Annotated in this window: 41 protein-coding genes and 2 pseudogenes; 27 read left to right on the top strand and 16 right to left on the bottom strand. The window is 31.6% G+C overall.

What is annotated here, in order from left to right; genetic code table 11:
* Window positions 1–113: pseudogene (locus FOF46_RS32645) on the top strand (IS982 family transposase); the annotation flags it as partial.
* Window positions 114–212: 99 nt separating this feature from the next.
* On the opposite strand, the gene FOF46_RS21780 reads toward FOF46_RS32645, so the two are convergent.
* Window positions 213–1,373 carry an esterase-like activity of phytase family protein gene (locus FOF46_RS21780; protein ID WP_167571911.1) on the bottom strand — a complete coding sequence of 387 codons (1,161 nt, stop codon included), beginning with the start codon at window positions 1,371–1,373 and terminating at the stop codon, window positions 213–215.
* 309 nt (window positions 1,374–1,682) lie between these two features.
* Between FOF46_RS21780 and FOF46_RS21775 the strand changes: the two genes are divergently transcribed.
* A complete protein-coding gene (locus FOF46_RS21775; RefSeq protein WP_143917897.1) occupies window positions 1,683–3,371 on the top strand; it encodes a T9SS type A sorting domain-containing protein in 1,689 nt (562 codons plus the stop codon).
* 79 nt (window positions 3,372–3,450) lie between these two features.
* Here FOF46_RS21775 and FOF46_RS21770 read toward each other — a convergent pair whose 3' ends face one another.
* Both FOF46_RS21770 and tsaD read right to left on the bottom strand, forming a co-directional pair.
* Window positions 3,451–4,155 carry a 16S rRNA (uracil(1498)-N(3))-methyltransferase gene (locus tag FOF46_RS21770; RefSeq protein WP_109438336.1) on the bottom strand — a complete coding sequence of 235 codons (705 nt, stop codon included), beginning with the start codon at window positions 4,153–4,155 and terminating at the stop codon, window positions 3,451–3,453.
* On the bottom strand, window positions 4,155–5,177 hold the full coding sequence (gene tsaD / locus FOF46_RS21765; RefSeq protein WP_109438392.1) for a tRNA (adenosine(37)-N6)-threonylcarbamoyltransferase complex transferase subunit TsaD: 1,023 nt from the start codon (window positions 5,175–5,177) through the stop codon (window positions 4,155–4,157). Before tsaD ends, FOF46_RS21770 begins: the two co-directional genes overlap by 1 nt.
* A gap of 126 nt (window positions 5,178–5,303) precedes the next feature.
* On the opposite strand from tsaD, the gene FOF46_RS21760 reads away from it, so the two are divergent.
* The 3 genes from FOF46_RS21760 (at window position 5,304) to FOF46_RS21750 (ending at window position 11,168) form a co-directional block, all read left to right on the top strand.
* On the top strand, window positions 5,304–9,689 hold the full coding sequence (locus tag FOF46_RS21760) for a translocation/assembly module TamB domain-containing protein (protein ID WP_244299700.1): 4,386 nt from the start codon (window positions 5,304–5,306) through the stop codon (window positions 9,687–9,689).
* An 80-nt stretch (window positions 9,690–9,769) separates the two neighbouring features.
* The gene (gene pfkA, locus FOF46_RS21755; RefSeq protein WP_143917896.1) at window positions 9,770–10,756 is read left to right on the top strand and encodes a 6-phosphofructokinase; all 987 of its coding nucleotides are present in this window, start codon (window positions 9,770–9,772) and stop codon (window positions 10,754–10,756) included.
* A gap of 49 nt (window positions 10,757–10,805) precedes the next feature.
* Complete coding sequence (locus FOF46_RS21750; protein ID WP_109438338.1) at window positions 10,806–11,168, top strand: methylglyoxal synthase; 363 nt, start codon at window positions 10,806–10,808, stop codon at window positions 11,166–11,168.
* A gap of 3 nt (window positions 11,169–11,171) precedes the next feature.
* Here FOF46_RS21750 and FOF46_RS21745 read toward each other — a convergent pair whose 3' ends face one another.
* Window positions 11,172–11,510 carry a cupin domain-containing protein gene (locus FOF46_RS21745; RefSeq protein WP_109438339.1) on the bottom strand — a complete coding sequence of 113 codons (339 nt, stop codon included), beginning with the start codon at window positions 11,508–11,510 and terminating at the stop codon, window positions 11,172–11,174.
* Window positions 11,511–11,630: 120 nt separating this feature from the next.
* On the opposite strand from FOF46_RS21745, the gene FOF46_RS21740 reads away from it, so the two are divergent.
* The 4 genes from FOF46_RS21740 to FOF46_RS21725 all read left to right on the top strand — a co-directional run bounded on the left by FOF46_RS21740 (window position 11,631) and on the right by FOF46_RS21725 (window position 15,350).
* Complete coding sequence (locus tag FOF46_RS21740) at window positions 11,631–11,948, top strand: 2Fe-2S iron-sulfur cluster-binding protein (RefSeq protein WP_143917895.1); 318 nt, start codon at window positions 11,631–11,633, stop codon at window positions 11,946–11,948.
* Window positions 11,949–12,048: 100 nt separating this feature from the next.
* A complete protein-coding gene (locus FOF46_RS21735) occupies window positions 12,049–14,271 on the top strand; it encodes a nitric-oxide reductase large subunit (RefSeq protein ID WP_143917894.1) in 2,223 nt (740 codons plus the stop codon).
* Between the two features lie 18 nt (window positions 14,272–14,289).
* Window positions 14,290–14,745, top strand: a complete 456-nt coding sequence (locus FOF46_RS21730) for a hypothetical protein (RefSeq protein WP_143917893.1) — start codon at window positions 14,290–14,292, stop codon at window positions 14,743–14,745.
* Window positions 14,746–15,077: 332 nt separating this feature from the next.
* Window positions 15,078–15,350, top strand: a complete 273-nt coding sequence (locus tag FOF46_RS21725; protein WP_109438343.1) for a DNA-binding protein — start codon at window positions 15,078–15,080, stop codon at window positions 15,348–15,350.
* A 142-nt stretch (window positions 15,351–15,492) separates the two neighbouring features.
* On the opposite strand, the gene FOF46_RS21720 is transcribed toward FOF46_RS21725, so the two are convergent.
* Window positions 15,493–15,873 carry a RidA family protein gene (locus tag FOF46_RS21720; RefSeq protein WP_109438344.1) on the bottom strand — a complete coding sequence of 127 codons (381 nt, stop codon included), beginning with the start codon at window positions 15,871–15,873 and terminating at the stop codon, window positions 15,493–15,495.
* An 82-nt stretch (window positions 15,874–15,955) separates the two neighbouring features.
* Window positions 15,956–18,739 carry a putative LPS assembly protein LptD gene (locus FOF46_RS21715; RefSeq protein ID WP_143917892.1) on the bottom strand — a complete coding sequence of 928 codons (2,784 nt, stop codon included), beginning with the start codon at window positions 18,737–18,739 and terminating at the stop codon, window positions 15,956–15,958.
* A gap of 202 nt (window positions 18,740–18,941) precedes the next feature.
* Here FOF46_RS21715 and FOF46_RS21710 point away from each other — a divergent pair, with 202 nt between their 5' ends.
* The 10 genes from FOF46_RS21710 (at window position 18,942) to FOF46_RS21665 (ending at window position 29,476) form a co-directional block, all read left to right on the top strand.
* The gene (locus tag FOF46_RS21710) at window positions 18,942–20,060 is read left to right on the top strand and encodes an N-acetylmuramoyl-L-alanine amidase family protein (protein WP_143917891.1); all 1,119 of its coding nucleotides are present in this window, start codon (window positions 18,942–18,944) and stop codon (window positions 20,058–20,060) included.
* An 87-nt stretch (window positions 20,061–20,147) separates the two neighbouring features.
* Complete coding sequence (locus FOF46_RS21705; RefSeq protein WP_109438347.1) at window positions 20,148–21,098, top strand: MlaD family protein; 951 nt, start codon at window positions 20,148–20,150, stop codon at window positions 21,096–21,098.
* 5 nt (window positions 21,099–21,103) lie between these two features.
* Complete coding sequence (locus FOF46_RS21700; protein ID WP_109438394.1) at window positions 21,104–22,429, top strand: 4Fe-4S dicluster domain-containing protein; 1,326 nt, start codon at window positions 21,104–21,106, stop codon at window positions 22,427–22,429.
* Between the two features lie 68 nt (window positions 22,430–22,497).
* A complete protein-coding gene (locus FOF46_RS21695; protein ID WP_109438348.1) occupies window positions 22,498–22,944 on the top strand; it encodes an LNS2 domain-containing protein in 447 nt (148 codons plus the stop codon).
* Window positions 22,945–23,007: 63 nt separating this feature from the next.
* Window positions 23,008–23,799 (top strand): (Fe-S)-binding protein, encoded by a 792-nt coding sequence (locus tag FOF46_RS21690; RefSeq protein WP_143917890.1) that lies wholly within the window; start codon window positions 23,008–23,010, stop codon window positions 23,797–23,799.
* A gap of 108 nt (window positions 23,800–23,907) precedes the next feature.
* Window positions 23,908–24,393: an ABC transporter ATPase gene (locus FOF46_RS21685; RefSeq protein WP_143917889.1), complete on the top strand. Its 486-nt coding sequence runs from the start codon at window positions 23,908–23,910 to the stop codon at window positions 24,391–24,393.
* A 7-nt stretch (window positions 24,394–24,400) separates the two neighbouring features.
* The gene (locus tag FOF46_RS21680; RefSeq protein WP_407933705.1) at window positions 24,401–27,325 is read left to right on the top strand and encodes a serine hydrolase domain-containing protein; all 2,925 of its coding nucleotides are present in this window, start codon (window positions 24,401–24,403) and stop codon (window positions 27,323–27,325) included.
* Between the two features lie 44 nt (window positions 27,326–27,369).
* Window positions 27,370–28,272 (top strand): aldo/keto reductase, encoded by a 903-nt coding sequence (locus FOF46_RS21675; protein ID WP_143917888.1) that lies wholly within the window; start codon window positions 27,370–27,372, stop codon window positions 28,270–28,272.
* 206 nt (window positions 28,273–28,478) lie between these two features.
* Entirely contained in the window at window positions 28,479–28,934 is a 456-nt protein-coding gene (locus FOF46_RS21670; RefSeq protein WP_109438351.1) for a hypothetical protein, read from the top strand.
* A 77-nt stretch (window positions 28,935–29,011) separates the two neighbouring features.
* On the top strand, window positions 29,012–29,476 hold the full coding sequence (locus FOF46_RS21665) for a hypothetical protein (protein ID WP_109438352.1): 465 nt from the start codon (window positions 29,012–29,014) through the stop codon (window positions 29,474–29,476).
* A gap of 9 nt (window positions 29,477–29,485) precedes the next feature.
* Here the strand turns inward: FOF46_RS21665 and FOF46_RS21660 are convergent, their stop codons facing one another.
* Genes FOF46_RS21660 through FOF46_RS21650 form a run of 3 tightly spaced genes read right to left on the bottom strand, consistent with a single transcriptional unit; the run spans window position 29,486 to window position 31,474 of the window.
* The gene (locus FOF46_RS21660) at window positions 29,486–30,022 is read right to left on the bottom strand and encodes an RsmD family RNA methyltransferase (RefSeq protein ID WP_109438353.1); all 537 of its coding nucleotides are present in this window, start codon (window positions 30,020–30,022) and stop codon (window positions 29,486–29,488) included.
* A gap of 2 nt (window positions 30,023–30,024) precedes the next feature.
* A complete protein-coding gene (locus FOF46_RS21655; RefSeq protein WP_143917887.1) occupies window positions 30,025–30,849 on the bottom strand; it encodes a DUF3822 family protein in 825 nt (274 codons plus the stop codon).
* Window positions 30,830–31,474, bottom strand: coding sequence for a hypothetical protein (locus FOF46_RS21650; protein WP_109438355.1), 645 nt, complete (start codon window positions 31,472–31,474; stop codon window positions 30,830–30,832). The genes FOF46_RS21655 and FOF46_RS21650 overlap by 20 nt, the downstream gene beginning before the upstream one ends.
* 136 nt (window positions 31,475–31,610) lie before the next feature.
* On the opposite strand from FOF46_RS21650, the gene FOF46_RS21645 reads away from it, so the two are divergent.
* The 3 genes from FOF46_RS21645 (at window position 31,611) to FOF46_RS21635 (ending at window position 35,607) form a co-directional block, all read left to right on the top strand.
* Window positions 31,611–33,038, top strand: a complete 1,428-nt coding sequence (locus tag FOF46_RS21645; RefSeq protein ID WP_109438356.1) for an ATP-dependent DNA helicase — start codon at window positions 31,611–31,613, stop codon at window positions 33,036–33,038.
* Between the two features lie 147 nt (window positions 33,039–33,185).
* Window positions 33,186–35,030, top strand: a complete 1,845-nt coding sequence (kdsB, locus tag FOF46_RS33105; RefSeq protein ID WP_109438357.1) for a 3-deoxy-manno-octulosonate cytidylyltransferase — start codon at window positions 33,186–33,188, stop codon at window positions 35,028–35,030.
* 58 nt (window positions 35,031–35,088) lie between these two features.
* Window positions 35,089–35,607 (top strand): 1-acyl-sn-glycerol-3-phosphate acyltransferase, encoded by a 519-nt coding sequence (locus FOF46_RS21635; protein WP_333968009.1) that lies wholly within the window; start codon window positions 35,089–35,091, stop codon window positions 35,605–35,607.
* Here FOF46_RS21635 and FOF46_RS21630 read toward each other — a convergent pair.
* From FOF46_RS21630 to FOF46_RS21605, 6 genes are all read right to left on the bottom strand, one after another.
* Window positions 35,604–36,104, bottom strand: coding sequence for a hypothetical protein (locus FOF46_RS21630; RefSeq protein ID WP_235011022.1), 501 nt, complete (start codon window positions 36,102–36,104; stop codon window positions 35,604–35,606). The genes FOF46_RS21635 and FOF46_RS21630 overlap by 4 nt on opposite strands.
* A gap of 151 nt (window positions 36,105–36,255) precedes the next feature.
* Window positions 36,256–36,978 (bottom strand): YebC/PmpR family DNA-binding transcriptional regulator, encoded by a 723-nt coding sequence (locus FOF46_RS21625; protein WP_143917885.1) that lies wholly within the window; start codon window positions 36,976–36,978, stop codon window positions 36,256–36,258.
* 131 nt (window positions 36,979–37,109) lie between these two features.
* Complete coding sequence (locus tag FOF46_RS21620) at window positions 37,110–37,397, bottom strand: 4a-hydroxytetrahydrobiopterin dehydratase (RefSeq protein ID WP_109437804.1); 288 nt, start codon at window positions 37,395–37,397, stop codon at window positions 37,110–37,112.
* A gap of 24 nt (window positions 37,398–37,421) precedes the next feature.
* Window positions 37,422–38,354: a septum formation inhibitor Maf gene (locus FOF46_RS21615; protein WP_109437803.1), complete on the bottom strand. Its 933-nt coding sequence runs from the start codon at window positions 38,352–38,354 to the stop codon at window positions 37,422–37,424.
* Window positions 38,355–38,396: 42 nt separating this feature from the next.
* Window positions 38,397–38,984, bottom strand: a complete 588-nt coding sequence (locus tag FOF46_RS21610) for a Maf family nucleotide pyrophosphatase (RefSeq protein ID WP_109437802.1) — start codon at window positions 38,982–38,984, stop codon at window positions 38,397–38,399.
* 3 nt (window positions 38,985–38,987) lie between these two features.
* Complete coding sequence (locus tag FOF46_RS21605; RefSeq protein ID WP_143917884.1) at window positions 38,988–39,890, bottom strand: geranylgeranylglycerol-phosphate geranylgeranyltransferase; 903 nt, start codon at window positions 39,888–39,890, stop codon at window positions 38,988–38,990.
* A gap of 268 nt (window positions 39,891–40,158) precedes the next feature.
* Between FOF46_RS21605 and FOF46_RS21600 the strand changes: the two genes are divergently transcribed.
* The 5 genes from FOF46_RS21600 to FOF46_RS21580 all read left to right on the top strand — a co-directional run bounded on the left by FOF46_RS21600 (window position 40,159) and on the right by FOF46_RS21580 (window position 44,194).
* Window positions 40,159–41,556 (top strand): sensor histidine kinase, encoded by a 1,398-nt coding sequence (locus FOF46_RS21600; RefSeq protein WP_143917883.1) that lies wholly within the window; start codon window positions 40,159–40,161, stop codon window positions 41,554–41,556.
* A gap of 5 nt (window positions 41,557–41,561) precedes the next feature.
* The gene (locus FOF46_RS21595) at window positions 41,562–42,242 is read left to right on the top strand and encodes a response regulator transcription factor (RefSeq protein WP_143917882.1); all 681 of its coding nucleotides are present in this window, start codon (window positions 41,562–41,564) and stop codon (window positions 42,240–42,242) included.
* A gap of 23 nt (window positions 42,243–42,265) precedes the next feature.
* Entirely contained in the window at window positions 42,266–43,471 is a 1,206-nt protein-coding gene (locus FOF46_RS21590) for a serine hydrolase domain-containing protein (protein WP_160114274.1), read from the top strand.
* A gap of 68 nt (window positions 43,472–43,539) precedes the next feature.
* The gene (locus FOF46_RS21585; RefSeq protein WP_143917881.1) at window positions 43,540–43,986 is read left to right on the top strand and encodes a hypothetical protein; all 447 of its coding nucleotides are present in this window, start codon (window positions 43,540–43,542) and stop codon (window positions 43,984–43,986) included.
* A gap of 28 nt (window positions 43,987–44,014) precedes the next feature.
* A complete protein-coding gene (locus FOF46_RS21580; RefSeq protein ID WP_143917880.1) occupies window positions 44,015–44,194 on the top strand; it encodes a hypothetical protein in 180 nt (59 codons plus the stop codon).
* Here FOF46_RS21580 and FOF46_RS32630 read toward each other — a convergent pair.
* Window positions 44,191–44,327, bottom strand: a pseudogene (locus FOF46_RS32630) (IS982 family transposase); the annotation flags it as partial. The gene FOF46_RS21580 and the pseudogene FOF46_RS32630 overlap by 4 nt on opposite strands.

Below are 44,327 nucleotides of genomic sequence, written 5' to 3'. Positions count from 1 at the left end.
AGGGATTTAAAAATAGAATCTTATCAAAGATCACAGCAATGACCATTATTCAATATATCAATAGGTTTGAATTCAACAGAAATATAAACAACCTAAAAATTAATATTAACTAAATGCACAACGGGTTAAGTAACATATAATATGGTGTTTTGAAAAAAAAGTTAACCTATTTCTTTTTCAAAAATTACTTCCCTTAGATAATAATCAGAATGTTAGGGCACAACTTTAAAAACAATTACTTGATTAAGCTGTGGAATAAATGAATTAAAATTATTATCAGATATAACCACAACTGTTCTGCTTCCATCTTCTAATTTGGGACCAAAAGTAAACCCTTCTAAGTTGTCCACTGTGTTATTTGTTAATTGGTTTCGAATGGTTTCAAAATTAAAAAGCAATGTTTTCGTGGCTTTAGTATACATATCTCCTTTTAAAGTTTCTGTAGCTAATGTGTTTGTTGCATTAGTTGCATCTACCTGATAAATTTTTACTGTATTTCCTCCATCAATATACCCTGATGAAAACGAACGTTCGAGCGCTAAAAACTTGTTTTCGTCATATTCAATGATTTCGACCAACCCATTAACTTCAAATGTGGTTCCAAGTGCAGCAGCTCTTGTTACAGGGTCCAACTCATATGCAAATTGTCGTTCGGCTATACCAGATGTCTTATTTATGAATGTAATACGTACAGGAGAGTCTGTATCTGTTGTAGTAGGTTCTGGTCCATCTTCAATGAGAGGTAACTCAAAAGAAACCCAATACCCTGTAGAATCAAAACTTAATGAAAGTCCTTCTAGCACACCATTATGTCTTGGTCCAGAAGAATCATCTAAAGTATTAGCCTTAAAATTATTAGGTAGCGTGAAACTTTTAATTTGATTGCCTTCTGGACTTATTTCTAATACAGCAGGGTCTACACCATTTGTAATCGAACCTTCACTACTATATACAATAGTATTAGTTTTTGAATCAAAACGTATGGATTCTGGATCAACAATACCTTGTGTTAAAGGAACTCCAGCATTGTCTTTTATTTCTATCATAGTACTAATACTAACAGAGGTAAAGGCATCTTTGTTATACGCTATGTCTGCTTCATAATAACGTATAGGTGGAGTAGACGTATCACATATGATATACCATTTTCCGTTTTGATAATCAATACCAGAAAATCCACCAATAGGTATACCATCTATTTCCTGGTTTGGAATAACAAATTCATCGATAAACTCCAAAGCACTTATCGTATTTTGTTCACTTACCGGAGGAGTAGGCGTAGGATCATTATCTGTATTTATTTCAGACTCATTGTTATTATTAGATGAACAACTATAACAGAGTATGCCAATAAAGAAGATTTTCCTAAACATTTGTATTATAATGACTCTCATTTGCTGCTAAAGATATTGATTTTAGGATTAACTGATGTTTAAGAATTTATGCAGTTTAATTTTTCTTTTTCTTTAAAGGAAAATTTATTGTTTTCATAAAGATTATTTAAAGGTTTTTCTGTAACAAAAAATAATTTTTTGAATTGCGAAAGGGTTTTTAACTTATTAATTATGAGGTTTTTACCCCTTGTTGTTTGCTGTATTTTCAGTTACTTTAGAGTAGATATAAAAGATGGAGAACATGATCTCTATTCTTATTATTTATTAACCATTTAAGTATAAATCATTATGAAAAAATTAGCATGTAGTATTGCCTTGTGTTTCTTGGTAAACTTGGGCTTTTCACAATTCCAACACAGTTTTGGAACAGAAAAAACAGAAATAGGGATGTCTCTAGATCAGCTTCAAGAAGTTGAAAAGGGGTATTTAGTTGGAGGTTACACTTCTAAGAACTTCCTAGGGAGCCTAGAAGCCACTTTAGTTAAGACCGATCTTGATGGTAATCAAATCTGGTCTCGTATTTATGGAGGTAAAGATTATGAATACTTTAATTCTGTAAGACAATCAACTTTTTTTAGTCCAAATAATCCGGTTTCATACGTTGCCGCAGGGGTAACACGAAGTTTTGGATTTGGAGCAGGAGATGCATTCCTTATGGGGGTGGATACTAATGGTAGCCCAATCTTTTCTGCTGTTTATGGAGGTAAAGAGTTTGATATTGCCCGCTGTGTACAGAACGTCAGAGCTGTTACTGGGCAACCGGGGTATATAATGGTTGGAGAAACAAGGAGCTATACTCAAGCTTTTCCTGGGGCAAATGTATATGTTGCCCTCACAGATAGTTTTGGAAACCTACTTAGAGCAACTGTGATTGGAGGTAGAGGAGATCAACGGGGTATGTGGATTGAGCAAACAAAAGATGGAGGATATATCATTGCTGGTTCTACAACAGATTATCGTTGCGGGGTTATAACATCTATTTCTAATGCTCCTACGGATATTTTTGTTATTAAACTAAGACCTAACCTTACTATAGAATGGAGTAGGATTATTGGTTATCCTGATGAATTAGACCCAACAAGAGCATATAGAAATGCAGCTAATTGTGTAAAAGAAGATAAAAATGGAAATTATGTGTTAACAGGCTATACAACTAGCTTTGGATTGAATAATTCTCAAGATGCATTTTTGCTATTTCTGGATAATGGAGGTAACTTTTTAGGAATGAAAACCTATGGTACAGAAAGAACAGAATCAGGATATGGTCTGGAAATAACAACAAGCACAAGTGGAAATCAATTATATACTGTAGTAGGTCAACAAGTTACTTCGTCTCGTAAAGCAATGATGTTTCAGACAGATGGAGGAGGTAATTTGCTATGGGCGCGTCAATATGGAGATACAAAACAAGAAACAGGGATGGAGATGGTAACTGATGATTTTGATAAAGGTTTTGCATTTACTGGATATACTACATCTCTCGGAGCAGGAGGAACTGAAATTTATTTGGTTGAAACAACAGATACAGGAAAAACAGGAACCTCTTGCGAGCGAGAAATAGATCTTAAAGAAGTTAAACATGAGCCTTGTATTACACGAAGTGCACAGCAAATTTTTGTTGATGATTACAAAAAAATAGATCCCGAAGCCATTAGAACAGAATATAAAGAAGATCGTTGCAAAAATCCTTTTGGGTCCAAGAACGAAGAGGAAAAAACATTGGGTACAAAATCAAATATTCCAATTTTGTTTCCTAATCCTGTAAATAATATTTTAACAATGAGCGTGGATAAAGGGTTGGTTATAAACCAGGCAAGTATATTTGACCTTCAAGGTAAAGAGATTATTCAAAATATAAACGTAAATGAGAAGGGAAAAATAATAGTCTCTACAGAAGTATTAAAACCAGGAATGTATATCATTAAATTACGAACAGAAACAGGAGAGATTCATCTAAAAAGATTTTTGAAAAAATAAATTTTGACTGTATTGATAATAATGGATGTTGGGCTACTTTGATGACTTCAATATTGAAGTAGCTCAATTTTCTTTTTGATTAAGAATTTAAAAAGGCGACACTATGAGTAGCTATAATTGCAGCAGTCTCTGTTCTTAACCTTGTTTCACCTAGCGTAACCGGAGTGTATCCAGATGTTAATGCCATTTCAATTTCCTTAGGAGAAAAATCTCCTTCGGGACCGATAAGGATAGTGGTATTTGATTGAAGTTGAAGAATATCTTTTAAGGATTGTTTTTTGGTTTCTTCGCAATGCGCAATTAGTAATTGACCATTTTTTTTCTCATGTACAAAATTGGAAAATGGAATTACAGGGTTTAGTTTAGGTAAATATAGTTGTAAAGATTGCTTCATAGCACTTAACAAAATACGTTCGAAACGCTCTGTTTTAATAATTTTCCTTTCGCTATGATCACAGATAATAGGAGTAATTTCATCAACACCAATTTCTGTAGCTTTTTCAAGAAACCATTCGTATCGGTCATTCATCTTAGTAGGAGCTACAACCATGTGTAACTTGTATTTTCTATTCTCCTGTTTTTCAAAAGAATTAATGTTAGCAATGCATTGAGAAGGGTTAGAAAATGTTATTTGAGCATGAAACAAATACCCAAAACCATTAGTAATATGCAGATAATCTCCTTCTTTTTTTCTAAGTACTTTGGCAATATGCTTGCTTTCTTCTCGAGAGAATTTTATCTCAGTACTAGATTCAGTTAACGTATTATTATAAAATAATTGCATTAGAATTTTATTCGGGCTTTAGCGACTACATCCATATCAGCAAAATCTTTATTCAGGTATTTTAAATGACCAACAATAGCGATCATTGCAGCATTATCCGTAGTATATTCAAATTTTGGCACAAATGTTTTCCATCCGTATTTATGTTCTCCATCTTTTAAAGCTTTTCTAATGCCAGAATTAGCAGATACACCACCTCCAATTGCGATCCTTTTGATACCAGTTTGCTTCGAAGCTTTTTTCAACTTATCAACAAGAATATTGATAATTGTGTATTGAAGAGAAGCGCAGATATCATTAAGATTTTCGGAAATAAAATTTGGATTTTCTTTAACCATTTTCTGAACAAAATAAAGGACAGAAGTTTTAAGGCCACTAAAGCTAAAATTAAGATCTCCAACTTTGGGTTTAGGAAAAGGAAAGGCTTTAGGATTTCCTAGTTGCGCATACTTATCAATTAATGGGCCACCGGGATAAGGGAGCCCAAATATTTTTGCACTTTTGTCAAAAGCTTCTCCAACGGCATCATCTATGGTCTCACCGATAATTTCCATGTCAAAATAATCATTAACTTTAACAATCTGTGTATGACCTCCACTTATGGTCATCGCCAAAAACGGAAATTCTGGTTTGTCAAAGTCATCTTCTTCAATAAAATGAGCAAGGATATGAGCTTGCATATGGTTAACATCAATTAACGGTATGTCTAAAGCTAAAGCCATAGATTTGGCAAAAGAGGTTCCTACAAGCAATGATCCCATTAATCCGGGGCCACGTGTAAAGGCAATTGCGTTTAGGTTTTTTTTGTCAATGTTAGCTTGCTTAATCGCTTGGTCAATTACAGGAACAATGTTTTGCTGATGTGCTCTCGAAGCCAATTCGGGTACTACACCACCATATTGTTCATGTATTTTTTGTGAAGCAACAACATTAGATAAAACTTTTCCGTTGCATAATATAGCTGCAGAGGTATCATCGCAAGAGGATTCAATACCGAGAATGTATATTTTTTGTGGTTCCATTATGAGGAAAAGGGCATAGAAATTGTTAATATTGTCAACAAAGTTAAAACAATAAAACGTATCAGGAAATTTAGGAAAATATTATTGAGGACATTTCTTGTCCTTTTATCGCTATTTGCATTTTTAGTGGTCCTATTTTCTATTCCTGCTGTTCAAACTTTTGTGGGTAAAAAGGTAACGAATAATTTGAATGAAAAATACGGTGTAGATATTGTTATTAATCGAATTGGATTAACTTATGCAGGTGCTGTAAACCTTCAGGAAATTTTAATAAAAGATCATCACCAGGATACACTTTTGTATGCTAATAGTATTAAAACTTCTATTCTTAATATTGGGGAAATTACAAAAGGTAAACCAAAATTAGGGAAAGTTGAAATTGAAGATTTGATCTTTAATATGAAAATTTATAAAGGAGAAAGTAGTGATAACCTTATGATATTTGTGAGAAAGTTTAATACCAAAAAGAAAACTTCTTCCAAAGAAAGGTTTGTCTTAACGACAGAAAATATATACTTAACTCAAGGAAAATATAAATTTACCAATGAAAATTTAAAAAAACCTAATGTTATTAATTACTATGATATTGTTCTCGATGCAGAGAGTTTGATTGTTGATGGACCTGATGTGTATGTAAATATAGACGCACTGTCATTTAACGATGAGAGAGGTTTGCATATTTCTAAGTTACAGACATGTTTCTCTATTAAGCCAGAAGAAATGCATTTTCAAGAACTTGTTATAGAGACGAATGATTCTAAGATAGAAGGAGAGATTTTATTTTCTTATGATGTTGGTGGTTTAGATGATTTTGAAAATAAAGTAAATATCAATGCAAATTTTGATAAAGCAAAAGTTTCTACAAATGACCTTATTCCTTTCTATAAAGAGTTTGGAAGAAATCAGATGTTTAGATTAAAAAATACATCTGTAAGAGGAGTGCTAAATGATTTTAGAGTGATTCATGCTGATATTTCTGGATTAGATAGATCCATAGTTAAAGGAGATATGAGAATTCAGAATGCCGTTGGTGATGCATCAAAGTTTGAGTTAAATGGAGACTTTGAAGATTTAACAAGCAATTATTATGATCTGGTTAATTTATTACCTCGTGTTCTAGGAAATTCATTACCAAGACAATTGTATCAATTTGGTAGTGTAAAAGCAACAGGTAATGCGATAGTGACTAAAAAAGTTTTGGATGTAGATATGGATCTATATTCGCAATTAGGAAAGATTAATGCTTTTGTTTTACTCGAAAAACTGGATGACTTAAAAAATGCTACATATAACGGAAATGTAATTTCAAATAATTTTAATGTTGGGCAATTATTAGGTGTTAAATCTGTAGGAACATCTGCTTTTGATATTCATGTAGATGGAAGTGGTTTTACTTTAGAGAGCTTAAACACTAAAATTGAAGGAGATATTAGTATGCTGGAAATTAATGGATACACTTATACAGGTTTGAAAGCTATAGGAAATCTTAGAGAACATGTATTTGATGGTAACCTCAATGCAAATGATCCTAATATCAGATTTAGTTTTAATGGAGTAGCTGATTTATCAGAAGAGATACATAACTATGATTTTAAAGCTTATGTAGATCATGTGGATCTTAATAAATTAAATTTATTTACCCGAGATAGCACTTCCATTTTTAATGGAGATGTATATATGAATATGAAAGGAACAGGTATTAACGATGCTTTTGGAACTATTTCTTTCGAAAAAACTTTATATACAAATGAGGATGCTAGTTACTATTTTGAAGATTTTGATATTACATCGAGTTTTGATGATAAAAATGTTCGTACCATTAAAATTAATAGTCCGGATATAGTCGAAGGAACTGTAAAAGGAGTTTTTAGATTTGAAAATGTTTATGATCTGTTTAGAAATTCTATTGGAAGTTTATATACCAATTTTGAGGCTACAGAAATTACTGATGATGAATTCATGGAATTCAATTTTAAGGTGTATAATAAGATAGTTGATGTCTTTTTTCCAGAGATTCAGTTTGCTCCCAATACAATTATCAAAGGAAAAGTAGAGAGTAATGAATCTGATTTTAAACTTACGTTTAAATCCCCATCGATAAGAGCCTTTGATAACTATATGGAGGATGTCGATATTCAGGTAGATAATAAAAACCCTTTATTCAATACATACATTGCTATAGATAGTATTGACTCCAAATATTATGATGTTTCTGAGTTTAGTTTGATTAATGTAACGCTGAAAGATACTTTATTTATGCACTCAGAATTTAAAGGAGGGAAGAATAATAAAGATAATTTTAATTTAGAGTTTTATCATACTATTAATGAGGATAATAACTCGGTATTAGGGTTTAGGAAATCTGATTTCACTTATAAAGGGTTTACTTGGTATGCAAATAAGAAAAAAAGCAAAAGCAACAATAAAATTATTTTTGATAACGATTTTAAAAATATAGATATACGATCTATTGTATTGAATTATGAAGATGAAGAAATTAAGATTAATGGAATTACAAAAGGCAAAGATTATAAAGATTTAAAAGCAACTTTCGAGAATGTAGACCTCAATAAAATAACACCTAGAATTGATAGCTTAAGTTTTTCTGGTAGAGTAGACGGGAATTTATCTGTTCTACAAGAAAATGGTAATTATTTTCCCAGCACAACCATTACTGTTAAAGATTTAGGGATAAATGAAACACCATTGGGTGAGCTTAGACTTAATGTAGCAGGAAACGATGACCTTACAGAATATAATATCAATACAAGATTAATAAATAATGAAAATCTAAAAACATTATCCGCTTTAGGAGGAATCAATGTTTCAAAAACCAATCCATTTATAGATGTCGATCTTGAATTGGATCAATTTGATATTTCAGAATTTAGTGCTTTAGGAGGTGTAGCCTTATCAAATATAAGAGGGTTTGTATCAGGTAATACCAAAGTTTCTGGAAATTATAAAAACCCTTCTATTGATGGTATGCTATATTTGGAAGAGGCGGGACTTACCATACCATATCTAAATGTAGATCTTGATTTAGATAATGGCTCAAGAGTTATGTTAGAAAAACAACGGTTTAACTTCGATGCCGTTAATATTACAGATACAAAATATAAAACAAAAGGAATTCTTGGAGGATATATAGAACATCGCCGCTTTTCAAAATGGATGCTTGGTTTAGAGTTATTGGCAAATGAAAGATTACTTGTCCTGGATACAGAAGAAGATGAAGAATCTTTGTATTATGGAACGGGCTTCATTAGTGGTGAAGCTACTATTAAAGGAGCTACTACTGAATTAGTTATTGATGTTAATGCTACTACAGAAGAAGGGACCGTTTTTAAAATACCGTTAAACGATTCAGAATCAATAGGTGATAATACCTATATTCATTTTTTAAGCCCAGAAGAGAAAAGAGCCAGATTAGAAGGAAAAGAAATTGTATTAGATGATGTTAAAGGATTAGAACTTAATTTTGAATTGGATGTTAATGATAAAGCAGAGGTAGAGATAGTTGTCGATAAAGAAACAGGGAGTTCATTAAAAGGAAGAGGAGCAGGAACATTACTTATCGAAATTAATACTAATGGAAAGTTTAATATGTGGGGTGATTTTGTTGCGTATCAAGGGACATATAATTTTAGATATGGAGCATTTGTAGAAAAATTATTTACAGTTCGTGATGGAGGTACTATTAACTGGGATGGTAGTCCTACAAGAGCAGTTTTAGACCTTAGCGCTGTATATAAAACAGAAGCAAATCCAGCTATATTACTAGAAAACTCTTCTATAAATCGTAAAACACCAGTAGAGGTTGTGGTTGACCTTCAGGGAGAATTGACTCAACCTAATGTTAATTTTAACATAGAATTTCCTAACCTAAGTTCTGTGATAAAAAGTGAATTAGATTATAAATTAAGTGACCAGTCTAATAAGGAATTACAAGCACTATCATTAGTTTCATCTGGACAATTTTATAATGGTACTATTGATGCCAATGCTATTACAGGAGGTTTGGTGGCAGAACGTGCATCTAGTCTTTTTAATGGGATTTTTTCTGATGAGGATGATAAATTTCAAGTTGGTTTAAATTATGTGCAAGGTGTTCGTACATTAGATCAGGAAAATGCAGATCAATTTGGTTTAACACTTTCTACACAAATAAGTAATAGAATTTTAATTAATGGACGTGTAGGTGTACCGATAGGAGGAGTGAATGAGTCCAATGTTGTTGGAGATGTAGAGATAGAATATTTGTTTAATGAAGATGGGTCTTTACGAGGAAAGATTTTTAATAGAGAAAATGATATTCAATTCATAGGAGCAGGAAATCAAGTGTATGAACAAGGAGTTGGATTGTCTTATTCTGTAGATTTTGATAATTTTAATGAACTTTGGAAAAAGATTTTTAAAAACAAAAAAGCTACAGATTCTATAATTAAACCTAAGGATACAGTTAAAATTGAAACTCCCAATTTTATTAACTTTACAGAAAAGAATAAATAATCAAGAGTAATGATTCTATTGCATAGATATTATTATTTTGCATGTTTAAAACATCAATGACCAACTAAACAACGATATAAATGGCCAAAGAGATTAGAACAATTGGTGTAATGACCTCTGGAGGAGATGCTCCGGGAATGAATGCTGCAATACGTGCTGTAGCTAGGGCATGTGCATATTATAATGTAAAATGTATAGGATTTTATAGAGGGTATCAAGGTATGATCGAGGGGGACTATTGTATAATGAATGCACGAAGTGTGCGTAATATTATTAGTAGAGGAGGTACTATACTTAAATCTGCAAGATCCAAGGAGTTTAGAACTCCAGAAGGTAGACAAAAGGCCGCTAATCATCTTAAGGAAGCAGGAGTGGATGCTATGGTTTTAATTGGTGGCGACGGTACTTTTAAAGGAGGAGAGATTTTTAGCAAAGAATTTGATATTCCTGTTATAGGTGTGCCCGGTACGATTGATAATGATATTGCAGGAACAAATTTTACTATCGGTTATGATACGGCGTTAAATACCGTAATAGGAGCTATAGATAAAATTAGAGATACTGCAAGTTCTCATGATAGGCTTTTTTTTATTGAAGTAATGGGAAGAGATGCAGGATTTATTGCCTTAAATACAGGAGTAGGAGCCGGGGCAGAAGAGATTTTAATTCCAGAGGAAGATTTAGGTCTTGATCGATTATTAGAATCATTGAAACGTAGTAAGCGTTCTGGGAAATCTTCTAGTATTGTTGTGGTTAGTGAAGGAGATAAAATAGGTAAAAATGTATATGAATTAGCAGATTATGTAACCGAAAACTTACAAGACTATGAAGTGAAGGTTACAGTTTTAGGACATATGCAACGAGGAGGATCTCCTACATGTTTTGATAGAACTTTAGCCAGCAGACTTTGTGTAAAAGCTGTGGAGCTGCTTTTGGATGGAGAGAAAAATGTAATGGTTGGAATATTAAATAACCAGATTGTAGCATCGAGTTTTGATAAAGGTCTAAAAGAAGTTCATGAAATTAACAAAGAATTACTTCGTATTTCAGATATTCTTTCTACCTAGGAATCTACTGTAAAACTTATAAAGAGAAGTTACATATTAAAAAACACATATGACTATAGCTATAATTGCTCATGATGGGAAAAAAGCAGAAATGGTTCAATTTCTAAATGAACATCAAGAGATTCTCCATTCTAAGAACATAAAACTGATCTCTACAGGAACTACAGGAGAAAAAGCTAAAAGAGCGGGATTCGATGTAGAAGCATTGTTATCAGGTCCATTAGGAGGAGATGCTCAAATAGCTGCAGGAGTAGCAGAGAAGAAAGTGGATATGGTTATCTTTTTTAGAGATCCTCTTGCAAAACACCCACATGAACCTGATATTTTTATGTTAATGAGACTTTGTGACGTTTATGATGTTCCCCTTGCTACCAATCCAGCTACTGCAGAATTACTTTTAAAAGGCCTTTAGATTTTATAAATTTACTTTTTGCACTCTTTCAACCGTGTCCTTCATAGAAAGAGATAGCCTAATAATACTATTTTCTGCAGCTATAAGATTGTGACTTACGTTGGGATCAAGAGATATAATATCACCCCTTTTAAGTACATAAGTAATATTATTGGCACCAAAACCTATTTCGCCTTCAAAAACCTCTACGGTTATGGGAAATTTAGTTTTATGCTCTTTCATTTCTTGCCCTTTTTTGAAAACAATTCTAATTTCTTTGGTAGCGTCGTTTTCTATTAATTTTGTAAGTATAGGTTTTTTCTCTCCGTAGGTTACGTCTTTAAGTAATGAAGTCAAATGCATATCTATATATTTTATTTATCCAATTCAAAAGTATAAACATTGTTCTTTTTGTTTTATGAGTTGAATCATAAATCAAAATATACTTAGTGTTGTAGTTTGCATGCTGTTAAATATGGTAGTATGTATTTTATATCAGTGGTAGATTCTATTGGGGATAGTCATATTTTAAATTTTAGAAGATCTGAATATCCATCTCTATTAGAGTTATTAGTCAATGAGTTATTTGATGATATTGGTGATTGCAAAGGTAAAGGCTTATGTGGCACTTGTCATATACGAATCAAGTCATCAATGAATTCTGTTCAGTTTTCTAATGAATTAGAGCAAAAAATATTAAAAGATCAATTGGAGTATTACCCAGATAACAGATTGGCTTGTCAAATTCCTTTAGATAAGTATATTCATAAAATACAGATAGAAATAATCGGAAGGGATTAATTGTTTCACACATTTATTCAACATGATTTGAATCATAAAATCAAAGCAGTTACCGATAGTAGTTTTGTTTCTAAAATTTATAAAAACAAAAACTAGAATAATGAAAAAAATATGGATAGGATTTATCACAATTGTAGTGCTCTCTTTTGCAGCATTACTTTGGGTGGGAGTTAAGATATATCAAGAAAAACCTCCAATACCAGAAAAAGTAATGATAGAAGGTACAGATGAGGTTTTGTTTACGAAAAAAAATATACAAAGAGGACAGAATGTTTGGGAATCTATAGGAGGGATGGAAGTTGGTTCTATTTGGGGACATGGTAGTTATGTTGCTCCCGATTGGTCGGCAGATTGGATTCACAAAGAAGCTGTATTTCTTTTAGATAAATGGTCTATTCCTTACGGAAAATATTATGATAATCTTTCTTTGGAAGATAAAGGGCTATTAAAAGGAAGATTGATAAGTCAGATTAAAACAAATACATATGACTCTATAACGAATAATATCACGATCACGTTGGATAGAAAAGAAGCTATTCTTTCAAATTCGGCTCATTATAAAGATATTTTTTCAAATGGGCATGAAGAATATGCGATACCAAAAGAAATGTTGACAGATGAATCTAAGTTGGATGATCTTAATGCATTTTTGTTTTGGGCTTCATGGGCTGCATCTACAAATAGAATAGGAGATAATATTACATATACTTCTAATTGGCCACATGAACCCTTAATTGATAATACGATCACCATGGATGCTCAGATATGGTCCGGGTTTTCAATTGTTTTACTCTTACTATTTATATCGATTATGGTTTGGTATCATATTCGTAGTAGTCATAATGAGGAGAATGATGATCAAATTCCTGATATAAACCCTTTAGCCAAAATAAAGTTGTTTCCATCTCAAAAGGCTACCTTAAAATATTTTCTTGTGATTAGTTTTCTGATTGTGCTACAGGTAGTTCTTGGCATTATAACTGTTCATTATAGCGTAGAAGGTCAAGCATTTTTTGGATTCGAACTATCTCAATACCTTCCATATACAATAAGTAGAACCTGGCATACACAGCTGGCAATTTTTTGGATAGCTGCGGCATGGTTATCAACGGGATTATTTATAGCTCCATTAGTTAGTAATAAAGAGTTAAAGTTCCAGAAATTTGGAATAAACTTTTTATTTATTGCAATTCTTATCGTGGTATTAGGGTCTATGGTAGGAGAGTGGCTTGGAGTTAAACAATATTTAGAATTAACTACCAATTTTTTCTTTGGTCATCAAGGGTATGAATACATGGATTTAGGTAGGTTTTGGCAAATATTGTTAGCTGTAGGTCTGGTACTTTGGGTGTTTTTAGTAGGTAGACACATACTTGTAGGGATACGACGTAGAGACAACACACGTAACTTGCTAATTTTGTTTTTGATATCAGTAATCGCTATTGGTGCATTTTTCTTTTCAGGTTTAATGTATGGAGAAAATTCATCTTTATCTGTGATAAATTATTGGAGATGGTGGTTGGTTCATTTATGGGTAGAAGGTTTTTTTGAAGTTTTCGCTACAGTAGTTATAGCATTTTTGTTTACAAAGATGAAATTGATAAAAGAAAAAACCGCAGGTAGAGTAACTGTTTTATCCGCGATTATATTTCTTTCGGGTGGTATTATTGGAACATTACATCATTTATATTTTTCAGGAACTCCTGTACATGCAATTGCATTGGGAGCAACATTTAGTGCATTAGAAGTTGTACCTCTTACTTTGATTGGTTATGAAATTTGGGAAAATTGGAACTTGTTAAAAGTAAAAGAATGGGTAAAAGAATATAAATGGCCAATATATTTTTTCCTCGCTGTTTCATTCTGGAATATGTTAGGAGCAGGAGTATTTGGTTTTCTGATAAACCCTCCTATTGCATTGTATTATATTCAAGGACTAAATACTACTGCAGTACATGCACATACTGCCTTATTTGGTGTATACGGGATGTTAGGAATGGGATTAATACTTTTTGCTTTGCGAATGATATCTAAGACAAAATGGAATGATAAAGTCTTAAAAATTTCATTTTGGTCATTAAATATAGGCCTACTTGCTATGGTAGTATTTAGTCTTTTGCCACAAGGTATTTTGCAGACATTGGCTTCAATTAAAGAAGGATATTGGTATGCAAGAAGTTCTGAGTTGTTATATTCACCATCATTTCAGGTAATAAAATGGTTACGTATTATAGGCGATATAATTTTTTCTGTAGGAATAGGGTATTTTTGTTGGTTTACTATTAAAGAAACTCTAAAATGTATGCTTCCTAGGGATAACTAATTCAAAAATCATTAATAGATGAAAAAGATATATGACCATAGTTTTGTTTTGACATTTATTTGGGTTGGCTTTTTATTAGCAATCAGCTTTATGGAGGCACCCTTAAAATTTCAAGCTCCCTCTGTTACTACTGCCATTGGGGTAGATATTGGAAAAATAGTTTTTGGAGCACTTAATAAAGTCGAAATTTTTTTCAGTTTGTTTTTTGCGTTACAAATCGTTAGGATTAAGAAGTTAGACTCAAAACTATTTTTGGGATTGCTGGTACTTTTTATAATTATAATAATTCAATCTTTTTATTTATTACCGATTCTTGATGCGTATGCAGAAATAGTGATTAATGGAGGGAAATCACCTTCAAATACAGAACATATCATATATGTTGTTTTAGAAATAAGTAAATTATTTCTCTTATTGTATATTGGTTATAAGCAAATAATATTATTCAAAAAGAAAATAAAAAATCATTCTTAGATCAGGATTAGTTGTTTTAATATCACTTGATCGATAGTAATAAATGAAGCTGGTTAAAGAGAGGAGAGCTAAATTCTCCTCTCTTTTTTGGGTTTATACCGTCATAAAAGATGTTTTTAAACAGGTTTGTTTTGTTTTTTGATAATCAGAGAGTTATTCTGTTTTATGTAAGTCGTATTTGATAAAATACGACTTACTTCCCTTGTATTTACCTTACTCAGACTATTACATTTGAAAGATATAAAAGGATATCAAAAACGTAAATCATTTCCATACTTGCACTAAAAAATGAACATAAGAATATCTCATCCTTTTAATATGTAGGATTTATTATGAATATTATCATTAAACAAATAGAACTTATACAACGTATGGATCAACTTATACGTTTGCAAGCTACGGGGACACCTGATGATCTGGCAACCAAACTTGGGATTTCAAAGACTAAATTGTATCGTCTGATTAATATTATGAAGGAATTAAATGCTCCAATAACATATGATATCTCGGTCCAAAGTTTTATATATGCAGAGGTGGTTGGTTTTAAATTTGGATTTTATACTACAGATCAGAAATCAAATGAACTAAACCCATTTGTAGGATAATAACACTTGTTATTTTATAATTAATTGTTCAATAATACTTTCATAGAAAGCAATATTTAAATTTTATTACTTTTCAGAAACTAAAAAAACCAGAGTATAGCTATACTCTGGTTTTTTTTAGTATGGATATATAAAAATATAACTATTGTACTGCAATTACAGAAATCTCTACATTGACAAATTTAGGCAAAGCGGCAACAGCTACGGTTTCTCTTGCTGGAGCAGTATCTTCATTAAAATAACTTCCGTATACTGCATTTACTTCAGCAAAATTATTCATATCATTTAAGAAAATTGTGGTTTTTATCACATTTTCAAAAGTCATGTTTACTTCATCTAATATAGCTTTTAGATTCTGCATTACCTGCTCTGCTTCTGTTTTGATATCATCTAATACCAATTCTCCTGTTTCGGGATTAATAGCAATCTGGCCAGATGTATATAATGTGTTACCAGTTAAAATAGCTTGATTATAAGGGCCTATTGGAGCTGGTGCTTTTGATGTAGTTATTATTTTTTTCATGAGAAGGGAATTTTAATACTATTTATTTCTATTCTATGTCATGAGATAAATGTAGAACTTAATAAATTTAAATTTCTTAAATCTATAGTTGCCTGTCTGGCTCTCTTCTTTTATCCCATTTAATATCACTTAATACTGATGATTTAATTCCAATAAAGAAGTTCCAAGATGTTCTTTCACTAAAAGGAATCCAATTAAAATTCATTACCCAACTTTCTAAATCCCTCTGAAATCTTAAATTGGTAAAAGTAAACCCTGGATTTTTGAGATCATATCCAGACGATGCACCTACAGACCATCGTGGTGCAAGTTCTATATCTCCTGAGAACATAATAGAATGAGACGAAATTTCATTCTGTCGGGCACTATTACTATAGTTCACATTGTAAGATAAACGTAGGTTCCAGGGGATTTTATAGTTATAGTCCTTTACGTCTTTATTTGTATCTCTGTTACTTTTATCTCTATCAAAAGACCTTGCTTCTCCAAAATCTGTAACCCCTCCAAAGAGGTCATCAGGTCTTCCTCCATTCCTGAAGTTTTGATTCTCAAGAGGGTCTTCGTTTACTTGTCCTTTTTCAAAATCTTTACTGGTAAAGGAGTATCCAAAATTAGCACTAGCTCTGGTTAAACGAAAAAGACTCCCACCATTATCTATATTCCATACATCAATCTTACGATTATTATTATCTAATGCATAAGGGTCGAGTTGAGCATTAAAATTGATATCTAACTTGTTTTGAATAATAGGAATATTACCTGTGATAGATAATGGACTAAGTTTTAAAGAATCTCCAGCAATATTATAGGCAGTACTTAAGTTAAGGTTATTCAATAAAGTAATTTTTTTAGACTCTGTAGCTGTACTATCCTTACTTTTAACCTTCATCTCGAGATTATTACTTAAAGTGAAACCAATACTGCTAGAAAACACATTACTTGGGGGTGAGAAAAATCCTCCTTCAAATCTAGAATATTCAAATGCCGATTCATCAATTTCGGTGTCAGGATCATCTGGTTCAGGGTTCTCAAAACGTACATAAGAACCATCAAATGCAGGATTAATACTATAACTAATCGATGGTCTCATTGTATGTCGAATCGCTTCGATTTTCTTTCCTTTTTTAAAGTTGAAGGTTCCATAGATGGTTGTTCCTATACTTGTAGAAAAATTATAAGTACGAAAAGAATCAAAACCTTTAATGGTGTCTCGCACTACTCCTCCTGCACCATTGTTTGCTTCCTGATCAAAATCTTGCTTTATCGTTTCAAAAACCCAACTTTCTTGAAATTGTGTACCTGCACTGGCACTTAAATATTTGAATAACTTAAAGTTAGTGCTTATAGGAATCGTATGACGCATTCCTGCTCTAGCTCTTTTAAACATAGCTGCAGTAAATAGGTCATCATCTGTAGTTTGAACAGTGTTTTGACCGGTAAAAGTATATTGTGCATTAATGTTATGTATAATACCTTTTTTTACACCAACCTTTGGAGCAAAAGGAAATACTCTAGATATACTACCATTAACATTTGGTAATGATAGATTAACTACACCTGTGTTTGTATTAGAATTATGAGTTGCAGCAACAGTAAAATTAACTTGCGGATCACCTTGAAAAGTTTTTGAATAAGAAACGTTTGAACTCAATTGATTATTCAGGAAATTACCAGTGTTTAATTGATTTGTGGACTGTTGGAAAAAGTCACTACTACCAAAATTCACATTAGCTGTAAATCTCGAACTGGGATTCGCTTTTGCATCTCGACTATGAGACCATTGAATATTATAAGTAGTGGTTTTTGCAAAATCAGGAAATCCTCGTTCGCTGGTAAGGTTATTTTCATACCTAAATCTTAAGTTACCTCTAAACTTATACCGTAATGCATAAGAAGACTCTACAGCAAAAGTATAGCTGCCATTGGTATAATAATCACCAAGTAAGGTAAGATCTGCATAATCACTTAATGCAAAATAATATCCCCCGTTCTGAAGAAAATACCCACGATTATTCTCTTCTCCGGGACTCGGAATAATAAATCCTGAAGTTCTATCTTCAGTTAAAGGAAAATATCCAAAAGGTAATCCCAAAGGAGTAGGAACATCTGCAATAAACATATTGACTAGTCCGGTTACAATTTTCTTCTTTGGTACAAATTTGATTCTACGAGCGTAAAAATAATACTCTGGGTCTTCAATGTTCTCAGAAGTAGTAAATTTTACATTTTTCATATAAATTACAGAGTCATTTTCTCGTTTTGAGATCTCATTTTTGATCTTAAACCCATTTTGTTCTGTCTTTGAATTATATATAAGCGCTTTTTCAGTATCAAAATTAAACCTAATAGAATCTGGTTCTACAACATTTTGCGCTTGTTTAAAAATAGGAGTTTGAGTATATTCTCCTAAAGAATCTTTGATTCCGTATGCATAAACCTCATTTTTGTTATTATCAACAACAATAAATCCAGCGTTAATTTGCATGTCCCCATAAAGAACTTCTGCTTCGTTATAAAGATACATCTTGTTCTCCTTTCGACTCAATTGCATATAATCAGTTGATTTGTAGACAACTTTATCAGTTAAAAGTTGTGGTTCCTGATTAAGAGAATCGTTTTTAACAGTATCCTGAGCTTTCTCACCAAGTAATTCTTCTGGAGTAATTTTAATATTCTCCCCTGTCTTTCTTAAGGTATCTTCCTTTACAGGAATAGGTACCTCTTTAGTCTTGTTTGTTTCTTGTGCAGCAGTTTGACAAATACAAAACAGTGAAAAACTTAGTGAATAAAGTATATGACGTACCTTTGTTTGCAATGGTTTAAATCCTATTTTTGTATAACTATGGCTTAGTTTTTGAAGTGCCAAAATTACATATATTTTTTATGCTTAGATTGTAATTCATAAAAAAATAAAAAATTATGTCAAAAGCATGTCTTCTAAGTTATATAAACATAGAAGATATAAGTTTATTTTATTAGACACAATCTTTAGATTTTTAACTTGTTATATTAAATACTGAAACATAATGGGAATGTTTCAAAATTAGTAGTAAAATTATTTGTAATTGATGAAACGAAGTATAATACACAGTGTTTTTTTATTAATTTTTATAGTATCTGCATTTAATGCTACTATAATTTCTCAAGAAAATGACAAATTTATAGTGGTTCTGGATGCTGGACATGGAGGACATGACCCAGGTAACAGAGGAAACGGATATAAAGAAAAAGAAATTGCTTTAAAGGTTGTTTTGGCTGTTGGAGCAACTTTAGAAAAAGATGATAGGTTCAAAGTTGTATATACACGTAAAACAGATGATTTTATAGAGTTACATGAACGGGGAAGTATAGCAAATAAAGCTGGTGCAGATTTATTTGTGTCTGTGCATTGTAATTCTCACCGCTCTCAAGCGTATGGAACTGAGACTTTTGTGCTTGGTTTGCATGCAAATGATGAGAATTTTAATGTAGCCAAAAATGAAAACTCAGTTATTCTTTTAGAAGATAATTATGAAGCTAATTATGATGGTTTTGATCCCAATTCTCCAGAATCAATTATAGGATTAACACTAATGCAGGAAGAGTATCTGGATCAGAGCCTGACTTTAGCTAGTTTTGTGCAAAATAGGTTCAAAAAAACATTAAGTAGAAAAAGTAGAGGGGTAAAACAAGCTGGTTTTGTAGTACTACATCAAACATATATGCCTAGTGTTCTTATAGAACTTGGTTTTCTTACCAATAATAGTGAAGGAAAATATCTTAATTCTAAAAAAGGGCAAACCGAAATGGCAAAATCTATAATAACTTCTATTGTAGATTATAAAGAAAGCCTTGATGCAATTTATAAAGTATCAGAGCCTGAAACTCCTGAAGTGACTAATACTACCGCAAAAATGGAAGGAGATCGTGTGTTTGAAGATATCACATTCAAAGTACAAATTGCTGCTGGATCAAGTGAAATAGAATTACAACCTTTTAATTTTAATGGCTTAGATCAACTATCAAAAATTAAAGCTGGAGATTTATACAAATATTATTTTGGAAGTACTTCTAATTATACTTTAATACAAGAATTAAAGGATATAGCTGTAGGTAAAGGATTCGATTCTAGTTTTATTGTTGCCTTTCGTAATAGTGAATTGATTCCTTTGACAGAAGCACTAAAAGCTAACACATCTTCGAATTAATCTAAATAAATACTGATAATTCATTAAAGAATTATCAATATTAATACATTTTTTATCCTAAATTTGTGTCCTAAAATATAATCTATTTTGAAATTTACTCGAGAAGTCAAAACAGGAATATTAGCGATTTGTGCTATAGCACTTTTAATTTTTGGTTATAGTTTCCTGAAAGGAAAAAATCTCCTGGAAGATGACAGAACGTTTTATGCCGTATATGAAAATGTAGAAGGATTAATACCATCTTCACCCGTAACTATAAATGGATTGGTAGTTGGACAAGTTGTATCTATTAAATTTGCAGATGCAAAAGGTAATCTTGTTGTAGAGTTTAATGTGGATAGTGATTTTACTTTTTCTAAGAATAGCCTGGCTAAAGTATATGGTGGAGGATTAATCGGAGGGAAATCTCTGGCTATTATTCCGGTTTATGAGCAAGGGTTAGATGCAAAAGATAAAGATACACTACCAGGTAAAATAGAATCAGGTTTACTCGAATTAGTGAATGATAAACTTGCTCCATTGCAAGAAAAACTTGAAGCTGCTATAACAGATGCAGATACTCTTCTTACTTCTGTTAATGGGATTCTTAATGTAGACAATAAAAATAATCTAAATTCGATTTTTAAAGATTTAAGTATAACGGTTAAAAATTTTAAAAGCGCTTCAGGTTCGTTAAATACTATTTTATCAGGTAATGAAGGTAAATTAAATAATACATTATCTAATTTGGATAAAATGTCCACTAATCTTAATAAAGTGTCAGATTCTTTAGCTCAAATTAATGTCGCTAAATTGGGAAGAGAGTTAGAAGCTGTATTAGCTAATTTTGAAAAGATTTCTAAAGATTTAAATGCAGGTAAAGGAACTGCAGGTAAATTGTTGAAAGACGACAAATTGTATAGTAATCTTGAAAAAACAAGTAAACAGTTAGAATTGTTGTTACAGGATTTACGATTAAATCCAAAACGATATGTTCACATTTCAGTTTTTGGAAAGAAAAATACCCCATACGAAACACCAACAGACTCAATACATTAAAAATGATGCACTATATACCTAATATTCTATTTGCACTTATCTTGATTGCAGGCGTAGGATATTTTACAAAAAATATTCGTAAAGTCATTCGTAATATAAGACTCGGGAAAGATGTGGACCGATCAGATAATAAGAGCGAACGATTTAAAAATATGGCAATGATTGCGCTTGGACAGTCCAAAATGGTACGACGTCCTATTTCCGGGATATTGCACATTGTGGTGTATTTAGGGTTTATTATAATTAATATAGAGGTTTTAGAGATTATTATTGATGGTCTTTTTGGGACACATAGAATCTTTGCCTTTCTGGGAGGATTGTATGATTTCTTAATAGCTTCTTTTGAGATTCTGGCATTTCTTGTTTTTATTGGGGTTGTAATATTTTGGGTACGCCGAAATGTTATCAAAATAAAACGATTTTGGAATCCAGAAATGAAAGGATGGCCTAAGAATGACGGAAATCTAATTTTGTATTTCGAGATGGTTCTGATGACTCTGTTTTTGGTAATGAATGCATCAGATCTTCAATTACAGGCTTTGGGAGCCGAACATTATATAAAAGCTGGGGCATATCCTATTAGTCAATATATATCACCACTTTTTAATGGGATGTCAGAAGCTTCATTAATTGGTATTGAAAGAGGAGCGTGGTGGCTGCATATTTTGGGAATATTAGTATTTCTGAATTATTTATATTTTTCAAAGCACCTGCATATTTTACTAGCATTTCCTAATACATATTATGGAGATTTGAAACCTAAAGGAGAGTTAGATAACCTAGAAGCAGTTACTAACGAAGTGAAATTAATGATGGATCCTAGCGCTGATCCTTTTGCGGCTCCTGCAGATGATCAAACCGAAGGAGAACCAGAAAAGTTTGGTGCTTCAGATGTTGTAGATCTTAATTGGGCACAATTACTTAATGCATATACCTGTACAGAATGTGGTCGTTGTACTAGTGAATGCCCAGCAAATCAAACAGGTAAAAAATTATCTCCACGAAAAATCATGATGGATACCAGAGACCGTCTAAAGGAAGTAGGAGATAATATAGATAAGAATGGAAGTTTTGTAGATGATGGTAAACAATTGCTAAATGATTATATCACTCCAGAAGAGTTATGGGCATGTACAAGCTGTAATGCATGTGTAGAAGCTTGTCCTGTAAGTATAAGTCCATTGTCAATTATTATTGATATGAGACGTTACTTAGTAATGGAAGAGAGTGCTGCCCCATCTGATTTGAATAATATGATGTCTAATATAGAAAATAACGGAGCTCCATGGCCATTTAACCAGATGGATAGACTCAATTGGAGTGACGAATAATTAAAATAATAGTAAATTAAATTTTTAACCATTTTTTTAACCGATTAAACCATAGATTAATAGAAATTATGAAGAAGGAAGAAGTAGAGAAATTATTGCATGACAAAGTAGAAGAAGGGGAACATATAAGTCCTGTCTTACCAGAAGGTATTAAGAATTATCTTATTGATATCGATGGAACTATTACCGAAGATGTACCTAATGAAGAACCAGAACGAATGGTTACATGTGAACCATTTCCTGATGCGTTAGTTACGTTAAACAAGTGGTTTGATGAAGGACATATTATTTGTTTTTTTACTTCAAGAACCGAAGATCATAGAGAAGTAACAGAAACATGGTTAAAAACCCATGGATTTAAATATCATAGCCTTTTAATGGGTAAACCAAGAGGGGGTAATTATCACTGGATCGATAATCACTTAGTAAAAGCTACAAGATATACCGGTAAATTTACCGAGTTGGTAGAAAGAGTAGTGACTATCGAAGTTTTTGACGATGGAAAACACGATTAAAATATGAGTTTTTTGGTTTTACTTTTTTAAAAGAAAGAACCTTTGAACTTTAAAAATTATAATATGAGTGAAACAATTAAGGTGCCTACGATGGCAGAATATATGGCAGAGGGTAAACAACCAGAAGTTCTATTTTGGGTCGGTTGTGCTGGTAGTTTTGATGATAGAGCCAAAAAGATAACTAAAGCTTTTGTGAAACTACTTCATAATGCAAATGTTGACTTTGCTGTATTAGGTACCGAGGAGAGTTGTACAGGAGATCCAGCAAAAAGAGCTGGGAATGAATTTTTATTTCAAATGCAAGCAGTTACTAATATTGAAGTAATGAATGCTTATGAAATTAAAAAAGTAGTGACAGCCTGTCCTCATTGTTTTAATACATTGAAAAATGAATATCCAGCACTAGGAGGAGAGTATGAAGTAATGCATCATACGCAATTTCTTAAATCCTTGTTAGATGAAGGTAGACTAAAAGTAGAAGGAGGTAAGTTTAAAGGTAAGCGAATTACATTTCATGATCCTTGCTATCTGGGTAGGGCAAATAATGTATATGAAGCGCCAAGAGATTTACTTAGAAAACTTGAGGTTGAATTAATAGAAATGAAGCGCTGTAAGAAGAATGGATTATGTTGTGGTGCTGGTGGTGCCCAGATGTTTAAAGAGCCAGAACCAGGGAATAAAGACGTAAATATCGAGCGAACAGAGGATGCTTTAGAAACAAAACCTGATATTATTGCTGCCGGATGTCCATTTTGTAATACAATGATGACAGATGGAGTAAAAAATAAAGAGAAAGAAGAAAGTATAGAAGTGTTAGATGTAGCAGAGCTTATTGCTAACGCTCAGGATTTATAATTTTTTCTTTAGTACACAATTTTCTTAGAGTTAATATGTTTTTCATATTAACTCTTTTTTATAACAGTATATAGTAATAGTTTTTATTACTTTAGTAAAAAATAGCTAATGTTGGTAGAATTTAATGACCTTCCCGAGACATCTAGAGTATGGATTTATCAAGCAAATCGGTCATTCACTCAGGAAGAACAAAAAGAAGTCGAGAAAAAATTAAAAGAATTTCTAACACAATGGACAGCGCATGGTGCTGATCTAAAATCGGGTTATGAAATCAAATATAAACGTTTCATAACTATTGGGTTAGATCAAGGGATGAACGCTGCTACAGGGTGTTCTATTGATGCATCGGTTCATTTTATTTTAGAATTAGAACGTGCTTATGATGTAGATTTAATGGATAAAATGAACGTCTCTTTTAAACAAGGAGAATTTGTTGCATATAAATCTCTTACTGATTTTAAGAAAATGGCTAAAAATAGATCAGTATCACCAAATACTATCGTTTTTAATAATCTGGTTACTAATATTGCCGAATATCGTACCAATTGGGAAGTACCTGCAAAAGATAGTTGGCATAATCGTTTTTTAAATTAAAATTTTTGTGCGGCATATTGTTAAAAAGTTTATTCCTTTCATAATTTTTCTTGCCACTTTTAGTGTTTATCCTCAATTAGAAAATCCTTTGCTAGTAGAAGACTATGAGACTCAGAAACGATGGGTGGATAGTATTTATAATAGGATGACCCTTAAAGAGAAAGTTGGACAATTGTTTATGGTTAACGTGTCTTCTTCTGATTCTAAAAAAGAAACAGATAAGATAAAACAGCTTATAGAGGAGTATACTATAGGAGGAGTTATCTTTTCTAAAGGCGGCCCTGGACGACAGGCCAGACTTAACAATAAATATCAAGATATATCTAAGGTTCCTTTGTTGATTGGAATTGATGCAGAATGGGGTTTAGGAATGCGATTGGATTCTACTCAAGCTTTTCCCTGGAATATGACACTTGGCGCAATTCAGGATGATGATCTTATTGAAGAAACCGGAAGACAGATAGGAAGACATTGTAAACGACTAGGGATTCATATGAATTTTGCTCCTGTAGTAGATATTAATACTAATCCAAAAAATCCAATAATCGGTAATCGCTCTTTTGGTGAAAATAAAGAAATAGTTGCTCAGAAAGCTTTAGCGTTTATGAAAGGTATGCAACGAGAAGGCATCATGGCAAATGCAAAACATTTTCCGGGTCATGGTGATACCGATACAGATTCACATAAAACATTACCTACAATTAGTTTTGATGCTAAGAGAATTGATAGCATTGAGTTGTATCCATATAAACAACTTATTAAAGAAGGGTTGTCGGGTGCAATGGTAGCACATCTTAATATTCCCAGTTTAGAGTCTAGGTATAATTATCCTTCTTCAATCTCAAAGAAAGTTGTTTCAACATTGTTAAAAGATAGTTTAAAATTTGAAGGTTTAATTTTTACAGATGCTCTTAATATGAAAGGAGCTTCTGATTTTAAAAGTCCTGGAGAAATTGATTTGGCAGCTTTTTTAGCTGGAAACGATGTCTTATTGATGTCAGAAGATGTTCCGTTAGCGTCACAAAAAATAGTTTCCGCATATTACGCTGGAGCAATAACAGAAGAACGATTATCATATTCTGTTAGAAAGATTTTGTTAGCTAAATATAAAGCTGGCTTAAATTCGTATACACCGGTAAGTTTGGGTTTTTTGCATGAAGAATTAAATAGTGTGAAGAACAAAACACTTCATCATGAGTTAGTTGAAAATTCATTAACGATACTTAAGAATGAAAGAGCTACACTGCCTATAAAAAATCTAGATTTAAAGAAAATAGCATATGTGTCTTTGGGTGATGATTCTGGAGAACCATTTTATGAAGAATTACAAAAATATGCAAAAGTTGATTGGGTAAAAGCAAATCAATTAGGAGAAATGATAGATCAATTAAGTAATTACAACTATGTAATTGTTGGTTTTCACAAGTCTAATGCATCTCCCTGGGCAGCCTATAAATTTAAAGATAAAGAATTAGTGTGGTTGTATGAGATTGCTCGACTTAATACAACTGTTCTTAATGTGTTTGCAAGGCCTTATGCTATGTTAGATATGTTAACAACAACAAATTTAGAAGGTGTATTGATGGCGTATCAAAATAGTACTGTAGCTCAAGAAAAAGCAGCACAATTACTGTTTGGGGCATTAGAAGCTAAAGGAAAACTACCGGTAGGTATAGGTCCTGATTTTCCTGTGGGCACAGGACTTGAAACAAGATTGTTAAAGAGATTATCATATGGGCTGCCAGAGAGCGTTGGGATGAACTCTTATAAACTTGCCAGAATAGATTCTATAGTTGATTTTGCGCTACAAGAAAAAATGACACCAGGTGTACAACTTGTTGTTGCAAGAAAAGGTAAGGTGATATTTAATAAAAATTATGGATACCATACCTATGATAAATTTAGGAAAGTAAAAGGGTCAGATGTTTATGATGTAGCATCACTTACAAAGATATTAGCGACTCTGCCTCTTACAATAGAATTAAAAGATAAAGGAATAATTTCTTTAGATTCAAAAGTAGGAAAATTGCTTCCTGCTTTTAAAGATTCTAATAAGGAGCATATCACAATTAGATCTATGCTTTCTCATTATGCTAAATTAAAAGCATGGATACCATTTTATGTGCATACGATGGATTCTGTTACTAAGAAACCTGATAAAAAATACTATAGAACTACTCGATCTAAAGAGTTTAATATACAGGTGACTAATAACCTATATTTTCGTAGCGATATGAAGGATTCTTTGATTCTAAAGATTAGAGATAGTGAGCTTAGGGATAGATTAAGGTATAAGTATAGTGATTTACCATTTTATCTATTACAGGAATATATAGAAAGTCATTATGGAAATTCACTGAATAAACTAACTCAACAGCATTTTTATAAGCCTTTGGGAGCTAGTAATACTACGTACTTGCCATTAACAAAGTTTAAAAAGAAAAAAATTGTACCTACAGAAAATGATAGGATTTTTAGGGGAGAAGTTGTCCATGGGTATGTTCATGATCAGGGAGCAGCAATGCTTGGTGGTGTAGGAGGGCATGCCGGGTTATTCACAAACGCTAATGATGTTACAAAAATAATGCAGATGTATCTTAATAAAGGGTATTATGGAGGTAAGCAATATTTTGGAGAACAAACCTTGGAAGAATTTAATACCTGTCATTATTGTCATAAGAATGTACGTAGAGGTGTGGGCTTTGATAAACCACAGTTGGGAGATGTTGGACCTACTTGTGGATGTATATCTATGTCTAGTTTTGGACATAGTGGCTTTACCGGAACATTTACATGGGCTGATCCCGAAGAAGAAATAATATATGTTTTTTTAAGTAATAGGACATATCCCAATGCAGCAAATAGAAAGTTGATATCAAACGATATTCGTTCAGAGATACAAAGGATTATCTATGAGGCTATAGATTATTGATTAGAGGGTGTATAAACGAATTAGGATTTTCAAAAGTAAAAAAGATGAGTGTTAAGATTTCTGAAGAAGGCCCTGTGTTTTCTCGAATAGTTGCAGGATGCATGAATTGGGGAGAATGGGGAGCTAATTTAAATAAAGAAGAGGTTTGTAAACTAGTAGAAGACTGTTTATCAATTGGTGTTTCTACCTTTGATCATGCTGATATTTACGGACATTATACAACAGAAGAATTATTTGGTAGCGTCCTTAAAAGTAATTCATCGCTTCGCAGTAGAATGCAGTTAATCACAAAATGCGGAATAAAACTGGTTACTCCTAATCGTCCTGATAATACCATTAAATCGTATAATACAAGAAAAGAATATATTATTGATTCTGTAGAGAAATCATTAATAAATCTAAGAACAGATTATATTGATCTTCTTTTAATTCACAGACCAAGCCCTCTGATGGATCCGTTTGAGATAGTAGATGCTTTTAATACTCTTAAAGAAGATGGTAAAGTGTTACATTTTGGAGTTTCTAATTTTACAAAAGAGCAGTTTGCAATGTTAAATCAGTTTGTACCATTAGTAACTAATCAGATAGAGGTTTCTCCATTACATCTCGATCCTTTTTTGGATGGTACTCTTGATGAGTGTATGTATAAGAGAATCAGACCTATGGCTTATTCTGTATTAGCGGGAGGTAAGTTTTTTTCTAAAACTCCCGAAGACCAAATAATGAGAATAAATAAAATAGTGGATAGATTGTCTAGGAAGTACAATGTAAAGCCTGATCAAATTTTAATATCATGGGTACTTAAACATCCTTCTGGTATTCTTCCTGTAATTGGTTCTACAAAAATTAATAGGATAGAGTCTGCTGTACATGCTCTAGATATTAAGATTACTGATGAAGAATGGTTTGAGGTTTTTGAAGCTTCACGAGGAAAAGAAGTTGCTTAGTTGATATCTTTCACTTTACTTTTTTCTGTTTTTTCAGTATTATATTAATGTTAAAATACTTGTAATTTTTAGAGTCGAGTCTTTTTTTAGTTATATTTAATCGACCTAACTCTCAACGTAAATACAATTTTTTCTTGTTAATTGTTGAATCGTAAACCTAGTAAACCTCTCAAATTGTCACTTCCTAACCCCTAACTTAGAAACCAATGAACAAGTATAAACTAACGCTTATAGGATTGGTGTTTTCTGTTTTTATTTATGTAACATCTATTGTTTTAGAACTAGATTTGTTTGAAAAATTCGTTACTCTTTTGAAAAGTTTGGAGCAATATGAATTTGATAAGATGATAATTCCGCTGATCATATTTTTTGTGTTTATTTATTTGGATATGATTAGACGCAATAAAGAAACTTTAGTAGAAAATACTAAAGTAAATATCTATAAGGCTATGCTTAAATCCAGTCATCACATCTTGAATAATTTTATTTATCAGATGGATATTTTTAAGCTTACTGCAGAAGATACTCCAGGTTTTGACGCACAAACATTAGCGTATTATGAAGATATAGTGAGTAATACTTCGCATCAAATTAATTCTCTTAGTAATTTGACCACTATCGATGAGTTTTCTATTCGAACTTCGGTAATGAATAATACCTAATCTAAATTTTATATATAGTTAAACTATATTTTTACCTCCTTTTTTAAGCCATTGGTTTTACCCTAATCTTTAAAATCATGAATAATTATAAGTTAACATTCATTGGATTTGTAGTATCTATGTTTATTTATATTGGATGTATTATTTTAGAATTAGATTTGTTTGAAAAATTTGTTGCTTTATTAGCAAGTTTAGAGCAATTTGAATTTGACGAAATAATAATCCCCATAGTTGTATTTTTTATATTTCTTTTTATTGATACTGCTCGAAAAAGTAAAGAAATAAAAATGGAAAATGCAAAACTTAATATTTATAAGGCAATGCTTTCATCAAGTCATCATATTTTAAATACTTTTATTTATCAGATGAATATATTCAAAATCACTGCAGAAGAAACTCCTGGTTTTGATAAAAAAGTCCTTGTTTTTTATGAAGAAATAATTGATAACGCTTCTCATCAAATCAATTCATTAAGTAACCTCACAAATATCGATGAATTATCAATTCGAGCATCAGTAATGGGGCAAGAGTGTCTTATATAATTGTATTTGTTATTTTTCGAAAAAACTAAAAATAGATCCGCCATATTTTCTTGAATTGCCGAAGTATGGAGATTCTTCTAGAGAGGTATGTTTAGAATGTTCAATAATTAAGATACCATTTTCGTTTAGTAGATTGTTTTCGAAGACTAGTGCTGCAATTTTAGTAAATTGATCGGTAGTAAAATCATATGGGGGATCAGCAAATATAATATCCACGCTTTGTTTTACTTTTTCTAAGTAACTATAAACATCACTTTTTACAGTTTCAATATTAGAATCAAGTTCCTTAGCAATACTTTTTATGTAGCCTAAACAAGCATAATGAGAGTCCACTGCGGTTATGTTTTCTGTTCCTCTGGATATAAATTCATAACTAATATTTCCTGTTCCGGCAAAAAGATCTAAAACTGAGACCTGAGAAAAATTATAATGATTTCTTAAGATGTTAAATAGCCCTTCTTTAGCCATATCTGTAGTGGGTCGAACGGGTAATTTTTTAGGAGCAGTGAGTCTTTTGCCTTTATATTTTCCTGAAATAATTCTCATAATTAAAAATGACTTAGTAATACAAAATGTTGATGAGGCTCAACTCGCATAATATTTGAAGCAAACTTTGATTCTTGAGATCGATTTCCAAAACCAACATTACGAATATACTTATACGCGATATTATGAAAATCACTATTCTTGGTGATATCACCAAGAAATACCAATTTAAACTCTTCTGGATTGAGATTTAATTGTTCTGTAGTGTACATTAAATAATATAAAAAATCTTCTTTGGTTTCGTAATTAAATGTATTGCTTAATATTAAATGCCCTTTGTTGATTACAATTAGATCAAACACAATACTGTTCATGTTTACAAAAACGGTAATAGATTCACTGTTTTTTTCTTTTGTAAGTAATGTGTTTATAAGTATAGTATTTGTGTGTTTATATGTAAATGAGCCAAAAGTATCGAAGAAAAAATTATTTATATTAGTGTATGGTATGTATACGGTAACTAAATCATGTTGATCGAGTTCGTCGTATGTAATAAAATCATTATCAAGAACCTTGACATTAAATTTTAAGTAATCTTTTAATAGAGCCTCGTTAAATAATGGTTTTGGTACAATAGTATATAAGTCATTTTGATGAATTACCTCTATCGTAGTAAACGATTCTTTTAGATTTTCATTACGATCAAAAGTGTATTTGATTTTATCCAGGACTTGTTCTGGTGTTAATCGTATACCAAAATTCTCTTGCTCAATTGCTGTTACTTGGTTATTAGTGTCTACAGTACAAAAAGAAAGTCCATTCAAGCTTACCTGAATGGACAATTTTTTTGATGTATTATCAATAGTATCACTGATCGTTTGCACCATAAGTTCTAGGCCAGTTACCAGAAGTCATTACTTCAGTCATTGATCCTACAGAAAGGAATGCTCCATTTACTCCATCAACCGACTGTACTTCCTTTTCTTGAAATAAAAGATCTTTATCAAGATCATGCAATAAAACATCTTTAGCAACCTTTGCTTCAAACACAGGAATTCTAAGGTCGTTTTTATTAATATACCCAGCATCTAGTTCATAATTAGCTTCTACTCCTTCAATCGGTACCTTCATCATGTTTTTATGGCTTCCTGTCTTAAATAAAGAATCCTTTACAGAAGCGTATCCTAGAGTATCGATAACTACAGTATCTCTTGGTTCATCAATTTTAAGTATTTTATTAAATCTTATAAAACTGGAATCTCTTCTTTGAGTTAATGTAAACTTGGCAGTGTCAATAAATGAAATTAATTTAACCGGGTCTTTTGTAAATCTTCCAGTTACCGATCTATACGCTAGTTGCGCTTTACGGATATCTCTTAAATTTTCAACAGCCTTGGCATATCGTACTTCTTTTATTTTATTGAACTTTACAGGACCATTAACAGAATTGAATACCAAGTATCCTAAAAATCCTATAACTACCCACAGAACTAATTGAACAACAATTTTCATTTTATGATTTAGCTTTAAACATTAGTGTATACGCAAATCTACAATTTTTTTTCAATCGTAAAAGTTTATTGCCAAAAAATCATCCCTATCTTTGATTTATTAATTAAAGGTTTGACTAATAGTATAGATAATTTTAATGAAGGAAAATGAGTTTTATGAATTGTTAAAAGAAGAATTTCCTTTTGAACCTACACTAAAACAGGATATTGTGTTGCAGCGACTATCTTATTTTGTGCTTTCTGGATCAAAAGATTCACTTTTTCTTTTAAAAGGTTATGCTGGTACAGGGAAAACTACATTAATCGGAGCATTGGTTAAAAATTTATGGAAAGCTAAATTGAATGCAGTTTTATTGGCTCCCACTGGTCGTGCAGCTAAAGTCATTAGTAATTATTCAGGAAAACACGCCCAGACTATACACAGAAATATTTATTATCCAAAAAAAAATAAAAGCGGAGGATTAGCTTTTCAACTTAAACAAAATAAAAGCCGCAATACTATTTTTATTGTGGACGAGGCTTCAATGATTCCAGATACACCAAGTGATAGTAAATTGTTTGAAAACGGATCTTTGCTTGATGATTTGATGATGTATGTATATTCTGGGTATAATTGTAAAATACTTTTTATCGGAGATACGGCACAATTACCACCTGTTAAGTTAGAGGTAAGTCCTGCATTAGATGCTAATAACTTATCTATGGGGTTTAATAAGGATGTTACTCAAATAGAATTAGACGAAGTAGTACGGCAAGCAGAAAATAGTGGTATTTTGATGAATGCTACGCGTTTAAGAGAATCTCTTAATGATGAGTTTTATGACTATTTTCAATTTCAAATAGATGGATATCCTGATATAGTTCGATTTTTTGATGGTCATGAAATTATGGAAGCTCTAAATGATGCGTATGCCAGTTCTGGCCATGAAGAATCAGTAATTATATTGCGATCTAATAAAAGAGCCAATATTTATAACCAACAGATTCGATCCAGAATACTTTTTCAAGAAGAAGAATTGTCTCCGGGGGATTATTTGATGGTGGTTAAAAATAATTATTTTTGGTTGGATAATAAAAGTGAAGCAGGATTTATAGCAAACGGAGATATCATTAGAGTGCTAGAGATTTTCTCTATTAAAGAGCTTTATGGATTTAGATTTGCAATTGTTAATGTTGATATGGTTGATTATCCAAATCAGAAACCGTTTGAAACTGTACTCATATTAGATACGCTTACATCTGAAACCCCTTCTTTGTCTTATGAAGAATCGAATAGGTTATATCAAGAAGTTATGGGGGATTTTGAAAATGAAAAATCAAAATACAAAAAATTTATTGGTGTAAAGAATAATAGATATTTTAATGGATTACAAGTTAAGTTCTCTTATGCTATTACTTGTCATAAATCTCAAGGAGGGCAATGGGATACAGTTTTTATAGAACAACCATATCTCCCTGATGGGATTACCAAAGATTATTTACGGTGGTTATACACCGCAGTTACTAGAGCTAAAAAGAAATTATATTTGATTGGTTTTAAAGAAGATTTTTTTGTTAAGAATTAGAGTTCTTAAGTGTTTTATATACTGGGCTTTAAGATATTTTTAAGAAACTAAATGGAAAGGTGTTCTAGAAAATTGATTTAAAAAAGTTATTTTTGCAATTACAGAAAAGCACAAATTTTGAACAAAAATACTCTAAAAACTATCGCAATGATACCTGCGAGATATGCTGCCACGCGTTTTCCTGGCAAATTAATGCAGGATCTTGGAGGTAAAAGTGTCATCAGGAGAACTTATGAAGCCACTATTAATTCTGGACTTTTTGATTCGGTATATGTAGTCACAGATAGTGATATTATCTATGATGAAATTATATCTCATGGTGGTGTAGCTATTATGAGTAAAAAAGAACATACTTGTGGAAGCGATAGAATAGCTGAAGCCGTTGAAAATATGGATGTTGATATTGTTGTTAATGTTCAGGGAGATGAACCTTTTACTGATCGTGAAAGCTTAGAAAAAGTACTAAGCGTATTTTATGAAGAAGATTCAGATAAAATTGATTTGGCAAGTCTTATGACCCCAATGGAAGATTGGGATGATATTATGAATCCAAATAGTGTTAAGGTTATTGTAGATGAAAATAACTATGCTTTATACTTTTCTCGTGCACCTATTCCATATCCAAGAGATAGAGAAATAAACCATACGTATCACAAGCATAAAGGGGTTTATGCGTTTAGAAAACAAGCAATCTTGGATTTTTATCATTTGTCTATGCGTTCATTAGAAGCTTCAGAAAAAATTGAATGTATTAGGTATTTAGAATATGGGAAAAATATTAAGATGGTAGAAACACAACATGAAGGTGTTGAAATTGATACTCCAGAAGATCTAGAAAGAGCTAAAAAAATAATAAATAAAGAGAATCTATTGAATCCTAAACCTGTAACGGCCACCAAAGTGATAACTTCTAATCATAGAAATTTTCCAATGGTACCAAAAGTAGTATTTGGAGAAGGATGTTTTAATCAAATTCAGGAAATTATATCACCAGAACGAAATGGAGTTGCACCTTTTATCTATTTGATTGATAGTGTTTTTGAAAATAATCCTTCTTTCATAGAAGAAAGAATACCATTATTATATACTGATGAGATAATATATATATCTACTGCAGAAGAACCTAAAACTTCTCAAGTAGATATGATAGTTTCCAAAATCAAAGATAATTATCAATATATTCCGAGTGGAATAATTGGAATAGGAGGAGGGTCTATTTTGGATCTTTCTAAGGCAGTAGCGATTATGCTTTCAAACCCTGGAAGTGCCGCTGATTATCAAGGATGGGATTTGGTTAAAAATAAAGCGGTATATCATGTAGGTATTCCTACAATTTCTGGAACAGGAGCAGAAGTTTCGCGAACTACAGTGTTAACAGGGCCAGAACGTAAACTTGGAATTAATTCTGATTTCACTCCATTTGATCAGGTAATATTAGATCCAACTTTAATTAATGGAGTTCCTAAAGATCAGTGGTTTTATACGGGAATGGATTGCTATATTCATTGTGTTGAATCTTTAGATGGGACCTATCTAAATGCATTTAGTCAAAGTTATGGAGAAAAAGCTTTGGACTTGTGTAAGGAGATTTTTCTGGAAAATAATTTGACCAAAGAGGATATAGATGCAAAATTAATGATGGCTTCATGGCACGGGGGTATGAGTATTGCTTATTCTCAAGTAGGTGTTGCTCACGCTATGAGTTATGGTTTAGCATATGTGTTAGGTACAAAACATGGGATTGGTAACTGTATTGTGTTTGATAAATTAGAAGAATATTACCCAAAAGGAGTAGCTGTATTTAAACAGATGAAGGAGTTTCACGATATTAAATTACCTCAAGGGATTTGTGCAGATGTAACAGAAGAACAATTAAATGTTATGACCAAAGTTGCATTAAGTTTGGAACCACTATGGGAAAATGCTTTAGGGTGTGATTGGAAATCTAAGATAAATGCAGATAAGTTGAAAGAAATTTATCGTTCTTTGTAATTATTCTTAACTTTTTCTTCTCATGCGACGTCTTTCTTCTTTCATATATTATAAAATTATGGGTTGGAAGTATATTGGCGACTTCAGTGCTGATACTATAAAAAAATGTATCGTTATAGTTGTACCGCATACTAGCTGGCATGATTTCTATATAGGTCTTTTGATACGACAATTAGCAGGTATTAAGATAAGTTTTTTGGGTAAAAAAGAACTTTTTAAATGGCCAATTGGTTGGTATCTTAGAAAGGTTGGAGGAATTTCTCTGGATAGGACTCCTGGACAGAATAAAGTTGAAGCTATTGCAGAGATATTCAAGAAAAAAGAGGAATTACGTTTGACTATTGCGCCAGAAGGAACAAGAAAGAAAGTTAAAGAGTGGAAAACAGGATTCTATCATATAGCGAAAGCTGCAAAAGTTCCTATTATTATGGTCGCTTTTGATTTTGGGAGAAAGCAATGTGTAATCTCTGATCCATATTACCCAGGTAGTAATATTGATGAGGATTTTAAGAATATGTATCAGTTTTTTAAAGGGGTTAAAGGAAAGGTTCCTAAATATAGTTTTGATGTTGATTAAAACTTATGAGTCTTTTGTTCTTTTATAGGTTCTTCTTTTTTTTCTTTAGCACTTCCACCTCCAAAAATAAGAGCAGTACTTGAGAAGGTAGTGCCAAATGTTTTTGCAGCATAGTATACTTGAGAGATTGCATTTTCTGCTTGTTCTGGTGTAAGTTCTTTTAAAGGATGAATATAAACCGACCATAAAATACCATTAGAGATTGCATATTTTACATCAAGAGCAGAATGAAAATTTGCTGTCATACTATCTAATAAAAGATCTTTATCCAGGTTTTTGGATTCAGTAATAGGAGATATGATTCTCATTCGATTATTTGTAGCATCGGTTACGCAAAGCATTGGGGTTTCCTTATATAAAAATTTCCAGTTACCAGAAACTCCACCAAGAGTATCTGCGTTTTTTTCAATGATTTCCTGCAGTTTGGTGTTATCCATATGTTGACTATAGGTGAAATATGAAAAAGAAAGCAGAATAAGGACAAATAATTGCTTCATAGTATACGTTTTAATTATAGTCGTGTTACCTTACAAAACATAACAAAAAAAGAGTTTAGTACCACTAAACTCTTTTTATTTGTATTTTTTAAGTATATTTTGTTATACTTTAGTCCCTTTTAATAATATTTAACGTATATATAATTATACGTTATTCGTTAACAAGCTCCTCCATAGTATGATATACATTTTGTACATCGTCATCTTCTTCAATTTTTTCAAGAAGTTTTTCTACATCTGCAGCCTGTTCTGGCGTGATTTTCTTAGTTACCTGTGGGATACGTTCAAATCCAGAGGATAAAATTTCAATTTCTCGACTTTCTAATTCTTTTTGAATAGCACCAAAGCTGCCAAAAGGAGCGTAGATTAGTATTCCATCATCATCCTGAAACACTTCTTCGGCACCAAAATCAATAAATTCTAATTCTAGTTCTTCTGGATCAATACCTTCTCCATTGATTCTAAAATTACAAGTATGATCAAACATAAACTCAACAGACCCCGATGTGCCGAGATTCCCTTCACATTTATTAAAATATGATCTTATGTTGGCAACGGTTCTATTATTATTATCCGTAGCTGTTTCAACTAAAATAGCGATCCCGTGCGGAGCATATCCTTCAAAAAGCACTTCTTTATAATCTCCTTGGTCTTTATCAGAGGCTTTTTTAATTGCTCTTTCGATATTGTCCTTGGGCATATTTACAGACTTGGCATTCTGAATTACTGCTCTAAGTCTGGAGTTAGAAGCTGGATCTGGACCACCTTCTTTTACAGCCATTACAATATCTTTACCAATTCGAGTAAACGCTTTTGCCATTGCTGACCAACGTTTCATCTTACGTGCTTTTCTGAATTCAAAAGCTCTTCCCATATGCTAGTTTTAAAATCTAATTACAAACATAAGTAGAAACCAAGTTTTTGACAAATGTTTGTTTGATATGAGTTTAAAATTAATACTATTTTTTTACTAAAAAGGTTACATTGTTATACAGAAGTTGATATTTATTCAGCTTCTATTATATTGTCAATAGTTTTTGCGAGTTTGAAATCATTTTCAGTAATCCCTCCGGCATCATGTGTAGATAAACTTATTTGTAGTTTATTATAAACATTTGACCAGTCAGGATGATGTTGTTGTGCTTCAGCTTCAAAAGCAATACGGGTCATTACCGAAAATGCGTCTTTAAAATCATTAAATTCAAATGTAGTATGGATGGCGTTATCATGATATTCCCATCCATCAATTTCGTTTAATCTTTCTTTTATTTCAGATTCTGATAATTTTATCATTATAGGTAGTGATTAAGTTTTGTACTATAGACCTAGTTCTTCTCTTAAAACTTCGTCTTTATTGCTGTTTTTGCCCCAGTAGGGTGATTTTATACTTTTAATTCTGCTTGCTTTTGTAGTAAGTTCTTTTGCATTAGCCCCAAACCCACTTTTAAAAGTTTCTGTCCAGCTTTCAATATCATAAGGAAAAGATGCATTAAAAACAATACTAATGCTTCTATTAAGTTCTGGATATTCGATTGTATAGGTATTGGTAGCTCCACTCTTACTTAAGGAGACTTTGGCGCTATATGCTTTAATTTCTTTGTGTTTTAGTCTTGTGAATTCAAAAGAAGGGATAATTTGAATATCTCCCTGAGGTAAACCTTCTGGATTAATTCTAATTTTGGCCCAAAGTTCGTTTTCTAAAATGGCTTTATCTAATTTGTATTCCTGATCAGCTTCATTCTGAAAATAAGAATGAGACATAATTTCAAATTGTTTTCTATTATTCAATTGTGCATATACATGACCGCACCATTCTTGCATAGAACTGGAGATTTTTATAGCATGTTTGTCATCTGATACTGGAAAAAATGTACTTTGCATAATGGAGTATGGGTAGATACCAGTGTTAAATTTCTTAGTAGCATTAAGCTTTAATACCGGTATATTACTAGTACTTTGATTGTCAGCTTTTACTTGTTCTTTGGGTAAGAAATCTTCTGTAACATAAATAAGTACAGCAGTACCTTTTCTCATTTCCCCATAGCGGGCTTGTTCTAATTGATATGAAGTTATTTCTGCCTCTCCGGCATACCAGTATTTTTTAAATTCTTCTGATAATTGTTTAACAGGTTTTGTGTTTTCTAAGGTAGTATCGTCTACAACTTTAGAAATTGTATCTGTTTTAATATTACTGCAAGCTATGATGACTAATACGCCCAGGATTGAGAATATGAATATCGACTTTTTCATGACGGTGTATTTTACTTTTTTGAACAACAAAGTACAACAAACTTAGGATTTGGCAAGTGTAGTTAACATTTCATACACAAGATGAGTAGGAAGTCCCATAACATTAAAATAACTACCTTCTATTTTGGATATTCCTATGAGCCCTATCCATTCTTGTATACCATACGCGCCGGCTTTGTCTAAGGGGCGATGTTTATTTACATAATACTCAATTTCTTCTGTAGTAAGCTTTTTAAAAGTAACTTTAGTTGTATTGTGCATTACTTTTGTTTGATGAACAGTTTTAAAGCATACAGAAGTTATAACGTCATGAGTATCGTCAGAAAGTGAAGTGATTATTGTAATTGCTTCCTTAAGATTTTTTGGTTTCCCCAGTGCTTTGTTATTATGCCAAACAATAGTATCACTTGTAATAAGAATATCATTAGGTTTTAGATCTGTAAAAGCATTTGCTTTGAGTTCTGCTAAGTAATCAGAAATTTCTTCAGCCTTAAGATGATCAGGATATATTTCTTCAATTTCTTTTAATTGAATGGTGAAATTAAAATCCAAATCTTTGAAAAATTTTTGTCTTCTGGGAGATCCGGAGGCAAGAATTACATTTTTATTTTTTAAAATATCTTTTAGCATGATTTATTTTAAAACAAATTGATAAACTAATAGAGTGAAGGCTGCTGTGATCAAAACAATTTTTAAAATCAGTTGTAATTGTTTCAATTGTTTATCAGATTCTGCACTAAAACTCTTAATCATGAAATATAACAATGGAGCAATAATTGTAATGAGTACAAAAATTACAGCTTTGCTATTAGAAAAGAGATAGGTGTATATGTAATAAACAACAGCAATAATCGGAAGTAGGGTTAATAAGCCAACTAGTTTTGTAGTTCTGTTTTTTCCTAAAACTATTGGAAGTGTTTTAATTCCTATTTTATGATCTCTATCGATATGTAAAGAATCTTTGATAATTTCTCTTAGCAATACAAGTATAAAAGCAAATATTGAATAATCTAGGATGATTGAAAAAATTACAGTTTGGGATTCTTTGTTTTTCTCTGTTATAGCAGGAAGAAGGTCAAAGATACCAACAGCTATTAAACTTAATGCAGCCAATAAAGCAGGAATTATATTTTTTAGTACAAAAATCTCTTTTAGATAAGAAGCATAAATATAAAATATACCCGAAATTATAATAAATAATGCAGCAAATCCAGATCTTCCGATAAGGTTTGATAAATAGAAGCCGATAAGAACTCCGATAACATTAAAAATGATAAATAATCTATTGGCAGATTTTTCTGATATTGATCCGTACAATAGGTTTTTTACTTTTGAATCCTCTTGATCATATATTTCTATAATAATGTTACCTGCTGCCGCTATACTAATGGTGGCAATAACAAGTAAAGCAATCCCGAACCCATTTAAAGTAATCGCAATATTAAAAGGTTCAAAAAGCCCATATTTTATGCATAATTGAGCAAGTGCAATGATGAGTAGATTGTTAAATTTTATCAGCTTTAGATAGGATAGCATAGAAATGATTGGTTAATTAGTCCGCAAATGTAATAATTATACGATATGATTTTCTAATTTTTATACTATTAACATAGGAGCTTTAAGAGCTAGTATTATGGGGATAATAGTTTTTGTTAACGTTAATGGAGGGTTAATGAGCTCCAATTACATGGCTACAGGTAGGCTTTGTCTTAATTTTGATAACATCAATCAATCAAAAAGCAGAACAATCGTAATACATTTTTATTGAGTTTAATTTAAAAATATCTGGGTTTAAGAAGATATCATGGTAAAACAAAAAATAAACATATTAATTGTAACATCTATTCTGGCATTATTGGCTCTTTCTGGAATCCAGGGATATTTGATTTTTAATACCTATCAGTTAAAAAAGGATGTCTTTATAAAAGAAACTAAGAAATCAGTTTCGAGTTTTGATAATACCAAGGAGATGGATTCTATTTCTGAGCTATGGTATAACGAATTAACAAAAAACTTAACCGAGTATAAAAAGAATAACTTACTAAAAAATGAAACGATAAAACATTTTAAGCCTTTTACGGATTCTTTAAATGATCTTTTTAAAGAATATTATAATCAGGAAATGAAGAAGGTTAATTTGAGTTATGAATTAAAGTATAAGAAAACTATAAAAAGTATAGTAATTCATGATGATAATGTATTGGATACTATCTTTTCTGCAGAAGATGGGGATAATTATTTTCTATTTGGAGAAGATTTTCCTGACGAAGAAGGTACTGTTATTAGTAAAGCAAGATGGTTTACAGAACATGATTATGAAGATGACAGTAAAGAAGAGGTTTTACAAACCAAATTAGATGTCGAAATTCGAACAGAAGATACTATAAACATTATTGGATGGAAAAGAATAGTATTAGGGCAGATGTCAAGTTTATTTTTGATCTCTATATTATTGTTTTTGTTTGTGGTAGCATTACTTTTTTATTCTATAAAAACAGTTATCCAGCAAAAGAAAATCGCAGATGTACGTAATGACTTTATTAATAATATTACACACGAACTTAAAACACCACTAGCCACTCTTGGGATCGCTTCTAAAAGTTTAAGAAATAAAGAAACTCAAAATTCTCCGCAAATATTTGCTAATGCTTTGGATATTCTTGATCGTCAAAATACCAGATTGCAGAAATTAATTGATCAGGTTATGACTAATACCCTGGGATCAGAAGATATTATTTTGAAAAAAGAGAATTTTTTAGATAACAAATATTTTAATGAAATCCTGGAAGATTTTAAATTATCAGTCGGTAATAAAGAAGTAGAAATCAACGCCAAAATCGAATATAGGGATGTGTTTCTAAATATAGATAGGTTTTTATTTACAACAGCTGTATTTAATATTTTGGAGAATGCGGTTAAATATGGAAAAGAAAAAGTGAAAATTACAATGCGCACAGAGCTTAAGAATAACTCTTATGAGATTTCAATCCAGGATAATGGTATTGGAATTCCCGAAAAAGAATATACCAAAGTTTTTGAGAAGTTTTATAGGGTTGCTACAGGTAATGTTCATGATGTGAAAGGATTAGGTTTAGGTCTATTCTATACAAATCAGATCATTAAAGCACATCAGGGTAAAATTGATATCGAAAGTAAAACCGATGAAGGAACCAAGTTTATAATAACCATACCAACAATCTAATACTTATGAAACATATATTACTAGCAGAAGATGATTTTGATTTTGGAAGTATTCTAAAACAGTATTTAGAAATACATAGTTATACGGTAACCTGGGCGAAAGATGGAAAAGAGGCTTTAGCAATATTTAAAGAAGGAAAATTTGATATCTGTGTTTTTGATGTGATGATGCCCAAAATTGATGGATTTACATTAGCAGAACAAGTTATTGATATCGATCCAGAAACTCCGTTCGTATTTCTTACCGCAAAAAAAATGAAAGAAGATAAAATACGAGGATTAAAATTAGGAGCAGATGACTATATCGTTAAACCGTTTGAAGCAGATATTCTTGTTTTAAAACTTCAAAACATTTTGAAACGAACAAGAAAAGTAACACAGATAAAGGAAGATGTTGTATGTATTGGAAATTATGAATTTGATATTATAAATCATCAGCTAAAACTTGGTGCAACATCACAACGATTAACTGAAAAAGAAACGACCCTAATTCAATATTTATGGGAGCATAGAAATAGAATGATAAAAAGAGAAGATGTGCTTAAAGATGTTTGGGGTAATGATGATTTTTTCTCTGGCAGAAGTATGGATGTGTTTATTAGTAGATTACGCAAATACTTCAAAGAAGATAATAATATAAATATAGAAAGCGTACGCGGAGTAGGACTCACATTTAATGTAATTTAATCATCAATCAAAAAATGAACAGTATGAAAGGTATTATAAGTTTATTAGTATTTCTTTTTGCCTATATGGGTTTCTCACAAGGATCAATAGATGCGCTTGATAAAACGTTGAATTCGATCTATGAAAAAGGACATTTGCCTGGTTTCGCAGTTGCTTTGGTCACGCCAAGTGGGATAACGTTTCAAAAAGGGTATGGATATGCAAATAAGGAAACAAAAGAACCGTATACTATCGAAACAGTTCAAAACATAGGTTCAGTATCAAAAACTTTTATAGGAGTAGCATTAATGAAAGCCATTGAATTGGAGAAACTAACATTGGATATGCCTATAAATGAAATTTTACCATTTGCAGTCAATAATCCAAAATATCCAGATGTGCCAATAACAGTAAAACATTTGGCAACACATACATCAAGTATTTTGGACACAGAGAACTATAATAAAAGTTACATTTTTGAAAACTTGAATGAGATTACCCCAGAGAAATTCGAAAAAAATGAGTATAAAGAATTGAAGGTCATTGCAAAGAATAAAAGATATGCTCTCAAGGATTTTTTGATTAATCATTTAACAAAAGATGGATTATGGTATTCAAAAAAGAACTTTTTAAAAAATAGACCAGGTGAACGATATGAGTATTCTAATAGTGGATCAGCTTTATTAGCTTATATAATTGAAGAAGCAACAGGTATTCCTTTTGTTAAGTTTACTCAAGAGTATATTCTAAATCCAATAGAGATGAGCGCATCGGGTTGGTCATACACAGCTATTGATAAGAGTAAACATGCGAAGACTTATTATCAAAGTGGAAACAAAGTACCTGAGTATAGTCTGATTACTTACCCAGATGGAGGGTTTAGAACAAGTATTATAGATTTGTCAAAATATCTAAATACCATGATGAAAGGATATTATGGTGAAGAATCTTCTATTCTCAAAAAGAATTCATATGAAAAAATGATGACCCCGAAACTCACAAAAAAACAATACAACACTAAGGAGCTCAAAGATAATCAAGGGCTTTTGTGGGAGAGTAAACCAAGTGGTACAATTGGGCATAATGGATCTGATCCTGGAATATTTACCCTTATGTATTTTAAAAAACAAGATAGAGCAGGAGGGATTATTTTTACAAATACTGATATAGATGGTAATATAGAAGCATCAGAGTCAATTCAACAAATATGGATTCAGATTAGAAAATATCAAAAGGAAAATAAAAAATAAAGACCTCATCAGTCTTCAATAAATATTTATCAATCTTCCCCAAATATTTGGGATTAAAATCGAATAGTATGAAAACAATAATCTTATGGATAGTAAGCTTGATTTTAAGTTTAGTATCAGCTAATGCACAAACTACCAGTAATTCGTCAAAATCTACAACAAAGGTATCCATTAGTTATGATGGTGATACAGAAAAGAAAAGTTATTATAGATCTTTTGCTATCATAGATATGGATAATAGCTATAGAATTAAAGTCCGATTTATGAAAGATATGACAGATGAAGTAAAATCGTACTTAATTGATCAATTAGGTGAGGAAAATATGATATTCAGGGATGAAACGTATTTATGGAAAAAAGAAATTGAAAATGAAGAAGTTTATGAAGTAACACTCAAAAATAATCGATTAAGAATTAGTGTGGATAAAGAGCTGATTTCTGATAAATTTCTTAAAAAATTTAAACAGATGGGGAAGGAACTGAAAACGATTACATCAAAAGAATCAAAAATTTAAATCAATCATTAATCAAAAAACGAACAGTATGAAAACACTTATTTATTTTGCAAGCTTGATATTGGCAATTTCAATAGGAAATGCTCAATCATCATCAAACTCTAAAGTTTCTATTAGTTATTCTAATGATGAACCTGGAGAAAAGAATTATAAAGTAAATATCTCTATTTCTAATACAGATGATATTTATAACCCGTTGTGCATTTAGTTAATATTAATTTTTAGGTTGTTTATATTTCTGTTGAATTCAAACCTATTGATATATTGAATAATGGTCATTGCTGTGATCTTTGATAAGATTCTATTTTTAAATACCTCAAAAGATTTCGCATAATTTCTTC

Origin of the sequence: Aquimarina algiphila (assembly GCF_007489275.1) — a bacterium.
GTDB lineage: Bacteria > Bacteroidota > Bacteroidia > Flavobacteriales > Flavobacteriaceae > Aquimarina > Aquimarina algiphila.
The sequence above is the reverse complement of the archived record's forward strand: the minus strand, read 5'-3'. Positions and strand labels throughout refer to the sequence as shown.

Coding starts and splice junctions, on each gene's coding strand:
- FOF46_RS21780 (WP_167571911.1), bottom strand. CDS start 1,373: ATGTTTAGGAAAATCTTCTTTATTGGCATACTCTGTTATAGTTGTTCA.
- FOF46_RS21775 (WP_143917897.1), top strand. CDS start 1,683: ATGAAAAAATTAGCATGTAGTATTGCCTTGTGTTTCTTGGTAAACTTG.
- FOF46_RS21770 (WP_109438336.1), bottom strand. CDS start 4,155: ATGCAATTATTTTATAATAATACGTTAACTGAATCTAGTACTGAGATA.
- tsaD (WP_109438392.1), bottom strand. CDS start 5,177: ATGGAACCACAAAAAATATACATTCTCGGTATTGAATCCTCTTGCGAT.
- pfkA (WP_143917896.1), top strand. CDS start 9,770: ATGGCCAAAGAGATTAGAACAATTGGTGTAATGACCTCTGGAGGAGAT.
- FOF46_RS21750 (WP_109438338.1), top strand. CDS start 10,806: ATGACTATAGCTATAATTGCTCATGATGGGAAAAAAGCAGAAATGGTT.
- FOF46_RS21745 (WP_109438339.1), bottom strand. CDS start 11,510: ATGCATTTGACTTCATTACTTAAAGACGTAACCTACGGAGAGAAAAAA.
- FOF46_RS21740 (WP_143917895.1), top strand. CDS start 11,631: ATGTATTTTATATCAGTGGTAGATTCTATTGGGGATAGTCATATTTTA.
- FOF46_RS21735 (WP_143917894.1), top strand. CDS start 12,049: ATGAAAAAAATATGGATAGGATTTATCACAATTGTAGTGCTCTCTTTT.
- FOF46_RS21730 (WP_143917893.1), top strand. CDS start 14,290: ATGAAAAAGATATATGACCATAGTTTTGTTTTGACATTTATTTGGGTT.
- FOF46_RS21725 (WP_109438343.1), top strand. CDS start 15,078: ATGAATATTATCATTAAACAAATAGAACTTATACAACGTATGGATCAA.
- FOF46_RS21720 (WP_109438344.1), bottom strand. CDS start 15,873: ATGAAAAAAATAATAACTACATCAAAAGCACCAGCTCCAATAGGCCCT.
- FOF46_RS21710 (WP_143917891.1), top strand. CDS start 18,942: ATGAAACGAAGTATAATACACAGTGTTTTTTTATTAATTTTTATAGTA.
- FOF46_RS21700 (WP_109438394.1), top strand. CDS start 21,104: ATGCACTATATACCTAATATTCTATTTGCACTTATCTTGATTGCAGGC.
- FOF46_RS21695 (WP_109438348.1), top strand. CDS start 22,498: ATGAAGAAGGAAGAAGTAGAGAAATTATTGCATGACAAAGTAGAAGAA.
- FOF46_RS21690 (WP_143917890.1), top strand. CDS start 23,008: ATGAGTGAAACAATTAAGGTGCCTACGATGGCAGAATATATGGCAGAG.
- FOF46_RS21685 (WP_143917889.1), top strand. CDS start 23,908: ATGTTGGTAGAATTTAATGACCTTCCCGAGACATCTAGAGTATGGATT.
- FOF46_RS21675 (WP_143917888.1), top strand. CDS start 27,370: ATGAGTGTTAAGATTTCTGAAGAAGGCCCTGTGTTTTCTCGAATAGTT.
- FOF46_RS21670 (WP_109438351.1), top strand. CDS start 28,479: ATGAACAAGTATAAACTAACGCTTATAGGATTGGTGTTTTCTGTTTTT.
- FOF46_RS21665 (WP_109438352.1), top strand. CDS start 29,012: ATGAATAATTATAAGTTAACATTCATTGGATTTGTAGTATCTATGTTT.
- FOF46_RS21660 (WP_109438353.1), bottom strand. CDS start 30,022: ATGAGAATTATTTCAGGAAAATATAAAGGCAAAAGACTCACTGCTCCT.
- FOF46_RS21655 (WP_143917887.1), bottom strand. CDS start 30,849: ATGGTGCAAACGATCAGTGATACTATTGATAATACATCAAAAAAATTG.
- FOF46_RS21650 (WP_109438355.1), bottom strand. CDS start 31,474: ATGAAAATTGTTGTTCAATTAGTTCTGTGGGTAGTTATAGGATTTTTA.
- FOF46_RS21645 (WP_109438356.1), top strand. CDS start 31,611: ATGAAGGAAAATGAGTTTTATGAATTGTTAAAAGAAGAATTTCCTTTT.
- kdsB (WP_109438357.1), top strand. CDS start 33,186: ATGATACCTGCGAGATATGCTGCCACGCGTTTTCCTGGCAAATTAATG.
- FOF46_RS21635 (WP_333968009.1), top strand. CDS start 35,089: ATGGGTTGGAAGTATATTGGCGACTTCAGTGCTGATACTATAAAAAAA.
- FOF46_RS21630 (WP_235011022.1), bottom strand. CDS start 36,104: ATGAAGCAATTATTTGTCCTTATTCTGCTTTCTTTTTCATATTTCACC.
- FOF46_RS21625 (WP_143917885.1), bottom strand. CDS start 36,978: ATGGGAAGAGCTTTTGAATTCAGAAAAGCACGTAAGATGAAACGTTGG.
- FOF46_RS21620 (WP_109437804.1), bottom strand. CDS start 37,397: ATGATAAAATTATCAGAATCTGAAATAAAAGAAAGATTAAACGAAATT.
- FOF46_RS21615 (WP_109437803.1), bottom strand. CDS start 38,354: ATGAAAAAGTCGATATTCATATTCTCAATCCTGGGCGTATTAGTCATC.
- FOF46_RS21610 (WP_109437802.1), bottom strand. CDS start 38,984: ATGCTAAAAGATATTTTAAAAAATAAAAATGTAATTCTTGCCTCCGGA.
- FOF46_RS21605 (WP_143917884.1), bottom strand. CDS start 39,890: ATGCTATCCTATCTAAAGCTGATAAAATTTAACAATCTACTCATCATT.
- FOF46_RS21600 (WP_143917883.1), top strand. CDS start 40,159: ATGGTAAAACAAAAAATAAACATATTAATTGTAACATCTATTCTGGCA.
- FOF46_RS21595 (WP_143917882.1), top strand. CDS start 41,562: ATGAAACATATATTACTAGCAGAAGATGATTTTGATTTTGGAAGTATT.
- FOF46_RS21590 (WP_160114274.1), top strand. CDS start 42,266: ATGAAAGGTATTATAAGTTTATTAGTATTTCTTTTTGCCTATATGGGT.
- FOF46_RS21585 (WP_143917881.1), top strand. CDS start 43,540: ATGAAAACAATAATCTTATGGATAGTAAGCTTGATTTTAAGTTTAGTA.
- FOF46_RS21580 (WP_143917880.1), top strand. CDS start 44,015: ATGAAAACACTTATTTATTTTGCAAGCTTGATATTGGCAATTTCAATA.